Origin of the sequence: Bradyrhizobium canariense (assembly GCF_019402665.1) — a bacterium.
Taxonomy (GTDB): Bacteria; Pseudomonadota; Alphaproteobacteria; order Rhizobiales; family Xanthobacteraceae; genus Bradyrhizobium; species Bradyrhizobium canariense.
The window spans coordinates 166256-223782 of the sequence record NZ_VSST01000042.1 but is presented as its reverse complement, the minus strand read 5'-3'; the positions used below and the strand labels follow the sequence as shown (position 1 = coordinate 223782).

The 57527-nt window shown below is 61.1% G+C and carries 51 protein-coding genes and 3 pseudogenes (2 of these 54 running past the window's edge); 24 read left to right on the top strand and 30 right to left on the bottom strand.

The annotated features are described in order from the left end of the window. The 5 genes from FXB41_RS22910 to FXB41_RS22890 all read right to left on the bottom strand — a co-directional run. Positions 1-1251, bottom strand: the 5' portion of a protein-coding gene (locus FXB41_RS22910) for an MFS transporter (RefSeq protein ID WP_246649061.1). Its footprint begins 66 nt before the window's first position; only the first 1251 of its 1317 coding nucleotides appear in the window; its start codon is at positions 1249-1251; its stop codon lies beyond the left edge, outside the window. 625 nt (positions 1252-1876) lie between these two features. Continuing rightward, entirely contained in the window at positions 1877-2278 is a 402-nt protein-coding gene (locus tag FXB41_RS22905) for an SPW repeat domain-containing protein (RefSeq protein WP_219683295.1), read from the bottom strand. Between the two features lie 647 nt (positions 2279-2925). After that, positions 2926-3459, bottom strand: a complete 534-nt coding sequence (locus tag FXB41_RS22900; protein ID WP_219683294.1) for a DUF1993 domain-containing protein — start codon at positions 3457-3459, stop codon at positions 2926-2928. 176 nt (positions 3460-3635) lie between these two features. After that, positions 3636-4187 (bottom strand): cytochrome P460 family protein, encoded by a 552-nt coding sequence (locus FXB41_RS22895; RefSeq protein WP_246649059.1) that lies wholly within the window; start codon positions 4185-4187, stop codon positions 3636-3638. Positions 4188-4747: 560 nt separating this feature from the next. Continuing rightward, positions 4748-5785 carry a hypothetical protein gene (locus tag FXB41_RS22890; protein ID WP_219683292.1) on the bottom strand — a complete coding sequence of 346 codons (1038 nt, stop codon included), beginning with the start codon at positions 5783-5785 and terminating at the stop codon, positions 4748-4750. Positions 5786-6192: 407 nt separating this feature from the next. On the opposite strand from FXB41_RS22890, the gene FXB41_RS22885 reads away from it, so the two are divergent. The 8 genes and pseudogenes from FXB41_RS22885 to msrA (FXB41_RS22860) all read left to right on the top strand — a co-directional run bounded on the left by FXB41_RS22885 (position 6193) and on the right by msrA (FXB41_RS22860) (position 15992). Continuing rightward, on the top strand, positions 6193-7317 hold the full coding sequence (locus FXB41_RS22885; RefSeq protein WP_376707508.1) for an efflux RND transporter periplasmic adaptor subunit: 1125 nt from the start codon (positions 6193-6195) through the stop codon (positions 7315-7317). Continuing rightward, complete coding sequence (locus tag FXB41_RS22880) at positions 7314-10493, top strand: efflux RND transporter permease subunit (RefSeq protein ID WP_219683291.1); 3180 nt, start codon at positions 7314-7316, stop codon at positions 10491-10493. Before FXB41_RS22885 ends, FXB41_RS22880 begins: the two co-directional genes overlap by 4 nt. 302 nt (positions 10494-10795) lie before the next feature. Then, positions 10796-11246: pseudogene (locus FXB41_RS22875) on the top strand (DUF983 domain-containing protein). A 102-nt stretch (positions 11247-11348) separates the two neighbouring features. Then, a pseudogene (locus tag FXB41_RS42015) lies at positions 11349-11393 on the top strand (hypothetical protein); the annotation flags it as partial. Positions 11394-11427: 34 nt separating this feature from the next. Further along, the gene (locus tag FXB41_RS41780; protein ID WP_311985871.1) at positions 11428-11724 is read left to right on the top strand and encodes a glutamate--tRNA ligase family protein; all 297 of its coding nucleotides are present in this window, start codon (positions 11428-11430) and stop codon (positions 11722-11724) included. Between the two features lie 204 nt (positions 11725-11928). After that, entirely contained in the window at positions 11929-12309 is a 381-nt protein-coding gene (locus tag FXB41_RS42010) for a glutamate--tRNA ligase family protein (protein WP_376707507.1), read from the top strand. A gap of 1210 nt (positions 12310-13519) precedes the next feature. Then, entirely contained in the window at positions 13520-15118 is a 1599-nt protein-coding gene (locus FXB41_RS22865) for a sensor histidine kinase (protein ID WP_219683290.1), read from the top strand. Between the two features lie 346 nt (positions 15119-15464). After that, positions 15465-15992 (top strand): annotated as a pseudogene (gene msrA / locus FXB41_RS22860) (peptide-methionine (S)-S-oxide reductase MsrA). Between the two features lie 21 nt (positions 15993-16013). Here msrA (FXB41_RS22860) and FXB41_RS22855 read toward each other — a convergent pair. The 11 genes from FXB41_RS22855 to msrB all read right to left on the bottom strand — a co-directional run bounded on the left by FXB41_RS22855 (position 16014) and on the right by msrB (position 26322). Next, positions 16014-16547 (bottom strand): hypothetical protein, encoded by a 534-nt coding sequence (locus tag FXB41_RS22855; RefSeq protein ID WP_219683289.1) that lies wholly within the window; start codon positions 16545-16547, stop codon positions 16014-16016. A 63-nt stretch (positions 16548-16610) separates the two neighbouring features. Beyond that, positions 16611-17528 carry an NADP-dependent oxidoreductase gene (locus tag FXB41_RS22850; RefSeq protein ID WP_219683288.1) on the bottom strand — a complete coding sequence of 306 codons (918 nt, stop codon included), beginning with the start codon at positions 17526-17528 and terminating at the stop codon, positions 16611-16613. Positions 17529-17593: 65 nt separating this feature from the next. Next, positions 17594-18511 carry an NADP-dependent oxidoreductase gene (locus FXB41_RS22845; RefSeq protein ID WP_219683345.1) on the bottom strand — a complete coding sequence of 306 codons (918 nt, stop codon included), beginning with the start codon at positions 18509-18511 and terminating at the stop codon, positions 17594-17596. Between the two features lie 463 nt (positions 18512-18974). After that, on the bottom strand, positions 18975-19520 hold the full coding sequence (locus FXB41_RS22840; protein WP_219683344.1) for a carboxymuconolactone decarboxylase family protein: 546 nt from the start codon (positions 19518-19520) through the stop codon (positions 18975-18977). A 35-nt stretch (positions 19521-19555) separates the two neighbouring features. After that, positions 19556-20191, bottom strand: a complete 636-nt coding sequence (locus FXB41_RS22835; protein ID WP_219683287.1) for a nitroreductase family protein — start codon at positions 20189-20191, stop codon at positions 19556-19558. A gap of 712 nt (positions 20192-20903) precedes the next feature. Then, on the bottom strand, positions 20904-21281 hold the full coding sequence (locus tag FXB41_RS22830; RefSeq protein WP_219683286.1) for a c-type cytochrome: 378 nt from the start codon (positions 21279-21281) through the stop codon (positions 20904-20906). Positions 21282-21308: 27 nt separating this feature from the next. After that, positions 21309-23072, bottom strand: a complete 1764-nt coding sequence (locus FXB41_RS22825) for a GMC family oxidoreductase (protein WP_219683285.1) — start codon at positions 23070-23072, stop codon at positions 21309-21311. Positions 23073-23080: 8 nt separating this feature from the next. Then, entirely contained in the window at positions 23081-23863 is a 783-nt protein-coding gene (locus FXB41_RS22820; RefSeq protein ID WP_219683284.1) for a gluconate 2-dehydrogenase subunit 3 family protein, read from the bottom strand. An 842-nt stretch (positions 23864-24705) separates the two neighbouring features. Further along, entirely contained in the window at positions 24706-24960 is a 255-nt protein-coding gene (locus FXB41_RS22815; protein WP_219683283.1) for a DUF2171 domain-containing protein, read from the bottom strand. A 394-nt stretch (positions 24961-25354) separates the two neighbouring features. Continuing rightward, the gene (gene msrA / locus FXB41_RS22810) at positions 25355-25867 is read right to left on the bottom strand and encodes a peptide-methionine (S)-S-oxide reductase MsrA (RefSeq protein WP_219683282.1); all 513 of its coding nucleotides are present in this window, start codon (positions 25865-25867) and stop codon (positions 25355-25357) included. A gap of 2 nt (positions 25868-25869) precedes the next feature. Further along, on the bottom strand, positions 25870-26322 hold the full coding sequence (msrB, locus tag FXB41_RS22805; RefSeq protein ID WP_219683281.1) for a peptide-methionine (R)-S-oxide reductase MsrB: 453 nt from the start codon (positions 26320-26322) through the stop codon (positions 25870-25872). A 313-nt stretch (positions 26323-26635) separates the two neighbouring features. On the opposite strand from msrB, the gene FXB41_RS22800 reads away from it, so the two are divergent. After that, on the top strand, positions 26636-27328 hold the full coding sequence (locus tag FXB41_RS22800; RefSeq protein ID WP_219683280.1) for a redoxin domain-containing protein: 693 nt from the start codon (positions 26636-26638) through the stop codon (positions 27326-27328). 52 nt (positions 27329-27380) lie between these two features. On the opposite strand, the gene FXB41_RS22795 is transcribed toward FXB41_RS22800, so the two are convergent. Next, complete coding sequence (locus FXB41_RS22795; protein WP_219683279.1) at positions 27381-28406, bottom strand: LysR family transcriptional regulator; 1026 nt, start codon at positions 28404-28406, stop codon at positions 27381-27383. A 535-nt stretch (positions 28407-28941) separates the two neighbouring features. Between FXB41_RS22795 and FXB41_RS22790 the strand changes: the two genes are divergently transcribed. The 3 genes from FXB41_RS22790 (at position 28942) to FXB41_RS22780 (ending at position 31091) form a co-directional block, all read left to right on the top strand. Continuing rightward, positions 28942-29949, top strand: a complete 1008-nt coding sequence (locus tag FXB41_RS22790; protein WP_219683278.1) for a helix-turn-helix domain-containing protein — start codon at positions 28942-28944, stop codon at positions 29947-29949. A gap of 190 nt (positions 29950-30139) precedes the next feature. Beyond that, complete coding sequence (locus FXB41_RS22785; protein WP_219683277.1) at positions 30140-30685, top strand: carboxymuconolactone decarboxylase family protein; 546 nt, start codon at positions 30140-30142, stop codon at positions 30683-30685. Between the two features lie 43 nt (positions 30686-30728). Continuing rightward, positions 30729-31091, top strand: coding sequence for a DUF488 domain-containing protein (locus tag FXB41_RS22780; protein WP_219683276.1), 363 nt, complete (start codon positions 30729-30731; stop codon positions 31089-31091). Here the strand turns inward: FXB41_RS22780 and FXB41_RS22775 are convergent. The 9 genes from FXB41_RS22775 to FXB41_RS22735 form a co-directional block, all read right to left on the bottom strand. Further along, positions 31088-31585 (bottom strand): OsmC family protein, encoded by a 498-nt coding sequence (locus tag FXB41_RS22775; protein ID WP_219683275.1) that lies wholly within the window; start codon positions 31583-31585, stop codon positions 31088-31090. The two genes, FXB41_RS22780 and FXB41_RS22775, sit on opposite strands and share 4 nt — an antisense overlap. Before the next feature lie 392 nt (positions 31586-31977). Continuing rightward, complete coding sequence (locus FXB41_RS22770; protein WP_219683274.1) at positions 31978-32664, bottom strand: antibiotic biosynthesis monooxygenase family protein; 687 nt, start codon at positions 32662-32664, stop codon at positions 31978-31980. A 188-nt stretch (positions 32665-32852) separates the two neighbouring features. After that, on the bottom strand, positions 32853-33599 hold the full coding sequence (locus FXB41_RS22765) for a ferredoxin reductase (protein WP_219683273.1): 747 nt from the start codon (positions 33597-33599) through the stop codon (positions 32853-32855). Continuing rightward, positions 33592-34197, bottom strand: coding sequence for a sulfite oxidase-like oxidoreductase (locus tag FXB41_RS22760; protein ID WP_219683272.1), 606 nt, complete (start codon positions 34195-34197; stop codon positions 33592-33594). Before FXB41_RS22760 ends, FXB41_RS22765 begins: the two co-directional genes overlap by 8 nt. 260 nt (positions 34198-34457) lie before the next feature. Further along, positions 34458-34580: a DUF1003 domain-containing protein gene (locus tag FXB41_RS40930; protein ID WP_246649056.1), complete on the bottom strand. Its 123-nt coding sequence runs from the start codon at positions 34578-34580 to the stop codon at positions 34458-34460. Positions 34581-35008: 428 nt separating this feature from the next. Then, entirely contained in the window at positions 35009-35422 is a 414-nt protein-coding gene (locus FXB41_RS22750; RefSeq protein ID WP_219683271.1) for a cupin domain-containing protein, read from the bottom strand. Between the two features lie 140 nt (positions 35423-35562). After that, a complete protein-coding gene (locus FXB41_RS22745) occupies positions 35563-36162 on the bottom strand; it encodes a DUF1003 domain-containing protein (protein WP_246649053.1) in 600 nt (199 codons plus the stop codon). Positions 36163-36182: 20 nt separating this feature from the next. Further along, the gene (locus FXB41_RS22740; RefSeq protein ID WP_219683270.1) at positions 36183-36464 is read right to left on the bottom strand and encodes a DUF427 domain-containing protein; all 282 of its coding nucleotides are present in this window, start codon (positions 36462-36464) and stop codon (positions 36183-36185) included. Between the two features lie 526 nt (positions 36465-36990). Then, positions 36991-37926 carry a LysR family transcriptional regulator gene (locus FXB41_RS22735; protein WP_219683269.1) on the bottom strand — a complete coding sequence of 312 codons (936 nt, stop codon included), beginning with the start codon at positions 37924-37926 and terminating at the stop codon, positions 36991-36993. Between the two features lie 125 nt (positions 37927-38051). Here FXB41_RS22735 and FXB41_RS22730 point away from each other — a divergent pair, with 125 nt between their 5' ends. After that, entirely contained in the window at positions 38052-38369 is a 318-nt protein-coding gene (locus FXB41_RS22730; RefSeq protein ID WP_219683268.1) for a hypothetical protein, read from the top strand. Positions 38370-38569: 200 nt separating this feature from the next. Continuing rightward, positions 38570-44992, top strand: a complete 6423-nt coding sequence (locus FXB41_RS22725; protein ID WP_246649051.1) for an AAA family ATPase — start codon at positions 38570-38572, stop codon at positions 44990-44992. On the opposite strand, the gene FXB41_RS22715 is transcribed toward FXB41_RS22725, so the two are convergent. Then, positions 44958-45359: a response regulator transcription factor gene (locus FXB41_RS22715; protein WP_246649050.1), complete on the bottom strand. Its 402-nt coding sequence runs from the start codon at positions 45357-45359 to the stop codon at positions 44958-44960. The genes FXB41_RS22725 and FXB41_RS22715 overlap by 35 nt on opposite strands. A gap of 384 nt (positions 45360-45743) precedes the next feature. After that, the gene (locus FXB41_RS22710; RefSeq protein ID WP_219683267.1) at positions 45744-46046 is read right to left on the bottom strand and encodes a hypothetical protein; all 303 of its coding nucleotides are present in this window, start codon (positions 46044-46046) and stop codon (positions 45744-45746) included. A 289-nt stretch (positions 46047-46335) separates the two neighbouring features. Here FXB41_RS22710 and FXB41_RS22705 point away from each other — a divergent pair, with 289 nt between their 5' ends. The 9 genes from FXB41_RS22705 to FXB41_RS22670 all read left to right on the top strand — a co-directional run bounded on the left by FXB41_RS22705 (position 46336) and on the right by FXB41_RS22670 (position 55933). After that, positions 46336-46971: a response regulator transcription factor gene (locus FXB41_RS22705; protein WP_219683340.1), complete on the top strand. Its 636-nt coding sequence runs from the start codon at positions 46336-46338 to the stop codon at positions 46969-46971. Between the two features lie 621 nt (positions 46972-47592). Further along, complete coding sequence (locus FXB41_RS22700; RefSeq protein WP_219683266.1) at positions 47593-48033, top strand: winged helix-turn-helix domain-containing protein; 441 nt, start codon at positions 47593-47595, stop codon at positions 48031-48033. Positions 48034-48706: 673 nt separating this feature from the next. Next, on the top strand, positions 48707-49942 hold the full coding sequence (clpX, locus tag FXB41_RS22695; protein ID WP_219683265.1) for an ATP-dependent Clp protease ATP-binding subunit ClpX: 1236 nt from the start codon (positions 48707-48709) through the stop codon (positions 49940-49942). Positions 49943-50071: 129 nt separating this feature from the next. After that, positions 50072-50260 (top strand): hypothetical protein, encoded by a 189-nt coding sequence (locus FXB41_RS40925; protein ID WP_246649049.1) that lies wholly within the window; start codon positions 50072-50074, stop codon positions 50258-50260. Beyond that, on the top strand, positions 50257-50466 hold the full coding sequence (locus tag FXB41_RS22690; RefSeq protein ID WP_219683264.1) for a hypothetical protein: 210 nt from the start codon (positions 50257-50259) through the stop codon (positions 50464-50466). The genes FXB41_RS40925 and FXB41_RS22690 overlap by 4 nt, the downstream gene beginning before the upstream one ends. Positions 50467-51476: 1010 nt before the next feature. After that, the gene (locus FXB41_RS22685) at positions 51477-52541 is read left to right on the top strand and encodes an ATP-binding protein (protein WP_219683263.1); all 1065 of its coding nucleotides are present in this window, start codon (positions 51477-51479) and stop codon (positions 52539-52541) included. 31 nt (positions 52542-52572) lie between these two features. After that, positions 52573-54486 (top strand): Na+/H+ antiporter NhaA, encoded by a 1914-nt coding sequence (gene nhaA / locus FXB41_RS22680; protein WP_219683262.1) that lies wholly within the window; start codon positions 52573-52575, stop codon positions 54484-54486. Beyond that, positions 54483-54887 (top strand): baeRF12 domain-containing protein, encoded by a 405-nt coding sequence (locus FXB41_RS22675; protein ID WP_219683261.1) that lies wholly within the window; start codon positions 54483-54485, stop codon positions 54885-54887. Before nhaA ends, FXB41_RS22675 begins: the two co-directional genes overlap by 4 nt. A 305-nt stretch (positions 54888-55192) precedes the next feature. Continuing rightward, the gene (locus tag FXB41_RS22670; RefSeq protein ID WP_219683260.1) at positions 55193-55933 is read left to right on the top strand and encodes an ATP-binding protein; all 741 of its coding nucleotides are present in this window, start codon (positions 55193-55195) and stop codon (positions 55931-55933) included. 484 nt (positions 55934-56417) lie between these two features. Here FXB41_RS22670 and FXB41_RS22665 read toward each other — a convergent pair whose 3' ends face one another. Both FXB41_RS22665 and FXB41_RS22660 read right to left on the bottom strand, forming a co-directional pair. Beyond that, positions 56418-56567, bottom strand: a complete 150-nt coding sequence (locus tag FXB41_RS22665) for a hypothetical protein (RefSeq protein ID WP_219683259.1) — start codon at positions 56565-56567, stop codon at positions 56418-56420. A 194-nt stretch (positions 56568-56761) separates the two neighbouring features. Continuing rightward, positions 56762-57037: an NnrS family protein gene (locus FXB41_RS22660; RefSeq protein ID WP_219683258.1), complete on the bottom strand. Its 276-nt coding sequence runs from the start codon at positions 57035-57037 to the stop codon at positions 56762-56764. On the opposite strand from FXB41_RS22660, the gene FXB41_RS22655 reads away from it, so the two are divergent. Next, positions 57011-57527: the 5' portion of an AraC family transcriptional regulator gene (locus FXB41_RS22655; RefSeq protein ID WP_219683257.1), read on the top strand. Its footprint extends 440 nt past the window's final position; only the first 517 of its 957 coding nucleotides appear in the window; its start codon is at positions 57011-57013; the stop codon falls past the right edge of the window. The two genes, FXB41_RS22660 and FXB41_RS22655, sit on opposite strands and share 27 nt — an antisense overlap.

Below are 57527 nucleotides of genomic sequence, written 5' to 3'. Positions count from 1 at the left end.
GTCGAGGCTCGAAGAGCTGTCGCAGTTGCTGTTCCCCGTCGCATCAGTGTGCGGATTGCGTGCACCGAGAACAGTGAACAGGGTGGCGCCGAGGGCAATTACCCCGTATCCCAAGGCGATCTGCGGTAGCGAGAAGGTGCTGGAAAGTTTGCCGGAGATGAGACTGGGAAAAGTGGCGCCGCTGTAGCAGACGAGGTAAATCGCGCTGAATATCGGTGCCCGGTCGGCCAGCGTGCTGCCGTGCAGCAGCCCACGGGTTGTACCGCTGATAGCGATGCCTTGCCCGGCGCCGGCGACTATGGTTGCGGTGATGAACAAAGCCAGTGTGCCGGCGTTGATCGCTGTGATGATGCCGATCATTCCGGCCAGGAAGGTGATCATGCCGACGCGTTGGGCTACAGAGGATTTGAACCGGCCGCCGATGGGAGCGCCGAGAACGCTGGGGGCCATATAGGCGGCGAACACCAGTCCGAGGATGAGCGGGCTGCGGGTGTGGAGTTGATCTTCGACAAGCGCAGGCACGAAGGCTTGATAGAAGGCTCCGGTCGCCCAAGTGGCCGGAAACACCACTGCCGCGACAGGGAGCAGATGCCTGACTCGGGCCGGCACACTGACGCTGGGCAGCAGTGATCGCCAAGCGACTGGCGTCCGAGTTGCGGTTTCCGGGCTGATGGCGACGAGCATGGCAGACACTGATAAGAAGCCGACGCAAACCAGGTAGATAAGATCGCGTGGCCAGAGGCCGAACTGGACCAGGGCGCCGGATGCGATGGCGCCGACGGTAAGGCCGAGCATTGGTCCTTGGCTGGAGGCGACGGAGGCCAACCATTCCGGCCGGGCCGGTGCAGCGTCGACGATGTAGGAGGTCAAGGTGCTACTGGCCAACCCGGTTCCGACGCCCATCAGGAGGCGACCGGCGAGCAGGGTGCCGATGTCGTGCACATCTAGCAGCAGCAGACAGCCCAGCAGGAGCAGACCGAGGCTGCCGATCGCGGTGAGCCGGCGGCCGAGATGATTGGATAGCCGTCCCAGCACCAACAGTCCAACCATGGCGCCGACGGAGTAGGTGACGATTGCCATCGAGACGCCAAAGTTGGTGAACCCGTCCTCCGCCCGGTAGAGGTTGTACAGGGGGATCGGAGCAGCCGCCGTGGCAAACGAGACCACCAGGGAGACTACCGCAGATACGAATGCCAGCCGGAGCGTTCCGCACCGGTGAGTCTGGTTGATAAATGGTGCCAGTTTTTGCATTGAAGGCTGCATCCGTCGTGTCTCGCAATTCGGGCGCACAAGTCCAAATCTCCGACTGCGTGGTTTCACCGAGTGGCGGTGATCGTCGACGCCAGGGCTGACGAGTGGCTCGACCGCTGATTGTTGCTGTGGCGCACATAGTCAGGGGGGCTGTCGCACTGCTGTCCCTTGACTATTATCCATCAGGTACCGCCGGCATTCATCCGCGCCGCAGCGCAGGATGTCGCTTGCCGAGCCTCCGAGGTGCACGTGCTTGCCCTCGGGATATGTGCCATCAATTGACGAGTCCAGCACGATCTGTGCGATGTCGTCAGCAACGTACACATGGCGCGCCTTACTCCAGCGGCAGGCCGAGCTTGAGATCGCCCTCGAGTGTGGGCGGCGATCTCGGTGTGATCAGTGATCGTTCGCCCATGTTTCGCGATGAACACGGCCTCGGGAGCGTGCAAGCTCATCATCGCGCTGACATTGCCTGAATTAAATCGTCAAGCGGCGCCGCGAGCATGCCCTCGGGTTCAGTAGGGAGTGAACAGGACCCGAACATCAGGGATCTCCTGTTCGTGCTGGTTGAAACGTTGCCTCGGTAATACGCGAGGAACGGCCCTCGACCAGGCCGTCGCCGCCTTCAACCCACGGTGCGCCTGTTAAATCCTGAACGCATCGCGACTGACTCCTCAGACGCGTTAAAGACCGAGGTCGTGAGCAGGACAGCGGCAGCGAGGACCCAGTAGTACCAGGCGTCGAGCCCCAAGAATTTGAAAGCAAACGGGGCGATGACAAACACTACCCCGACGGAGCGATCGACCCAAAGGTGTAACCAGTAGGGAATGATCCGGACGAGCCCGGTAGGATGGTCGGTCAGGGCGGCCAAGAGTAGCGCCGCGATACCGACAACAACCGAAAGCCACATTGCGACCGGTTCGCTCTGGCCGAGCTTCAGCACGAACGGCGCTGCGATCAATACGATCGCGACGGGATAATCGATTAGATAGGCGTGGATAGACTTGGTGATGAAGCGGAACGACATTGGTGACTCCTACTTTCTTGGTTGCCCGAGGAGGGCCCTGCCACGCGGAGAGTGCATCCACCCAAGAGGACGATTACGCCGCCCCATGCTGGCTGGCACTCGCACAACCGTCACAGGTCAGCCCGGCTAGATGCACAGAAAAGCTAAGCCGGCACGCCAACCATTGGAAATGTCCAGTCGTTATGGTTTCCATTCCACTCGCCCGGAGCCACGGAAGCGCGCTGGTGCGGCATTGCGCGTCGACCACACGTCCAAGAACGGAGTGAACTACAGGCGCACAAGGCGACGATGCTTCGGCGTCTGTCAGGAAAGGCTCGGGAAGGTCGGCCCGGACGTGCCATACGTCGTCCGCTTCATTCCTGGCACCCCACCCAGGTTCGCGACGGTCGCCGTGCGTTCATGTCAACGGGAAGCTTCGACCTTTGGTGTCGCGGCTGTCAGCCTGCGATCTCCTCCTGCGCCAGGAAGCCTTTGCAAGCGCGCGGTCAGCTCCGCGGCCTCCACCTCCCTTACAGCAGCCCCGAATTTAAGTTTGAATCGCAGCGCGAAGTAAATGACCTCTGGCAACCAGCTTAGTATCAGCATTCTCACAAACGTGCTTTGCTGTAAGGCCTCGGCCCGTTCCGCGCATCGCGCCCGCAAGCCTCTCACGAGTAGTCACCTCCGCTTTGCTGAGTGAGGTTGCCGAGGTAGTCACGCTTCCCGATCTTTGCTCCAAGGTGCCGGAGGATCGCGTGCGCAATCGAGATGTGGAAGAAGAAGTCGGGCAGCACCAGGTGCCGGATGTAATCCTCGCCGCCGAACCACCCACGCACGATAGGCGGTGTCAGCTCGTATGTGTGTGACTGTGCGCCGGAAACTTCGTCCGGCTGCACGTTTTGGAGAAAACCGCGGGTCTCAAGGAGCCGTCCCTTCAACGCCGGATACATAATCGGGGTTTTGCTGGGTGCCGGCGGGTCGTGCTGCATCAACTTCGCCATGTGCACCTCCACCTTGTTGCAGCCTACGGAGAACTGTTCTCCGAAAGTGAGCATGTCGGGCACGAGCCGCTCGCCAAGGATGCTCCCAGGCTCAAACGCCTTGGTCCGTTCGAGTGCTTGGGCGTGGTCGAGATAGTCGTCCATTACGTTCAGTCCATGCAGCATGACAGGAACCGTGATGTCGTAGACCGAAAAGGACACGCCGAACTCCATGTGCTCGTTTGTAGTCTGAACGTCGGTTGGGCCCGACAGGTCCGTAATCGAAACGAAAACTTGCAATAGTCCTTCTATCTCACAGCTTGATACACCAGCTTGCCGGACTCGACAGCGGCCTCCGCGAAACATCATTCGCCGGAGAGTGCCTACCCATGCGAGGTCTAGTGACGCAGGACGGGATATCCGTTCACGTAAATCCAATCGGTGGCTTTGGCGGGCACATGGCACCCCTGGCAATCGGAATGGTAGTCGATCGAGGTGGTCTTGAGCGGCTTGTCCGCATCGAACCACGACCAGCCCCACCCGTCGCCCCACAACGGGTTGCCGGGGTGCGTTTCCTTGCTGTCTCTCACCATGACGAACCAGCCTTTGAGCTTGTCGGCGTGACTTACTGTGCCGGTGGTCATCTCGTTCGTTGAAGTCGTGAAGACCTCTTTGACCAGAATGGCGCCGTCCGGGAAGTGCCCCGTCTTGCGGTAGGCGTCGATCGCCCCGGGCGATGCGTAGACGCCGTGCATTTCCTTCGAGCCTTCGCCGCTGTCGGCCGCAATCGCCCAGCTCCCGAGCGCTTGGTAGAGGGTTCGGTAGTCTGCCGGGACGCGCAGGTGCCCGGCGGCGTCCACCACGTTCTCGGTCGGGTCGGCCGGCGGCGCTCCGCTGATCTGAGCAATCGCCGCCAGGGTGCCGGCGACCAGCGCGAGGGCGACAGCCAAGCCGATAGTCCTCGATAATTGCATGGGGGGATCTCCTGCTGGTGGCGCGCCACGGCGGCTCGGCGCAATGGCTTCATTCGATGTCGACGCGGCCTCGTGTTCGGTCGACCCGGTGGACCTCAGGATCGGATGCAGCGGGCGAATTTTGAAATTCCCTTTGGACATGCATTCGATAAGCGTGGGGTATCGTCGTCCAAAAGCTCTGTGGGCGTCGGCGGGCCCGTCCATTCGATCGGCCGTCGGGGTGTACGTCTTCCAACACCGCCTTGAGGTCAAATGACACCGTCGGAGAGGTCAATCACCACGCGGGCGCGGGCAGAGCTCCTTTCAGCAATCTGCAGTAATCGTGTTCACGCCAACTTTCGGTGAAGCCCCGATCACCTCGTGGCCGCCCCGACGCAGAACGGCGCCGCTTTCGAGCCAATCAGGCCGGCGCGGCCGATCACGCAATTTCGTTGCGGGAGCCTCCAACAGAAAACCAAGAAAGAAGGATTCTCAGATCGGGGATTCCGCGGGCCTTGCGCAGAACGGCTATGCGACCGCAATCGTGACGTTGCAAGTCACGAAGCCAATGCACCGATCCTGAGCCCGGACATTCCCGCGATGATCGCGGCCGCGACGATGGCGCTCATCGCGACGCAGACGCCCCAAAGGCGATCGGCATTACGTTGATCGACACCGTGCGCGATCAGCACCGCTCTTAGCCCTGAAGCAAGGTGACTCAGGACGAAGAAGGCGCCGAGCGCGTAGTGAGGCAGCAGACGGATATTCCATGCGTCATGAATAAGCCCGGTCGGGGCTCCGATCGCAAAATTCCAATCCGTCGGTATGCCGAGGAAGCTTCGCGCGTAGATGAAGACCGAGTTCATGTGGCCGAGAATGTACACTGATAGATAGGCTCCCGAAGCGACCTGGTAGGTCCGCTGGAAGTCATGCGCTGCGGCGCTCCAACGCCACGCCAGAAAGAGGCCGGTGCCGATCTGGAAAAGCATGGCCGCCACCAACAACGGTTCCCCTACCGCAGAACGATAAACCACGCGCCCAATCTTCATAACGGCCGCATGCGCATCCGGCCCTATCAAGCCGAACAGATGATTGGCGAGATGAAACACCACGTATAGGGACAGGACCGCCGCCGTTACCCCGTGGACAACCCGCCAAGCCCCGACTGCTGGCGCAGCTGGAGCTACCGGATCTGCCGCAGACTGCGACCAGATCGCGATTGCGATCCAAATCACGCACCAGACGACCTCGTCGGGGATAGGACTTTTGATCAAGATCTGCACAACGCCGAGAAACACATAGAGCGTTGGTGACACAACGCTGGCATAGGCGAGGCGTCTTGAACCGGGACCGGACGTGGGACGACATGCCAGGGCGATCCCAAGAAACGGCACGATGAACGCAACGACCAGGATGAATGTCGCGCTGGCGATTGCCAACGCTGGCGGGCTTTCGGCCTGGATGCCGACGAAGGCATGAAAAGCATTGAGCAGAAACGGATAGCAGATTGCCGCCGCTGCCGGGACCAGAGACAAATAGTCAAAGCGCTTCTCGAGAAACCTTCGGCGGTTCTGCAGGCGAACGAATGATTCCATCGTGAACCTATGAAGCCACAATAAAGAAACTGGCTTACGAGACGACGTTTCAAGACGGGTTTGTAAACTTGCCTTCGCGTATCACGCCGCGCGGCAAGCGGCAATTACGATCATTTATCGACTCTATGGCGAGAGGCTATTTCCCTTGTCGTGGTCGCAAGGTCACTCTCCAAAGCATCGTACCGAAACTGTCAGTGCCGAAACGGACACGCGGAATGCGATGCCAGAATGAGGAGCCACGAGGCTCGATATCCAAAGCAACCACGCAATTGCAGTCGTCAATTGCGACGTTCGAGGTTGTTCAGGAGACGGAAGTGAGTGCGATTGAGAGAACGGAGTATTCGGCTGCGGCGACCGGGCCCAATCGCGGTTCGTTTCGCCGCCTTGCACGATGGGACGGCGCACCGATCGGCATGCTGTTCGCCCTCGCGCTCGCTGGCTGCGACGAGAGGGCGCAGTCGCAGGCGGCCGCGCCTCCGCCGCCGGTGACGGTGGCGCAACCGGTCAAACGGACCGTCACCGACTGGGACGAGTTCACCGGTCGCTTCGAGGCAATCCAGGAGGTTCAGGTCCGTGCCCGCGTCGGCGGCTTCGTCAACAGCGTAGAGTTCAAGGATGGTGCGATCGTCCACGCTGGCGATCTGCTTTACGTCATCGATCCGCGCCCGTTCGAGGCGGTCGTGCTGCAAGCCGAAGGGCAGCTCGCCGATGCGCGCGCCAAGGGAGAGCTTGCCAAGCGCGATCTCGAGCGCGGCCTGACCCTTGTGCAGACCAGCGCGGTCTCCGAACAAGTCGTCGATCAGCGCCGTCAGGCGCTGCAGGCGGCGCGTGCCGCCGAGACCCAGGCCGAAGGCGCGTTGAAGGCCGCACAGCTCAATGTCGAATTCACCCATGTGGTGGCGCCGATCACCGGCCGCGTCAGCCGCCATCTGGTAGCTCCGGGCAATCTCGTGCAGGGCAGCGAGGGCAGCGCGACGCTATTGACCTCGATCGTATCGCTCGATCCGATCTACATCTATTTCGACGTGGACGAGGCGACCTATCTGAAGAACAACAAGCTGTGGTTCGAGGGCAAGCGGCCGAGCTCGCGCGACACGGCCAACCCGGTGCAGGTCACGCTCACCGGCGAGACGAAATCCTCGCATGAGGGCAAGATGGATTTCCTCGACAACCGGCTCGACGCGTCGACCGGCACGCTGCGCAGCCGCGCGATCATTCCCGACCACGATCTGTCCATTCTGCCCGGGCAATTCGGTCGCGTGCGGCTGATCGGCTCCTCGCCCTATGAAGCGCTGCTGATGCCGGATACGGCGATCGCGACCGACCAGTCGCGCAAGATCGTATTCGTGGTGAAAGATGACGACACGGTGGAAGCGCGCGGGGTCGAACTCGGGCCATTGGCTGAAGGTCTGCGCGTGGTCCGCACGGGCCTCAAACCGGATGATCGCGTCATCATCGACGGCATCCAGCGGGCTCGCGTCGGCGCCAAGGTCGCGCCGAAGAAGGCCGAGTTCGGTGGCAAGAAGTCATGAATCTCGGGCGTCTTTCCGTCAATCAGCCGATCCTGGCGATGGTGCTGTCGATCGTGCTCCTGATCGTGGGAGCGATCGCCTACAGAACGTTGCCCGTCGCAGAATATCCGGAAGTGGTGCCGCCGACCGTGGTGGTGACCGCGGAATATCCGGGCGCCTCCGCGCAGACCATCTCGGATACCGTCGCCGCTCCCATCGAGCAGCAGATCAACGGTGTCGAGGACATGCTGTACATGTACAGCCAGGCAACATCGAATGGCCAGCTTACCATCACCATCACCTTCAAGGTCGGCACTGATCTCGACAAGGCGCAGGTGCTGGTGCAGAACCGCGTCGCGATCGCGCAGCCGCAATTGCCTGAGGAGGTGCAGCGCAACGGCGTCGTCACCAAGAAAGACTCGCCGGACATTCTGATGGTCGTCTTCATGTTGTCGCCCGACGACTCGCTCGACCAGCTCTACATCTCCAACTATGCGTTGCTGCAGGTGCGCGATCAGTTGCTGCGGCTTGACGGCATCGGTGACATCCAGATCTTCGGCGCACGCGATTATTCGATGCGGCTGTGGCTCGATCCCGACAAGATCGCCAATCTCGGCCTGACTTCGAACGACGTAGTTGCGGCGATCCGCGCGCAGAACCTGCAGATCGCGGGCGGTCAGCTTGCGAGCCCACCGATTGCCGACCGCGCCTTCCAGCCGAACCTCACCTTTGTTGGCCGGTTGAAGAATCCATCCCAATTCGAAGGCATCGTCGTCAAATCGGGCCAGGACGGCCGCATTGTTCGCCTGCGCGACGTGGCGCGGATCGAGCTCGGCGCGCTCGACTATTCCACCAACAGCTTTCTGTTCCGCAAGTCAGCGGTGGCGTTACGGGTGACGCAGCGGCCAGGATCGAACGCGCTTGCGACCGCCAAGGGCATTAAGGATACGATGGAGGAGCTGAAGGCCGGTTTCCCCAAGGGGCTCGAGTACAATATCGGCTACAACCCGACCGAGTTCATCCAGCAGTCCATCAGCGAGCTGATCAAAACGATCTATGAAGCGATGGCACTCGTTGTCGTCGTCGTACTGGTGTTCCTGCAGGGCTGGCGTCCGGCGGTCATCCCGATCGTGGCGATCCCGGTGTCGTTGGTTGGTACCTTTGCGGCCATGGCAACCCTCGGCTACGGCATCAACAATCTCACGCTGTTCGGCCTCGTGCTCGCGGTGGGCATCGTGGTCGACGACGCCATTGTCGTGGTCGAAAATGTCGAGCGGCACCTGGCGCGCGGCTCGAGCCGGCGTGACGCCGCGCTAAAGACCATGAAGGAAGTTGGCGGCGCGCTGGTCTCGATTGCGCTCGTACTGTGTGCGGTGTTCGTGCCGACCGCGTTTCTCGGGGGCATTACTGGGCAATTCTTCCGGCAGTTTGCGGTTACTATCGCGGTCGCGACAGCAATCTCCTGCTTCTGTTCGCTGACCCTGTCGCCGGCACTCGCTTCGCAGATCCTCCTTCCGCACCAGGAGAAGCGGCGGCCGGCCGCCTGGAATCTGATTGCGCGCGGCTGGGAATTGTTCACCAGGCTGTTCAACCGCGGTTTTGACTGGCTGTCGCATGTTTATGCTGACGTCGCGGTCTTCTCGATCCGGCATCGCCTGGTGATGCTGCTCGTCTATGTGGTCCTGATCGGCAGCGCCGGCTGGCTACTTGTCACCACGCCGCAAGGCTACATTCCGGCACAGGATCGCGGCTACGTGATCATATCCGCGCAACTGCCGGGCGCGGCCTCCCTGGGTCGGACCACGGAGATCGTTCGCAGGATCGAGGGCGTGGCGCACGATACGCCCGGAATTTCGCATGTCGCCGTCTTTGCAGGTCTGTCGGGAGCGACCCGCACACAGGCGAGCAACTCGGCGGCGTTGTTTCCGGTGTTCGAAGAACCGGAGGTGCGCCTTAAGAAGGGGCTCAACGCGCGGATGATCACGGCGGATCTGCGCAAGCGGCTGTCAGCCATCGAAGGCGCCTTCATCATCGTGATCCCACCGCCGCCGATCCCGGGCATCGGCACCGGCGGTGGCTTCACCATGCGCATCCAGGACCGGCAGGGCCGTGGTCCGAAACTGCTGGCGGCGGCGACCGATGAGCTCGTCGCAGCGGCACGCAAGTCCCCGCTGCTCCTTACCCCCACGGTGTTCTCGCCCTTCTCCGCGAACACGCCGCAGGTCTTCGTCGACATCGATCAGGTCAAGGCGCAGAAGCTCGGGGTTCCCATCCAGAACATCACCGACACGATCCAGACCTATTTCGGGTCGACCTATGTCAACGACTTCAACCTGTTCGGCCGCACCTATCACGTCACCGCGCAGGCCGACCTTCCGTTTCGGAAAGAGCGTGCTGATCTTGCGCGGCTGCGGACCCGCAACGCCAATGCCGATACGGTGATGCTCGGCAGCGTGGTAGATTTCAAGGACGTCTCGGGTCCCGATCGGGTCGCCCGCTATAATCTCTATCCGGCGGCCGAGCTTCAGGGCGAAGGCTTGCCGGGGACGAGTTCGGCGACCGCGATCGCTGCCATGAAAAGGCTCGCCGAGAATACACTGCCGAGTGGCTTTTCCTTCGAATGGACCGACCTGTCCTATCAGCAGGTTACCGGCGGCAACGCCGGATTGTTCGTGTTCCCGATCTGCGTGCTGTTCGTTTATCTGGTTCTGGCCGCGCAATATGGGAGCTGGAGCTTGCCTTTTTCCGTCATCCTGATTGTGCCGATGTGCTTGCTTGCAGCCACGATCGGGGTGCGCATCATGGGCCAGGACGTCAACATACTCACCCAGATCGGCTTCATTGTGCTGGTGGGATTGGCCGCCAAGAACGCGATCCTGATCGTCGAGTTCGCTCGGGACATCGAGCTCGAGGGCAAGCCGCGCCTGGAGGCGGTGATCGAGGCCTGCCGGTTGCGACTGCGGCCGATCCTGATGACCTCGTTCGCCTTTATCCTCGGCGTGCTGCCGCTCGTGATCTCCACCGGCTCCGGATCGGAGATGCGCCAGGCGGTCGGCGTCGCCGTGTTCTTCGGTATGCTTGGTGTCACGCTGTTCGGGCTGATCTTTACACCCATCTTCTACATGGTGGTGCGCAACCTTGCGGAAGGCAAGAACGAGGGCGCGCCGACCCAGACGACGGCGGCCGCGGCGGAGTGAGTCGCGGTGATGCCAATGCGCGATGAGGCCGGAACAACTCGCGCTCGCTGCGCACGTGGATCAAACAGTGCGCGACCGGCCAAATGGACCTTCCGATTTGCGAACGTAACATGTCCGGGAATGCGCAAACCTCCGAAAATGTGAGGCAGTTTGTCCAGACCGCCTGAGCCTCCGCGGCTGTTGTAGCGCGGACGCGCAGCGCGTCGTGATCACATCGGGTTATTGACTACATGTAACATCTGAATGACGCTTGGGCGCCGTTGCCGAATACTGTGCTGCCGTATCAGGCAGGAGGACGGGCGATGGCCACGACGGTTGAAGGCCCTGTTGGAAGTCCCGACAACGACTGGACGTCTGCGGAGACTGCCGCCGGGCGCAACGCTGGCCTCTCTCTTCGGAGGGGCGTTCGAGGACGGTGCCCGCGCTGCGGTCGCGGTCGCCTGTTTTGTGCATTTCTCAAAGTCGACGACCACTGCTCTGTCTGCCGCCTCGATTTCACTGGACACCGGGCCGACGACCTGCCGGCCTACCTCGTGATGGTCATCGTCGGACACGTCCTGGTTCCGGTAATTCTCTGGATCGAGGTGGACTATGCACCGTCGCTGGCGTTTCAGCTTGGCGTCTATCTTCCGATTGCGGCCTTGGGCTCGATAGCTCTCCTGCAGCCGGGTCAAAGGCGCCATTGTGGCGCTGCAATGGGCGCTCGGCATGCACGGCTTCGGCGCGCACCCGCCCGACGAGCTCCAGGGTTGAGGCGGAAGGTGTCTCAACAGAACGACCTCAGAGAATCGGGGGCGAGGGCCAGCAGTTTCATTCGCAGCATCATAGCGTCTGACCTCGTGACACACGCGCTTCGTGGTCGCGCGCTTTCCACCTGAGCCGAATGGCTTCCTCCATCTGAGGCACGCGAAGTCGATCGTACTGAATTACCAGCTTGAAGGAATTCGGCGGCCGCTGCAACTTGCGTCTCGACGATACGAACCCGGCAAAGGAGAGGGTGGAGTACATCGACGCAATCAAGCGAGACGTCGAGTGGCTCGGATTCGATTGGGCACAGGGCCTCCGCTTCGCGTCCGACTACTTCGAGCAGCTCTACGCGTGGGCCTGTCATCTCGTTCGCATCGGCAAGGCATGCGTAGACGACCGGTCCGCGCACGACATCAGAAAGGGCAAGGGGAACGAGTCCCGGCCGGAACAGCGCGTTCCGCGACCGCAGCGTGAAGGAAAATGAGAGCTATTCGCGCGGATGCACGCCGGCGAGTTCAGGAATGGTGAGCGGGTGCTCCGCGCGAAATCGACATGGCCTCAACGAACCTCAACCCGCGCGCGCCCCGTCATCTACCGCATTCTCAACGCCAACCATCCGCGAAGGCACGACCTGGCACATCTACCCGAGCTACGATTTCGCGCACGGCCGGTGTGACGCCATCAAGGGGTGAGCCAGTCGCTGTGCACCCTCGATTCGAGGACCACCGACCTCTTTACGACTGGTTCGTCGAAATCTCCCGTGCCATCGAGACCCCCACAGTATGGATTCGCTCGCCTGGGTATTATGCCTACCGTCCTCTCAAAACGCGCGCTGACGGAGCTGGCGCGCGACGGCCACGTGGCGGGCTGGGACGACCCGAGGATGCCGAGGCTTGCGGGCCTGCGCCGACGCGGCGTGCCGGCGAGGCGGTACGCCGGTTCATACGCGGCGTCCGGGTTTCGAAGGCCAAGAGCACGATCGATGATGGTGTCGTGGGCACAGCGATCTAAGATGTCCTCAATGAGCGGGCTCCGCCACGGATGGCGCTGCTCAAGCCGCTCAAGGTGACGAGCGAGAACTATCCCGCAGGCCGGATGGAAGAGTCGAAGCGCCAAACCACCCGCGGACCCGGCCTTTGAGAAGGAGAGCCGTCCGATTCTCCCGCGAGCTGTACATCGAGCAAGACGCTCCGCTACGCCTGCCTCGTCGCTTTCACGGTGTCGTGAAGGACGGCCCGGGCAGTGTGGTCAAGCTACGCTGCACCTACCCCCGACAGCAGAGGTGGCGCCGGCACCCGCGGGCGAAAGGTCGGGGCGACAATCTCCTGGGTGAGCCCCGGCGACGCTTCGCCGGCCGAAGTCAGGCTCTACGGCCGGCTCTTCGCCGCAGCGAGCGCCGGTTCGGGTTATGTGCCGATTCAGTCACCCTGAGTCCGACCCCGGGATCAGCTGAGTGCGCACGCTTGGATCCCTATCCGAGCCGGCGCATGCGGTCGAATTTGGGAGCTGAGTGGTCTGCTTCCACGCTACACCTCGATGTCGCTGCCGTACCACATCGGCAACGGAAGGTTCGCGGCATGCTGAAGCTGATCGCGACCGCCGTCGTTGCCGAAACCGCGCATCAACTGCAGAGACAGCTCAGGTTGTCGTCGGCATCATGTGCGCGGCATCGCCTCGGCGGGCGAACTCAGAAAAAGGTCGGACCAAGAGTCCGGTTTGGGCGCAAGGGTAAAAGATTCCATAAAGCAAATCAAAGCATTTGGCTGTACAGAGCCATGATGTTGACGGCGGTCATCGGCGGTGTTTCTGGGCACTACAGAGGGTTACGCGGGCGTCGGCAGGGGCGGGCCGTTTCTGGAGTTGCAATTTACTGGAACCCTCCGCTCGGCCAAACGCAGCAGGAAGCCCACCACCCGATGCAACCCCGCCGAAAGATGCGCAGCCCGCCAATGAAGTTGGTTGGAAGAGGCCGCGGACGTGCACGGGGAAAGGACACGAGAGCTTCACTCGGGACCCGCTCGCGCTGGAGGTCGGCTGACCAGGCGCGAGTCGTTAGCTAACTCAACCGCAAATGCGGGAATCGTCGTGCCGGCATTGGCGAAGAGTTATCGCTGGCGTTAGACTGTGGTCGAGGCGCCCTGCGACTTCGGGCTAGTGAGATCCGACGATCTCGTGCCAAATGGTGGATAGGAAAGGCACCACATTTCTGGAAGTTTGATTACGAAAAGGCCGGCGAACTCGAAATTGCCGCCCATCACGGGCTTCGACGTGAGGCGAATATGTTGGTGGAAAAGTCATCGGACGGATTACCGGCGCATGAGTTTGTACTCTCGAACCTTTCGCCCAGCGTCGCTCAAAGGCGGTTCGCGCTTGGCGTTGTGCTGGTGCTGCTCATTGTCTTTGTCATCGTGGCAGGCCCGCTCTCGGGCCTGCCACTGAAGCGGGTTGACGCCTTTATACCCGCCTACGGCACTGCGATTTTCGTCATCGACTCTATCACCGCAGCCCTGCTCTTCGCGCAGTTCTCGGTTCTACGCTCGCATGCGCTCCTCGCACTGGCGAATGGCTATTTCCTGACGGCGCTCATCGCAATTCCCTGGACGCTCACATTTCCAGGCGTACTGGCGTCGGAGGGCGGCCTTGGCGGCGGGCTCCAGAGTACGGTTTGGCTCTATGTCTTCTCGCACGCGGGCTTCGCCCTTTTCGCGATCGTCTATATACTGCTGAAGGATGTCGATCCGATGGAGTGGGTGTCGCCACGCTCCATTCGTGCGTGGGTCCTGACGACCGTGGGATCGGTTACTGCGCTCGTCTGTTGCGCAACAGTTTTGGTGACAGCAGGCCATACGCTCCTCCCGCGCATCATGCTCGACACGGCGCAGGTTTCCTATCTCTGGTACTACGTGGTCGGACCGATGGCGGGGTTGTTCGTCGTCGCGCTTGTCTTGCTATGGCTGCGGCAGCGCTCGGTGCTCGATCTCTGGCTGATGTTGGTCTTGTTCGCATACATCATCGAAATCGCCCTTACCGCCTTTCCTCTCCCGTACCGCTTTAGCGTCGGCTGGTATGCCGGGCGAGTTTACGGCGTGCTTTCCGGCAGCCTTGTGCTGCTCATCCTGATGAAAGAAGTGACGATGCTATACGGTGAACTGCTGCGCGCAGTCCTTGCCCAGCGGCATGAGCGCGAGGTGCGTCTGCTGACGGGAGACGCGGTCGCAGCCACGGTTGCGCACGAGATCAAGCAGCCATTGTCGGCGATGACTATGGACGCCACTGCGAGCCTGCGCTGGCTCGATCGCGCGACGCCCAACATCGATGAGGCCAAAATCGCATTACAGCAAATCGTGAACAACGGGCACCGTGTGGGAGCGGTGATCGAGAGTATCCGGACGCTCTTCAAGACGGAAGCACGAACCCGGAGTTCGCTCGATGTCAACAATCTCATCCGGGAAGCTCTGGCGCTCGTGCGCGACGACCTGCGGAGGCATCGGGTGGCGGTTCAAACCGACTACAAGCAATCGCTCCCACCCATAGAGGGCAACCAGGTTCAGCTGCAGCAGGTGCTCGTGAATTTGATCACGAACGCGATCGATTCAATGGCCACCGAAGATGAGGACCGGGTACTTTCCTTAAGGTCTAAAGTCTACGATTCCGGCAGTCTGATGGTGTCGGTGGAAGACGTGGGGAAGGGTGTCGAGCCGAGCGCTATCAATCTGATATTCAAACCGCAGTATACGACGAAGGTGCACGGGATGGGGATGGGGCTGTCGATTTGCCGGTCGATCATCGAAGCCCATGGGGGGCGGTTGTGGGTGACCGCCAATCTGCCTCGGGGTGCCATTTTTCACTTCACGCTGCCCGCCTACCGGGAGCACTAGCATTCGCAGTGCTACTCTTGAAAGACTCAGGTGGTCGAATCGTGTCTTTCTTCAACGATCCTTAAAAACGTCCAGAAACATCAGGCTTACAGGAGTTTCCTTGGAGCGGTATGTTTCATGTGCGGGCTGGTCCCGTTGTCCTCGGGTGCGCGTCCTTGATCGCCTCCAGAAGGCGCCGCTTTGCGCTCACCCGGATGCTGAGCTCCTGGAATCTGGATCGTGTAAGTCGGCGTCCATCCTCTCGGTTCACGGCTGGTTATCGATTGGATGCCTGCTTTCTATGATCTCACCGCGTCGGGGACCAGTACTCTCGCGTAACGGCGTGGCAGGTCGGAGGAATCCCAGGATGACGACAGAGAAGGCGGTGCTGGCCGGCGGGTGCTTCTGGGGCATGCAGGAGATCTTCCGCCGCCTGCGAGGCGTGGTGTCGACGCGAGCCGGTTACACCGGCGGCGACATCGCCAATCCGACCTACGGCAATCACGAAGGGCACGCCGAAGCAATCGAGATCGTGTTCGATCCCGCGGTCGTAAGCTACCGGGCGGTCCTCGAACACTTCTTCCAGATCCACGACCCGACAACCTACGAGCAGCAGGGAAGTGACTGAGGGCCCAGCTACCGTTCTGCCATCTTCTACACGGATGAACAGCAGAAGGAGATGGCCCTCGCGACGATCGCCGAAATCGAAGCCTCTGGTTTGTGGCCCGGTCCCGTGGTGACCGAAATCAACCCTGAGGAGCGGTTCTGGCAGGCGGAGTCGGAGCATCAGGACTACCTGAAATGGCGGCCGAGCGGCTACAGCTGCCACTTCATCCGGCCGAACTGGCGGCTCCCGTCGGCCCCTGCGTTCCAGAATCCACGGACCGCCCAATGAGTCAGGGACGAGGCTCGTTGGCTATGCTGATGGCGACGCGAAGACGTCGGCTCCGCAGTGGCGGCGCATAATAGCGCTGGCGGCTTCGAACTGCTCTGCGCTGGCCGGGTAGACGATTAGCACAATGCCACCGTTGAGGATCTGGCTCTCGGCCCATTCGTGCACGTGGCCTTCGTGTCGCCGCCCGAACAAAGCTGCCAGCCAGCCCACGCTACCGCCGGAAGCCAACCCCGCCAGCAGAGCAGGTGCGGCCGCTCCACCAATCGCTGCCAGGACGGCGCCGGCTCCGGCGAACGACGCGACAGTCGCCGCGAGCGAGGTCGCGAGTGTGCGAACCTGCTGCCGGTCGTCGCTCAAGCTGATGTCGATGCGGGGCAGCTGATTGATGTCGCAACCGACGGCGCCGGCGCAGGACGCTGCAATATCCTCCTGCGCCAGGTAGCTTATGCGAGCGCGGTCGATCCCCGCGGCTCCCATTTCGCTTACAACAGCCTCGAATTCGACTTCGCTTTGCAGCGCGCCAACGACCTCTCGCAACTGGCTCTTCAGCGGCATCCCGTATTTCCTTCCTGCTTGATTGCGGTCGTCCGGCTGAACGGACCAATGGGCGCGTGTCGCTCACGGACGAACGCGGATGACCGTCTTCCCCGCGCGTCGCTCGGTCGCATTGAAGGCGGTGACGGCATCGTCGAGGGCCGAGACGTTGCCGATGTTCGTCCGCAGTCGTCCGTCCCGCACCCGCTGCACGATCTCACTCAGTTGGGCTCGATCGGACTCGACGACGAAGTCAACCGCCAGGCCGTCGGCGGGCTGCGCTTCGGCAGGTCCGACGATGGTCACCAGTGTCCCTCCGGCTCGAACCAGTTCTGCGGACTGCTTCTGGATGTCACCGCCGATGACATCGAACACCAGATCGACTTTGCCGAGGTCTCCCAAGGCGTCCTTCTCGAGGTCGACGAACTCCTTCGCGCCGAAGTCGAGCGCCTTCTGTCGGTCGGCGGCACGTCCGGTGCCGATGACGTAGGCGCCGAACTCTCGCGCAAGCTGCGTCACCATTGAGCCGACTGCGCCCGCCGCGCCGTGCGCCAGGACGCTCTGCCCCGCCTGAAGGCGGCCGTGCTGGAACAGTCCCTGCCACGCGGTGAGGCCTGAGATTGGTAGACTCGCGCCCACCGTGAAGTCGACATCCCCCGGCAGCGGCGCAAGGTTGCGGGCCTCCATGGCTACATACTCGGCCAGGGTGCCGTCGCGATACCAGTCGGCAAGGCCGAACACTCGCTGTCCCACCGACAGTCCCGTCGTGCCGTAGCCGAGAGCGGTGACCACTCCGGCGAGCTCGTGGCCCGGAATCGCCGGTGTTCGGTCCTGGTCGAGGCGATCTGTCCAGGTCGAGGGCCACGTCAACTCAGTCGGAACGAATCCCGACGCATGAACCCTGACGATGACGTCGTTTATCGCTGCCTGCGGCTCGGGCCGCTTCACCAGCTTCATCCCGGCTGTTCCCGCCGCCTGGTCCGTCACAACGACTGCCTTCATGTGAATTGTCTCCTCGGTCATTTGTCTCTTTGGTGGAAATGTCGCAGTTGGCAGGCGCGTGTCGCTCACGGACGAACGCGGATGATCGTCTTCCCGCTGATCCGCTTGGTCGGATTGAGAGCGGCGACGGCATCGTCGAGCGTCGCGATGTTGCCGATGTTCGTCCGCAGTCGTCCGTCACGCACCCGCTGGACGATCTCACTCAGTTGGGCGCGATCGGATACGAGAACAAAGTCGATGGTCAGCCCATCGGCCGGCCGCGCCTCGGTCGGGCCCGCGATGGTCACCAGTGTTCCTCCGGCTCTAATCAAGCCTGCGGACCGCTTCGCGATGTCGCCGCCGATGACATCAAAAACCAGATCGACCCCGACGACGTCTTCAAGGACGTTGTTGTCGAGGTCGACGAACTCCTGAACGCCGAAGTCGAGCGCCTTTTGACGGTCGGGGGCGCGTCCGCTGCCGATCACGTAAGCGCCGGCCTCTACGGCGAGCTGCGTGACCATTGAACCGACTGCACCGGCCGCGCCATGGACGAGGACGCTCTGTCCCGCCTGAAGATGGCCATGCTGGAACAGCCCCTGCCATGCGGTCAGGCCCGGCATCGCCACGCTCGCGCCCGCCGTGAAGTCGACGTCGGCCGGCAGCGGCGCGAGGTTGCGTGCCTCGACGGCCACATATTCCGCCAAGGTGCCGCCGCGATATGAGTCCGAGAGGCCGAACACCCGCTGTCCGACCGACAGCCCCGTCGTGCCGTAGCCGAGAGCGGTAACCACTCCGGCCAGCTCCTGCCCAGGGATCGACGGTGTTCGGTCACGGTCGAGGCGATCCGTCCAGGTCGAAGGCCACGTCAGCTCACCGGAGGTGAATCCCGATGCATGAACCTCAACGACGACGTCGTTTATCGCTGCCTCCGGCTCGGGCCGCTCCGCCAGCTTCATCCCGGACGTTCCCGCAGACTGGTCCGTTACCACGATGGCCTTCATCATCTGACTCCCGATGTGCAGGATGCCGTCATTTTCAGAATTTCTCTGCAGATAAGCCCAAATAGAACAGCGAAAATCGATCGTCCAATGACCTTCGGCTATGGAATCGATGCCACCGCCTCGGCGTGCATAAATCAACGGTGCGAAACAAACACCTGCTTCTCACGCCAACGGGCCAGCCGGTACAATGACGATCCGTCACCCTTGGTTCGAAATCCACAAAGGAGACTCTCTTGATTTCGCCCTTCGATCCTCCAGAGCTTCACATGGGTTTGCATGCTCGGCGCTGAGATATTCGCGGAATCCTGATGTGGTGCTAATTAACGTCAGCCTTGTCGGTCCATACGAAAAGCCCAGACGCGCTCCCGAAAAACTTTCGAGGGAGCATCTGGCTTTGGCGTTACGATCGCATCAAGCGAGCCTTTAAACACGCTCGAAGAAGGTCGATGCGACCGGATAGAATTCAGATCGAGCCGGCCGGGGCAACGGCGGGAAAGTCCTTCTCGGGATCGAACACATTGTTGAAAAAATTCGTCAGGGAGTACATAGCCATCAGCGCGACGATCTCCATGACGTTCGCATCCGTGTAGCCCGCATCGCGAACGGCTTTCAGATCGGCGTCACTGATGTTGCCGCGGGTCTCGATAACTTTGCGCGCAAACTGGACGGCGGCGTCACGCTTCGGGTCGCTGGCATGCCCCTTCCGAGCGAGAATGATTTCTTCGGCCGGCAGCTTGGCCATATGCTCGGCGGTAAAGCTGTGAACCGTCAGGCAATAGTTGCAGCCATTCACTTCAGAGACAGCGAGGCCGATGCCATCACGCGTTTTCACGTCGAGCGTCTTGCTCAAGGAGCCGAGCAGGGCGGCCCACGCGTTGAACGCAATCGGGTTCTGCGCGAAGGTCGCCAGCATATTTGGGGTGAACCCGATGTCCTTCGTGAATGCATCGAGGGTTGGCTTGGAATCGGCCGGCACTTGTTCCGGCTTTAGAGCTGCACTTCTTGGCATCGTAGTCTCGCGTAAGTTGCGGGCTTTACCAATAATCATACGAGATCCAGCACATCGGCGACCGGACGGCGCGGCTTCTGGGCCCAGTTTCCCGGACGCTCCGGTCCCACAGACAACAGCATGACCGGGACTTCGTTCTCGGCCAGTCCGAACTCGCGGTGCACCGCTTCGGCGTCGAAACCGATCATCGGCGTCGAACCCAGGCCGAGCGAGCGGGCCGCATAGATCATCGCCGCCGCGCCGAACGTGCCGGTGCGTACTGCTTCGTCGCGCTGGCGCTGCGGGTACTTCATGTACAGATCGCGTGCGGGAATCTCCCATTCCGGCACCATATTTGCCGGCATGATGCCCGCTTCCACCAGCGGTGCCAGACGCTCTGGTACTACGCTGGAATCGGCCAACACACCGCAGACGATGAAGGTAACGGCTGCCTCGGTGATCGCGGGCTGATTCCAGGCGATCGGACGCAACCGAGCCTTGGCTTCTGGCGTGCGCACGGCGATGAAGCGCCAGTTCTGCAAGTGGAAGGACGTCGGCGCGGTGGTGCCGATTCGCACCAGTTCCCTGATTTGCTCGTCGCTCAATGTGGCGGCGGGGTCGAAGTACTTGGTAGCGCTGCGGCTCAGGATGCATTCGATGACAGCGTTGGCCGTGGTGATTCCGTCGGTCATGGTGATTCCTATGGGTGAAGGGTTAGATTGAGGTGCAAGAGTGCTTTCGCTCTCGCTGCGGAAAATGTTGCGCCGCTGAGGCCCGTTCGACATTTAATGCCAACGACCATGGATGGTCTTGCGAAAGCGAAGGCAGAACCGCGCGACCTCGCTTCCAGAACTGCCGGGTTCAGGCCGGCGGCCTGACCAGTGACACAGCAGCGTCCAGCCCCTCGAGGTCGGGCCGGCCGGAGCCGCTTCGCTCATCTACGCGAGTGCCGTCACGGTCGCCGCGACCAGCAAGACCGCAACGGCGGGGCCGCCGGTCTTCCGGTGATTTTCATGGAGGTCTCCTTTGTTGCCCGCGTGCGACACAGTGGCTCGGCGCAATGGCTTCATGCGATGTCGAGGCGGCTGCGTATTCGGCCAACCCGGTGGTCCTCAGGATCGGACGCAGCCGGCGAAATTGGAAATTCCGTCTGATCATGCATTCGATAAGTGCGGGGCATCGTTACCTGATAGGACTGTGCGCGTGCGCCCCGTCGTGCCAGGCGGGGAAGCGCATCGCGTAACGGCCGCTGCTCTCGAACCGGCACAGGCAGCACGCTCGTCACGGCCAATGAGGTTTTCAGACTGAGCGTCTCGCACGACCGACACAGACACACGTTGGTCGGCGGCATCGATGTTTAGCCTGCGAATCTGGAGTCTTGCTGACGCCTCGCGCAACCAGCCGCTATTTCAACGCAGCAAGATAGGCGACGAGGTCCGTCCGGTCCGTCTGGTTCTTCAGCCCTGGGTAGGGCATTCTGTTTCCGGGAACCACCTGCTGTGGCGATTCCAGATATGCATCGAGGATCTTCGTATCCCAGACAATGCCGGACCTCTTCATCGCGTTGCTATAGCTGAAGCCGGGAACCGTACCCGCCTTCCTGCCGATGAGTCCCCCCAGGCCCGGCCCGACGCGACTGGCAAGATCCGTCGCATGGCATGTTGCGCAAGCTTTGAAGACGGTCTTTCCATGCTCGGCGTCCTGTGCGTAGCCGGGATGAGCGATTGCTCCCGCAAGTACGATCACCGCGACAAACGTGCCAATCTTTCCCGCGCGTTTCATAAGGAACGTCCTTTTTTTGGGTCGAGATCAGAGGCGGCGCGGCCGCGCAACGTAATCGTTAAGATCGTCGCCGAGTCGAAGCGCGAGTGCTCCTAGCGGGCCTGTCGGGTTGTAACCCGCATTGAAGGGATAGACGGATGCACCGACGACAAACAGGTTTGGCGCATCCCAGTGTTGCAGGTGAGGGGAGACGACGCTCGTTGCGGGATCGCTTCCCATGATCGTGCCACCAGTCACATGGGTGGTCTGATAGACGCGACTATCGTACGGTCCTTTGCGGGGGGCTGTCGGCGGGGCGATCTCGGCACCTGTCGCTTTCGCTATCTCGTCGATCTTCTTCGACAGATAAACGGACATCTGGCGCTCGTTCTCGCGAATGTCGAACGTCATCCGCAGGAGGGGCTGACCGTAGGCGTCGACATAGATCGGGTCGAGGTCGACATAATTCTCCCGATGCGGATACCAGCTGCCGTGAGCAGTTATGCTGAAATTATGTGCGTACCAATCGGCGTTGGCTTTTTTCCACTCCGCGCCCCATTTCGGCGTGCCAGGCGGCACAGCCCGGCTCGTAATCGGCCGTCCGTTCGTCACGTTGGCGTAGATGTAGCCGCCTCCGAAGAAGCCAAGACCGCTGTGGTCGAAATTGTCGCCGTTGAATTCGTCGATCACAGTCTGTGACGCACCGGACGCCAGGAACGGGTTGATCCAACGGTCCTTGAAGAAGACACGCGTGCCGGACATTGTCTGGTGGCAGAAATTCTTGCCGACCACCCCCTGACCGGTCTTCGGATTGTAAGGCGTCCCGATCTCCGCCATGAGCAGAAACCTGGTATTCGACATCGTGAAAGAAGAAAGCACGACAACATCCGCTGGCTGTTCGTACTCCTCGCCGGTTACCCGATCAATGTAGCGAACGCCGGTCACGCGCCTGGCGTTGCGATCGTAAAGAATATCGAGAACATGCGTTTGCAGACGCAATTCGAAGCTCTTGCGCTTTCTTAGCATCGGAAAGAGTAGAACTTCGGGGCTGGCCTTGGCATTGGCTTCGCAGATGAAGCGCTCGCAATGGCCGCAGAACTGGCACTGGCCAAGCTGCATACCATCGGGATTGGTGTAGGGCTCCGGCGAATTCGCCGCCGGCATGGGAAATGGTTTGTAGCCCAGCTTCTTGGTTGCCTCGCTGAAGATCACGCCCGCTTCGGTGATAGGCAGAGGCTTTTGCGGAAACTCGTTCTGCCGTGGTGCCTCGAACGGGTTTCCACCCTCCTGCACCTTGCCAAGCAGATTTCCTGCCTTGCCGGCAATGCCGAACAGCTTTTCGAAGTGATCGTGATAGGACTCAATCTCTGCATAAGTGACGCCCCAATTCTGGATCGTCATTTCAGCTGGAATGGCCTTCCTTCCATACCGATTCTCAAGGTGGGTACGCAAAATTGGGTCAGACTCGCTCCAGCGCCAGGTCTGCCCGTTCCAGTGATTGGCCGCACCGCCCATTCCCTCGCCCGGTTTGAAGGCCTGGAGACGCCGTATCGGCAGAGCGGTTTCGCCGTCGTTATGGCGGAGCGTGTAGGTTTGGACGGACCAATCCTGAAAGAGATCACCATGCACGTCCCAGCGCAGTTCGTCGCGCTGCGATGGCAGGCTTGTTGCGGCAGTGTGCGTGCGGTCAATTCCACGTTCAAGGACGACGACATCGACGTCCTTGGCTGTCAGCTGGCGAGCAGCCAGCGCCGCTGTAAATCCGCCGCCAACGAAAACGACCGTCCGATGTTTCAAGCGTGTAACCATCATTTCTTCCCTTATGCGAAGTCGGCGATGGATTTGGGATCGGCGGCGCCCGGGAAGGGCTTGCCACGGAAATCGACCATGTCCTGGGAATGAACCGCGGGGAGACCTGGATAGCCGATCGCCTTCCAAAACACCTTGCCGACATTGCCGCCGTAAACGGGATCCGCGAAACAAGCTTGTTCAAATAGTGGATAGACGAGTTCGTTGAACCACGAGGCGAGTTGGATACGCTCGTCCGTGACCTTGCCGCCGGCAATTTCATGGAGAAATTGGTTGGCGCTACTCTCATCTAGTTCAGTAAAGGCCGCGCCATTGCGTTCCCGGCAGGCCGCATCCGCGGCGGAGAGTCCCGTCTTGAAATATTGCTCGGGTGTGAGCGGCAGCTGATAACCCAGTTCAGGCTTACCCTCTCGCCAGGGGCCGCGCATATAGAGACGCGCGCCTTTACCGAAACCGCCTGCCAGTTGTCGGTCGATGTAGGCTGCAAGCCCGCAATCGACGCCACCGGGTGTCAGCGCATCCGCAGGGCACATCACGTTGACCATCGCTTCGACGAAGCCGGCTTCGCTAGGGCCGAGCGACAGATAGCCGGGCAGTGGTGACGGCAGCGTGGAAGCGATGGTACTCGCGGAGGCATCCACGCATTGGGAGGGGGCGGATTCGGATGCTTCAGCGAGCCCCGCTGTTCCCATCAGGACACCCGGAGCCAGCGAAGCGGCGCCCGTGGCGGCGGCAACGCCGAGAAAGCCTCGACGGTTCGGATGGAAGGTTTTGTCGCTTCGGTCGTTGGTCATCGGAGTTGCAGTCCACCTTTGCATCGCGGCATAATCGCGTGATCATCCATGTGCGGCGGGTCGCCTCAATCGCTGTGAAAGGCGATCGCGTGTGCTCGGCCGGCAGACCTAAAGATCGGACGCCGCCGACGAAATTAGAAATTATCTTTGGTCATGCATTCGATAGGCGTGAGGTATCGTCCAAAAGCGCTGTGCGCGCGTGCGTCCCCACTGCCTCGATCAGTCATCGAGGGGCGCGCCGTACTCAAGTGTCGGGCAGCGAAGGAGACACGAAGTGGGGCTTCGCGATCACTTGTTTTCTATCGCGCCGCAACGCTTCGAACGCCATTCGCCAGGCGCCATCCGTGCCGTTGGCCGGATATGTTGCGGCACCTCGGTGTGGGGCAGGGGGCGGCGTTTTCGGTAAGTGACCGCGAGCGCGCCATCGCCGAATGCTATTTCAAGTCGGCCCAAGGCTGGATTGTCCTGATACGGTCGCGGCAAGCGGGGCAAGCCATGCGTGTGTCTGGACGAACGGCGACGGATTGTGCATTCGCGGTGCGATCCGCGGACTTACTTTCCCATCGCGGCGAGGTGCGGCCCGCAGCACTTTGTTTGTGCGCCCGTCGCGCAGGGCCGCTGCGATCGGGCAAAATTTGCGTTGCCGGAGAGTTTGCCGAGAAAAGCGCGGTCGTGCGGCAAACACCTCAATCATCGGGGGAGCGAGATGGCGACAGCAGGCCGACGGTCCTCGATAGTTTCATCGCGCCTCCTTTGTTGCTCGCGCGGCCGAGCAACGGCTTTAATCCCTATCGAGACGGCCTTATGCCTTGCGCGTGGTCAGGGCACCAGGCGTTCCTTCGTCAGACGGGCTTTCCCGACCGCTCTTCCTCGAACGTCACGGCCACTGCCGCGTTTGCAGAGAGGCGAACCCTCTGCCCCTCAACGTCCGCGACCAGCCCGAGATGGATGAAATGCTCGTGGTTCTTGTGCTGGCCCTCGCCGCTGTCGCGCTTCGCGAGCTTGATGCGCCCGTTGGCGACACCGTCGACAGTGCCGACGTGGACGCCATCCGCGCCAATCACTTCCATGTTCTGGGTGATCTTCTCCGTGATCATTTGGTCTCTCCTTTTGTTTCACCGATTGCGCGGGAGCTTGGCGTTCTCCACCACGCGGAGCCCGCCAATGCCAACGCGTGTGCGCCGGGAAGAAATTGCGGTAGCTCGCGCGGTGTCCCGGCGCGGCCGCAAGATTCGCCCCGCAAAACGAACCCGGCCCGGACATGAACTTGCCCATTCTAGTCGACGATCGGGTGGAAGCGCGGGTAAGGCGAGAACCGGGCTGGCTTTCCACTGCATCTTTACGTCCACATTGGAGGAGGTTCGCCGAGCGACGTGTGCCGGACCTCTCGGTAGAACCGCCCAGAGCGACTTTGCCGGGGCGGCGAGAGTACTTAGCGAACGCTTTGTGGTGCACCATCCGTGGCGCCCGCCACAAACGCCGCGCTCGCCGTCAGGCGGCGGTGCTCTGCGGCAACCTCCAATGGGGGCGGACAAAGTGGCAGGTGTAGCCGTTCGGATAGCGTTCCAAGTAATCCTGATGCTCGGGTTCCGCCTCCCAGAAATCTCCAGCGGGCGAGAGCTCGGTTACGACCTTGCCCGGCCACAGCCCTGAGGCCTCGACGTCGGCGATGGTGTCCTCGGCCGCGCGGCGTTGTTGCTCGCTCGTATAGAAAATCGCCGACCTGTAGCTTGTGCCTCGGTCGTTTCCCTGCCGGTTGGGCGTCGTAGGGTCGTGGATCTGGAAGAAGAACTCCAGCAACTCGCGGAAGCTCGTCTGACTCGGGTCGATCGTGATCTCGATCGCTTCTGCGTGCGTGCCGTGTTTGCTGTACGTGGCGTTCTTGACATCGCCGCCCGAGTACCCGACCCGCGTTGAGACGACTCCTGGCAAGCGTCGCACCAGTTGCTGCATTCCCCAAAAGCAACCGCCTGCCAAGATCGCGCGTTCTGTAGTCGCCGCCATCGTCAAGCCTCCTGCTTTGCGAAGAGCTTTGCGTACTCGCCGTACCCTTCGTCCTCCAACTGGTCGCGGTGGATGAACCTCAAAGAGGCCGAGTTCATGCAGTACCTCAACCCGCCCTTGTCGCGCGGCCCATCCGGGAAAACGTGGCCAAGATGGCTGTCGCCGTGCTTGGAGCGAACCTCCGTCCTTGCCATGCCATGCGAGTTGTCAACGTTCTCGAGGACGTTTGCGGCCTCGAGGGGCCGCGTGAAACTCGGCCATCCCGTCCCGCTGTCGAACTTGTCGAACGATGCGAAGAGCGGCTCGCCGGAAACCACGTCGACGTAGAGGCCAGGCTCCTTGTTGTCCCAGTATTCGTTGGCGAAGGGGCGCTCGGTCCCGGCAGTCTGCGTGACGCGGTACTGCTCGGGAGTTAACTTCAATACCGCTTCGGGGTTTTTCCTGTAGATCGGCATTCGCCATACTCCCTTTCATTCAACATTGAAGATAGGCACCAGGTGGTCGATCGTCCAATCACTTCCGGCTATCGAAACGATGCCATGCGGATCGACACCCGGAGGTATTTCAATCTGCCGGGGCCGTTTCACTGGCAAGGCGACGGCTCTGACAACTGCGGGAACGGGACTGTGAATAGGCGCTGACCCGACTATTACTGAAGATAATTCGTCAACCACTTCCATTCCAAAGTTGAATTGTCGTTTTCCCGCACGCACGGTCAGAAACATACGCGGACAGATGCCGCAGGGGGCGCATTGGGGGAGAACTGGAATGAACGACGAAGTTTCGAAGGGACGCCCGGCCAGTACGCCGATCGAAGCCTACGGGAAGACCTTGAGCGGCTTTCGCACGCTGGACATCCGAACCGACCGACTGCTTTCATCATGGCTCCGAGAGGAGGGCGTTCCTGAAGGCGCCCTGAAGGCAAACGAACCTGCCCCCGATTTCCTTCTCCCCGAGGCAACTGGGAAGCTCGTTTCATCTTTGAAATTGCGACAAACTGCACCGTTGATCCTCACCTTCATTTACGGGACCTGGTCCCCATTGTGCGCAGCTGGACTAAACGCTCTTCAGGGGGCCAGCCTTAGTATTCGCGGTGCCGGCGCCAGAGCAATTGTCATAACGCCCGAGACTGGATACTTGCCAGGCAATTTCAAACGCGATCACCAACTGGATCTGCAAATCCTCTCCGACTTGGATCTTGGGGTGAGCCTTTCGTTCGGCCTGGTGTCCTTGGTGCCGGCGAAGATAAAGAGTCGTCTCTTGCGGCGCGGCCTTGATCTCTCCGCTCCCTATGGTTTCTCCTTTTGGATGTTGCCAATGCCGGCCACCTATGTTGTCGACCAACGAGGGATCATCCGTCGAGCGTATGTCGGCCCGGACTCCTTAGCCGGAGCGATTACCGAAACCGTGCTTGCTGCACTGTCCGAGCTGGATGGCCCTAAGCCTCCCCTTAGAGCCTGACCGGAATGATATGAGTCAATTCAGGAGGCTATGCGTGGCGACTGCAACTGCGTCATGCCCGCGACAAGCTCGGGCATGACGAGGCGGGACCGCGGCTTGTAATTTGGATTAGGGAGCCTTCACCTTGTGCGTCAGCTTTGCGAACATCGTCCTTGTTCGGGGCAGCGGAGGATGCGCGGCGGAGCTTGTCCAGCGCATTCGTCCAGTCGCGAACACGAGCAACCTTGATAAAGGCGTCAAGTGCCGGCGAATACTGCCTCCCCGCCACGGCCAGAAGCTGCACGTCGCGCCGGACGGGATCGCCCTCAATTGCAATAGCGGCGAGCGACGGCAGCCTGGGAGCGTGCTCTGGCGCCAGGATGGCTCCAAAACCGGCGGATGCCAATTGCTGAAGATGCGTTTCCTGATCGCTCCTGTGCACCACTGTAGGGCCCGGATAGTCGGCAAAACAAGCCTGCCTGAATCGGCCTGCGACGTCGCATCCGATCCTTTCTAGAAAGACCACCTCACGCAAGTCTTGGATCGCGATGACGGCTTGCCTCGCCATCGGATGTTTTCGAGACAAGACAAGCACGTACCGCTCCTCGAAGAGCCGCCAGCGATCGATACGCTCAGGTAGCTCCACGGCGTCACCGACGAGTGCGGCATTGATCTCGCCATCTAAAAGCATCGCAACGAGCCCGTCGGCATCCGCCTCGCGCAGATCGACTCGAAGATCAGGAATGATCGTGGCGAGCTCCAAGAGCAATTCCGTGATGAGTGCGGCGGAGACTGATGGCACCAGCCCGATCTTGAGCGGGGCGATTGTCTTCTTTTGATAGCCTCTCGCTTGAAGCCGTACCGCCTCCGCGGCGGCAAATATTTTCTCCAGCGTGGGCAAAATCATCCCCCCCAGCTCGGTGAGCTGGGTGAGGTGACGTTCACGGTGAATCAACGCGCCACCGAGTTCTTGTTCCAGTTTTTGTACCGCCTTTGTCAACGCCGGCTGCGTCACATTGCATTGCTCAGCCGCCCGCGTGAAATTGAGTGTCCTTGCCAGGGCTAGGAAATATCGCACCTGATAAAACTGCAGCTGCATACTCATGCTCGAAAGATTTGCCGCGGTTCGGAACGTTCCAGTTCCTCCTTGCCATTGCGGGGAGGCGCGACGGGCGAGCGGTTTGTTGCGGAGCCGCCGCGGAAACAGATATTGTGCGCCGGCTCGGCACTGTCCACTCGCGTTTTGCGGACAGTGTTCTCACTGAGGCTGTTTGCTGTTAACGTCCCGGTTGCGTGGCACATCACAGGCAGGACTGGTTAAATGTCAGGGTTCGCATCGGGATCGGCTCGGCCATCGTTGATCAGGTCTTTTGTGCGCATTAGGATCTCCTGAGGTCTTAGTTCTTGGCGGTTGGATGAGGGCCCGCGGCCAGCGCGGCACGCTCATGCTCGTCAAAGAGTTCCTGGCTCCCGCGCTGGCCGCTGTCATGGCGAGCAGATCGGCGCCGTCGTAGCCATAAGGCAGTACGAAGATTTGCAATTGTGAGTGTACTGCGCGATGACTGCGCTCCCCAGCGACCGCGTTGCCCTGTCCCGACACTAGGACAGCAACTCAATCAGAGGGTCCGAAACATATGTCCGATAGTCCAAATCTTGTATTGCCGCGATCCGATCTCGATGCGCTGATGGCAACCTTGGATGTCGAGGTCATTGGGCTCATCGAGTGTTTGGTCAGTCCAGGTTGGCGCCTTTCATTCGGAAGCGCGGACGCGCCTTCTATCCACTACAATCTTTCCGGCACCGGACGAATGGTTGTAGGTGGTTTCTCCGCATTTGCTTTGGTACCTCACACGCTTGTAATAACGCCGGCAAAGACGCCGTTTCACATCGAGGTCGATGACCGAACAGCGGCCAAGACAGTGAATGTGGTCGAAGCGCAATGGGATCCGCGCTTCGGTGAGCGTGTCCAACGATTCGTCGCCGGGGACGTTGACCCGATGGTCATGCTGATCTGCGGGTACTTTCGCGCCACCTACGGCTCGTCGATCGACCTCTTTGCAGGCCTTTCCACGCCGATTGTCGAGCGCTTCGAACCCGGCGATGAACTGGGGTCAAAGTTGCAGGCTGCGTTGGCAGAAATCAGCGGCCGGCAGGTTGGAATGCAGGCGATGACGACGGCTATCCTGAAGCAGGTCCTCGTTACCCTCGTTCGACGGAGTCTGAATTCGACCAGCGTTTGGCTCGAACGCTTTTCTATCCTGAGTGACCGTCAAATCGCTCTTGCGTTCGCTGATATGGTGGCGCGACCATCGGCCGATCACTCTGTCATGGCCCTGGCGCAGAAGGCTGGCTTGAGCCGATCCGCATTTATGGCGCGCTTTGTGCGCGCAATCGGATGTTCGCCGATGGTCGCGCTTCGGCAAATGCGGATGAAGCGTGCAGCCGATATGCTCGCCGCGAGGACATTTTCAGTTGAGCAGATTGCGCGGGCGGTCGGTTATAGGAGCTGCAGCAGCTTTCTCCGCGCCTTTCGCCAAGCGCATGGATACGCCCCGGCAGAGACTGAGGGTGAAGGGCGCTCCGCGCCGCCAGCTCTTCCCGGCGAGTCGGGTGCAGCTGAGGACGACGTCCGGGACACGTGACGCTTAGTGCGCGATGGGTGCTCTGCCCATGACCTGCTGTTATCGATTGCATGATCAAGAAGCATGATTGCCGCGGCGCGACGCGTCCTAGTCTTTTGAGGCAGTCCAGCCGCCACCGGTAGCTGAGACAGTCGGCGTCAGTGGCTTCGTCACCAACCGAATAATCGTTTGCGGTCTAAAGGAGGGTCAAATGCCCCGTATTTCCATCCCGAAACGCGAAGACGCCCCCGTAGGCTCCAAGCCGATCCTCGACAACGTCGACAAGATGCTGGGCTTCGTGCCCAACCTGCACCGCCTCATGTCGATCAGCCCGAACGCGCTCTCCGGCTGGGCTACCCTGATGGCATCGCTTGCGAAGACGCTGGACGTCAAGACGAGAGACGGGATCGCGCTGGCGGTGTCCGAGGCGGACGGGTGCGACTACTGCCTGGCCGCGCACAGCTTTATGGCGGGTAACCTGGCGAAAATCCCGGCGGACGAAATCGAGCTGAACAGGGAGGGCCGCTCGAGCGATCCCAAGCGCCAGGCTGCGGTCGCCTTCGCGAAAGCGCTCATCGACACACGCGGCAAAGTTTCCGACGCCCAGTTTGCGGCAGTCAGGGAGGCGGGGTGGACAGACGCCAACATCGTCGAGATGATCGCGCTGACCGCCCAGTTCCTGTTGACCAACTTCATGAACAATGCGGTGCAGACCCCGATCGATTTTCCCGAGGTCAGTCCCGCGAAGGCAGCCTAGCGCGAGGTGCCCTCCTTTAAGGAGGAGAGGACTGGAGAATCCAATGTCTCGACGGTCCCCGCGGCTTGGCGTCAAACGCGTGTACGAGCCGCCCGAGGCCTCGGACGGCACGAGGGTGCTCGTCGACCGCATCTGGCCGCGCGGGCTCACGAAGGAGCATGCCAGTGTCGACGTGTGGCTGAAGGATATCGCTCCGAGCGGCGGCCTCAGGACTTGGTTTGGTCATGACCCGAACCGGTGGCGCGAGTTTCACAAGCGATACTTCGAGGAGCTCCGCGCCGATCATACCGCCGTCGAGCACCTGACAGATCTTGTATCGACGGGCAAAGTTACGCTGCTCCTCGGCGCGCACGATACCCAGCGCAACAACGCCGTAGTGCTCGCGGACTATCTCGCGGCCCGCTAATCAGGGTCGATGTACGGAATCGGAAGATCGCTCAAGTCGTCGTCATAGCTTGCCGCCGGCCCGATGCCGACGTTATCGTTCGTGCGGATGTTGGCGCTAAGGCCGAGCGTCCGCCCGACGGGACACATGTTCGCAGCCTGCATCAGTTGCGCGCGCGCCTCGTCGCCAAGCGTTCCTTCGAGCTTGATGGAGCGCTCGAAGGAGTCGCGGCCGCCATCCCCACCATGGTGGTACGACACGGCTACCTCGACGTGGGATAGCGGGATTTTCTGCCTTCGCGCCTGCAGCCGTATCGTCATCGCCGTGCACGCGGCGAGCGAAGCGCTTAACAACTCGTAGGGGTTCGCCCCCACCGCCGTGCCGCCCCTGCCGTCGGGCCCGCCGACCGAAAACACCGATGCGCCGGCACGGCCGTTAAGCGTGCCAGCGCCGTCAACGTCGCCGGCCACCTCCGCCTGTGGGCGGGGAGCTCCATCGTCGTTCGAATTCGTCATCGCGCTTTCCTTTCAGATTCTGACAGGGCTCTCTTTGCGGGAGCCTCCGAGCTTCGGGGTGGTCTCGCGCTCGCTGATGAGGATAAGCACGTAAGCGCTGATCACCCACTGAAGGACAGCGAAGGAGCTTTCGACCGGCCGCCCAATCTAGGGCAGCGAGACCATTACTATGTTCGAGGCGAACACGATCGGAGACGAGAGGAGCGACGCCGCTGACAGAACTTGGAATTTCCTCGATGCCTGGGCGCCTCGCTCGTCCACTGCGCTCATCATTTCGGCGGGTCTTCCTGCTCTTTTCCTCGCTGTCGCTTCGCGAGAGGCGACCTTTGATGCTCCACGGCTCGCGCCTGGGTGAACGCACGCAGCAGGTCGGCCCTCCTGATGGAGCCGCCTCAGGCGTGAAGGGTCTCGCCCCCCTTGGCATCTGCGTAGTACTGAGGTGCTTCGCGACGGTCGTATTTCCCGTAGTCGCGCACGATGCGCACTCTCCGGACCCTTGCCTTGTCATTCGGCCCGGAAGCGTCCTCGTATGCCCGCGCTGCAGCGGCGTCCTTCCAGGATATGAGGAGAATCAGCTCGCCGGGCGTAAGTATGGCGTCGAAGATGTCCCAGGACGTGCAGTCGGCGGCCCACGGATTCAGGCCCAGCCACTCGGCGCAATCGTACGGATTGTTGGTCTGCTTCCACTGCGCGGGGCGCGTCGCGTTGATCAGTGTGACCGTTGTTCCTTCCCCGACTTCGGTTTCGTCGAGCCTCTGCTCCGTGAGGGCGTACCCCGGCGGCACTTGATTGTCAGCGGTAATCTGGCCGACGCGCAGGTGGTAGTCAGCGAGCAGTTCGTCGCGGCCCTTCTGCTGGACCTCGTGGTGGCGCGCGCGGGTGCGCCAGCGGACAAGTGACTTCTCATCCCGCCAGTTCGAAAGCGAAAGGATCCAGCCTTCGCGGGTCAAGCTCTTGTAGCGGATGTTGTCAATGAAGCCCTCTTCCAGCTCCAGCTCGGAGCGCAGGATCTTGGCGTTATCGAGGTAGTCATCCCGGTTCTCCTCATTGGGGAGAACCTCAAAAATCACTGAAAACATGTTCGAATCCCGCTTTTAGAGTGCTGCTGCGACGCAGTCGATCTCGATGTCGAAGTGTCGGGGCCAGGCGCGCCGCTTTCACGGCAGACGACCTTCAGGCCGTCGAGTTCGATCGTTCTGGACAGCATCCACGTGGTTTCCTGCTTACTTCACCGACACGTCTCTCGCGAAACGAAATGGATCATCTCTCAAGCGCCATAGCGTTCGGTCTTGATCGCTCCGGCTTCCAGTCCCAGGGAGAGCACGGCGTCCACCGCGATATCGACGAAGGCGTTGGACCCGCACACGAGGGCGCAGCCGGGGGACCCAGGCAGCCTCGCCGCGACGTCCGCGACCATCCTGGCGTCGATCCGCCTGCTGAAGTCGGTGCGGCGCGTCGCAGGCTCGCGTGTCAGCGCCACGGCGAGTGCGAAATCGGGAAGCGACATCTCGAGCTCGAGGAGCTCGTCCCTGAACAGCACGTCACGCCAGGTCCTGGAGGAGAGCGACAGCGCGACAGGCACCGGGTCGCCGCTGGCCTTCCGATGCCGGATCATGGCCATGAGCGGCACGACGCCGGAGCCGGCGGCGATCAAGAGCACTGGTTTACTGGAAGACCCCGGCCAAAGAAAGTGTCCGCCAAGCGGCCCGCGAAGCTCGATGGTGTCGCCGACTTGAGCGAAGTCGTGGAAAAACGGGGAGACCTCGCCGTCCGGCAGCCGCTCGATTGCCAGCTCAATCACCCTGGAATCGCTCGGGGCCGAGGCGATCGAGTAGCTGCGCATGGCATTGTAGCCGTTGGGCGCGGTCAGCCGCACGTCAACGTGCTGTCCGGCCGCATGCTTGAACGTTTCGGAGAGGCTGAGAAAGAAGCTCTTGATAGAGGGCGTTCTCGTCGCGATCTCGACGATCGCACAGCTCTGCCACCGCGCAGTTGCAGCAATCGCTTCAGTCATTCGTATATCGCTGCTCATTCCACGGATCGCCGTATATGTGGTACCCGCGCAGCTCCCAGAATCCGGGCTCGTTGCGCTCCGTGAACTGAAGACCGTTCACCCACTTCGCCGACTTCCAGAAGTAGAGATGCGGCACGAGTAGTCGGCCCGGCCCCCCGTGCTCGCGCGGCAGAGGTTGGCCTTCGTAGTTGAGCGCGACCATCGCCTTCCCCGTTGCGAGGTCGGCGAGCGGCACGTTGGTGGAGTATCCGTCGTAGCAATGCGCGAGCGCAAAAGGAGTGGGTGCAGTAAGGCCAGCGTCGGCAAGGATGTCGTCGACGGCTACGCCTTCCCAGGCGGTGTTGAGCTTCGACCAGGAGGTCACGCAGTGGATATCTCGTGTCATCCTGGTTCGTGGGAGCGCGTTGAACTCAGACCAGCTCCACGCTTTGACCGGACGAGGTCCGACCCTCAGCGTGAAAGTCCAGTCCGCGGGATCGATCCGTGGCGTGGGTCCGGCCGTAAGCACCGGGAAATTGTCGACGAGGTGCTGTCCCGGGGGGATCCGGTCCGATAGTTCCGATCCGGATTGGCGGCCTGTGAAACCGCGAGTGACCATGGCGGTTTTCCTCCGTGGGTGAAGGGCGCGACTTCCCGTACAAAAGCGGGCGCTAAGCTGTTGTGCGCCGGATGAGCACGGTACCGTCAAAGCATTGAATTTCGCGAGGCGAATGGGAAATGACGTCACGCCATGGATTCAATAGCCGCTCGTTATGGCGGCCGTCCGCCTTCCGCATGGGGGGCGCGTGCATCCGAAGCCGAGCGCTGCAGCAGCTCGGCTATCATCCTGATGGCCTCCGTTAGCTTCAGGACTTCGCGCTAACGCAGTCGGTCGATCTTCTCGTGCAGCCACTCTATCCCGCGCTCCGCCTTCACATTGACCCGATAGTCGTTCTCCGCGGCCTTTTGATCGATGTCCTGCCGCCAGTTTTGGCTTATCAAAATGAATGCGGGAGGGGGCTTCTCGGCTTAGCGTGTTATACCCAGAAGCTGTAAGAGCTACCTCATGCCTACGGGCAGCAACGGGCGGCTGGCACACTGGAGCGCAGCACGTAGAAGCCTTCGAGCACAGCTTCTGCGACGATGGCAGCATGATCGTGCATGCGCGTGGTCGTGATGGTGGTACCTCGCGACCTTGCGGCGATTGAGCAAGGTACCGAGCGCCGGCCGATCTTCTAGGCCCCCGCGTGGGCTCTAATTCTTGCGGACGACGAAGCACGTTGGCGCAGCTCACCACTGCCGCAGCGAAGCGCGGTTGGTCCCAAGCTGGGAGGCCGTTACGCGTAGCTCGCGGGCGTGTGGAATTAATCATCTGGCGCGGCCGCGAACGGCCGGCGCGCGGTCACGAACGCCGCGCGCCGCGTCCCCGCCTAGGGGAACGTCAGGCCGAAAGCGGCCGGATCGGGCTGCTCGCCTTTCCGTGGGACCAGGAAGCGCTCCAGGCCACCCGGCACGAAGCTGAGCAGCAGGGTGGCCTGGTCGCCGACCACCTCGATCGTATGCGGCACACCGCGGGGAAGAGCCGCGTAGGCGCCCGGACCCACCTCGACACGTGCATCGCCGACCTGCGCGATTAGTTTCCCCTGCACCACGTAGAGGAGCTCGTCCTCGCGGGAGTGGGTGTGCAGCGGCGGCTCCTCTCCGGCCCGCAGCGTCCACATGACAGTGCTATATTCGCCTCCGGACTGGCTGCTCTCCACCTTCATCTCGACGCTCGAGCCACCGCTCGAGGTCACCGTCTCGCCGCCATGGGGCGGCGTGAGAACCGGCTGCTGGACTGACATTTTGTAGTCTCCTGATTGTTGAACCCTTGTTCGACTTCGCAGTGGCGGCGAGAGATTGCCGCTCACGACGTACCGCGAAGCATGGACTTTCGCGCGTCGAATGAGAAATGACGTCAGGCCATGAAGTCGATAGCCGTGTGTTATGATGGCCGTCCGCCTTCCGCATCGGACTCGCGTGCACCCGACGCCGAGTGCTCCAGCAGCTCGGTCATCATCCTGACGGCCTCCGTTAGCTTGAGGACTTCGCGCTCGCGCAGTTGGTCGATCTTCTCATGCAGCAACTCTATCTCGAGCTCCGCCTTCACGTTGATTCGGTAGTCGTTCTCCGCGGCCCTGCGATCGATGTCCTGCTGCCGATTCTGGCTCATCATGATAATTGGCGCGGCGTAGGCCGCCTGGAACGAAAGCGCGAGATTGAGAAGAATGAACGGGTAGGGGTCCCAGCCCCTGATCGCACCCACCAGGTTGGCGGTTATCCAGACGAACAGGATCGCGCTCTGGACGATGATGAAGTTCCACGATCCCATGACGGCGGCGACCGCATCCGCTATCCGTTGCCCCGGCGTCGGGCGCGCAAGCGCCGGTGGCTCATCCATCTCCTGAAGCCGACGTGAGCGGCGCGCTAGTCTGAGGCCGACGAGCAGGTCGTGCTCAGCCGGCTCCATGCCTCGGGGGTCTTCCGCCTTTTCTTCCACGCAGCTAGTACCCGCGACGCAGCGCGCGACTACCACGTTGCTCATCTCTCGGCCTTTCGCTCGTGCTACCTGACGTCAACGCCGTTCCAGAAAGCCACGTAGTCCTTGATGTTCGCGGCCGCCGTCGACGGCTCCGGGTAGTACCACGCGGCTTCCTCGTTGGTCTTTCCGTCTACCACCAACGAGTAGTACCTTGCCGTACCCTTCCACGGGCAGCGGCTCGTCGTCGAACTCGCTCGTAGGAATTCCGTGCGGACGCTCCCGGGCGGGAAGTAGTGGTTTCCCTCGACGACGACCGTCTTGTCCGACTCCGCGATCGTCACGCCATTCCAGGTTGCCGTCGTCATTCTCTGTTCCTCTCCATGCCGTGGTCGCGATGACTCAGACGCTATCGCACCCCGCGGCCTCCGCGAAATAACGATCGGGAATGGATTGCATAGCGCTGCGACTTCGCCGGGCACGCCACAGTGACGCAAGCGTCCGGCCGCAGGGTTGGCCGCGATCCGGAGTTCCCTTGAGCTGCCCCACCAACCCTTCAGCACCTTCATTCCGGGGTCGGCAGAGCAGCCGCCTCGGGAAACTCAGGACGAGGAGTCGTTGCGGCGCAGCTGCTCGGGGGTGGAGACGGCCGTCGGCGTCCAGCAGGAGGAAGTCTGGCGCGTGTTTCCGATCTTTAACGCGTGCGATGCACGTCCGTCTCGCGCAGCCGGCCCACGATCGGCTGTATGACTGCCAGTCCGCGGCGGTGAACGTCATTAGCAGCTGGCTGCGGATCTGGGCGAGTGTCTTGTCGGTCTGGTTGGGCCTCGGTGAGGGCGTCAGGCTGCAGGTCGATCCGCTGGAAGCGGTTGGTCGCCGGCGCGCGTGTCGCGGTCATGCGGGCGCGCTGGCCACCTCCGGCAGCGTTGCGGGCGGCATGCCCCGGTAGGGAACTTCGACCGACCAGTCGCGAAGCCGCACGACCTTGACGAAAGCGTCCAGCGCCGGCGAGTAGCGGCGCCCCTGCACGACCAGCAGCCGCACCTCCCGCGAAATCGGGTCGCCTTCGAGCGGGATGCTCTTGAGCGTTGGAAGGCGCGGCATGTGCTCGGGCGCGAGTATCACGCCCAAGCCAGCCGCGGCCATGTGCTGCAGGTGCAAGTCGTGACCACTGCAGTGCCCGAGGTGGGGCGGCTCCTCGGGGAAATACGACCGTTGGATCTTCAGGGCGACGTCGCATCCGGCGCGCTCCAGCAAGACGGTCTCGCGGAGGTCTTCAATGCCGATCGAGGGACGGTTTGCGAGCCGGTGTGTCGGCGCGAGAACCGCGACGTAGCGCTCCTCGAACATCGACCAGCCGTCGATACGAGCGGGCATGTCCTGCACGTCCCCGACTATTGCGGCGTTGATCTCCCCCTCAAGCAAGAGGTCCACGAGTTTCTCCGCTGCGCCCTCGCGCAGCTCGACTTGAAGTCCAGGGACGAACTTTTCGGTTTCCGCGATCGGATCGAGGACGAGCGACACCGAGATGGAGGGGGCGAGGCCGATCTTCAGTGGCGCAACCTCCTTGCGTTGGAACTCCCGGGCTCTGCGACGCACCGCCGCTGCCGAGGTCAATGTGTGCTCCAGCATCGGAAGGACTTCCTTCCCAAGGTCCGTGAGCTGCGTCAACTGGCGCTCGCGGAAGATCAGCTCGCCGCCGAGCTCCTGCTCGAGCTTCTGCACCCCCTTGGTCAGGGCGGGCTGCGTGACGTTGCACTGCTCGGCTGCGCGGGTGAAATTGAGTGTGGACGCAACGGCGAGGAAGTAGCGAACTTGATGAAGCTCCATGGATTGTTCTCCGTCAAGTTGCTGCGGACTCTACTGACGAGCCTTGCGTCGCCCCGTCCGGACTCGGGCGCTCGTGATCGTTCACCAAGAGGGGGAAGGCGGTCCCGCTGACTGTCAACGGCCGCATGGTCGTCACCTTCAGCGAAGTCGGGTCGGCGGCCACCGTCGCCGGGCTCGTCTCGATCACACTGGGCGCCGCGAGGAAGGAGATCTCGGAGGGTCTGCTCGCGCCCGTTCTCGCTGACCGGGACATGGGCGAGGTTGAGCTGCACGCGGTCTTTCCGGCGCGCAAAGCCGCGAAGCGATCCGCGCCTGCATTCCCCGACTTGCTTGCTTCAAGTACCGTCATGATCTTTCCTTCTGGGTCGCAGTTGCGCGCCGAGTTCCCTTGGAACCAGCGGGCATGGCATTTATTGGCCCGCGTGCGCCGGCGCAGCGAGTAAAGCCCAGCAAATCGCTCCAAATTGCTGCTAAAAAGAAGGAGGGCTTGCCTCCGCCATATCCGGCAAGACGAAGGGACGGGTGGCATTTCTGGGGCGATTGAGTACGATTTCACCAAGGTGGAGAGAGGCCGCGCGTGAGGCGCACGAAGAGATTGGGATCAGCCGACTTCAAGCCAAAGCCCGACGCCGGAATGTGACAGATGGTGGAGCAGTGGCTGAACGTCGCGTACTCGGATGGTAGCTCTCAGGTTTTGTGGGAGGACGGCGAGCGCGTGTTCAGCCGTGGCTGGCGACTGGACGACAATGGCAACCGGATCGCCGTGCTGCTTGTTGCCCCTGCAGCCTCCCGCTCAAGACTCGATCGTCTCACGCTCGAATACGAGCTGAAAGATGAGCTCGAGGGGTCATGGGCGGTGCGGCCGCTGGCCCTCACGCGCGACGCCGGTCGGACCGTGCTAGTGCTCGATGATCCAGGCGGCGAGCCGCTCGACCGTTTGCTCGGTGGGCCCATGGAGGTAGGACGCTTCTTGCGCCTGGCTATCGCCATTGCCTCGGCTCTGGGTAACCTTCATCAGCGTGGGCTCATCCACAAAGACATCAAGCCAGCTAATATCGTGGTGGACTGCGCGGATGGACACGTGCGTCTCACCGGGTTTGGCATTGCGTCGCGCCTGTCCCGCGAGAGGCAGGCACCCGAGCCGCCAGAGACCATCGCCGGTACGCTCGCCTACATGGCCCCCGAACAAACCGGGCGGATGAACCGCTCGATCGACGCCCGCAGCGATCTCTACGCCCTCGGAGTCACGCTGTACCAGATGCTCACGGGCGTTCTGCCCTTTATGGCGGCCGATCCGATGGAGTGGGTGCACTGCCATATTGCCAGAAAGCCGGTGCCGCCGGGGAAGCGGTTAGAGAGTATCTCCGCACCAGTCTCTGCGATCATCATGAAACTGCTCGCCAAGACACCTGAGGATCGTTACCAGACCGCCGGCGGTGTCGAGCGCGATCTGCGACGCTGCCTGGCGGAATGGGAAGCGCGCCGCCGCATCGATGAGTTCCCGCTCGGCCTGCAGGACACGCCGAACCAGCTGCTGATCCCCGAAAAGCTGTACGGACGAGATCGTGAGATCGCGACGTTGCTTTCCTGCTTCGATCGCATCATCAAGACCGGTGTGCCAGAGTTGGTGCTGGTTTCAGGATATTCCGGCATCGGCAAGTCCTCAGTCGTCGACGAACTGCACAAGGTGCTGGTGCCGTCGCGCGGCCTGTTCGCGTCTGGCAAGTTCGACCAGTACAAGCGCGATATCCCTTACGCGACACTGGTGCAGGCTTTTCAAAGTCTCGTCCGGCCTCTCCTCAGCAAGAGCGAAACCGAGTTGGCAAGCTGGCGCCACGCGTTTTCAGAGGCGCTGGGATCGAACGGGCGGCTCGTGACCGACCTCATACCCGAACTCAAGCTAATTATCGGAGACCAGCCACCGGTTCCTGAGTTACCGCCACAGCAGGCACAAAGCCGTTTTCAAGTCATATTTCGGCGCTTCATTGGCGCATTTGCGCGGCCGGACCAGCCACTAGCTCTCTTCCTCGACGACCTGCAGTGGCTCGACGCGGCGACGCTCGATCTGCTGGAGGACTTGTTGCGGCCAGATCTGGAGCACCTCATGCTGATCGGCGCCTATCGCGACAACGAAGTCGCTGCGGCGCATCCGCTAATGAGAAAGCTCGAAGCCATCAATGCCGCGGGCGGAAAGGTCTCGCAGATCAAGCTGTCGCCGCTCGCCCGAGAGCACCTTGGGCAGTTAGTTGCGGACGCTCTTCACTGCAAGTTAGAGCGCGCTGCGCCGCTTGCGAAGCTGGTGCACATGAAGACCGGCGGCAATCCGTTTTTCGCCATTCAGTTCCTGTCATCGCTCGTCGAGGAAGGATTACTCACATTCGATCATGACGGCGCGCGCTGGTCCTGGGATATCGAGCGCATTCAAGCCAAGAGGTACACCGACAACGTCGTCGATCTTGTGATCGGGAAACTCACCCGCCTGCCGAGCGAGGCGCAGAATGCACTACAGCAGCTGGCTTGTCTCGGAAACGTTGCCGAGAGCACAGCACTTTCGATGGTCCTCGGGATTTCGGAGGGGCAGCTCGACACGGCTCTGTGGCCGGCCCGCCATCAGGAGTTGGTCGAGCGTGTGGCAGGCCATTACCGGTTCGTCCATGATCGCGTTCAGGAGGCCGCCTATGGGCTGATCCGGGAGGAACTGCGCGGCGAGACACATCTTCGAATAGGGAGACTGCTCGCAGCGCATACACCTCCCGAGGAATCGGAGAAAGCGATCTTCGATATCGTCAATCAGCTCAATCGTGGGGCGAGCTTAATGACCTCGATGCAGGAGCGCGAGCAGCTCGCCGCGCTCAATCTGCTCGCGGGCCAGCGCGCCAAAGCCTCAACTGCATACGTCTCGGCGCTGAACTATCTCACCGCCGGCGCCGCGCTGTTGGCCGAGGATTGCTGGGCGCGCCGGCGCGAGCTTCGCTTCGCGCTGGAACTGAATCGGGCCGAATGCGAGTTTCTGACCGGTGCTCTGGCGGAAGCGGAGCAGCGCTTGGAAGCGCTTTCGGCCCACGCCACAGATATGGCCGAGCGAGCGACGGTCGCGTGTCTGCGCGTCGATCTATACGTGACCCTCGATCAGAGCTCCCGCGCGGTCGCGGTCGGTATCGATTTCCTGCGGAATTTCGGCATTGAGTGGTCGCCGCATCCGACAGCGGAAGAAGCGCGCCGCGAATACCAGCGCATCTGGTCAACAATAGGAGATCGCCCGATCGAGGCGCTCGTCGAGCTACCCTTGATGAGCGACCCGGTATCCCTCGCGACCCTCGATGTTCTGATCAAGTTCGCGCTGCCTGCCTTGTACACGGATGCGAACCTGCTTTCCCTTGTCACCTGCCGGGCAGTCAACCTTAGCCTCGAGAGTGGCAACTGTGACGCATCGAGCTTGGCCTATTCAGTGCTTGGCTTTATCGCTGGGCCGCGCTTCGGCGACTACCAGGCCGGATCTCGATTCGGGCAGCTCGGGTATGATTTGGTCGAAAAGCGAGGGCTGAAGCGCTTTCAGACCAGGATTTTTCTCAACTTTGGGAGCTTGGTGATTCCTTGGACGAGACATATCCGGGATGGCCGCGATCTGGTGCAGCGCGCGTTCGAAACCGCAAATCAAAGCGGTGATCTCCCTCAAGAGGCGTCCTGCTACGCCCACCTGAACACAAACCTTCTCGCGGCGGGCGATCCTCTCGGTGAAGTGCAACGCGACGCCGAGCGTGGTCTCACGTTTGCGCTGAAGATGCGGTTCCGTCTCGTCATTGACCGCGTCCGAACTCAACTCGGATTGATTCGGACTCTCCGCGGCTTGACGCCGACATTCGGCTCATTTGACGAACAGGGCTTCGATGAGCATCTCTTCGAACACGATTTAGCAAATAACCCGGCTTTGGCGCTGGCCGAGGGCTGGTACTGGATCCGCAAGCTGCAGGCGCGCTTCTTCGCCGGTGATAACGCGGGCGCCCTCGAGGCTTCAGGGAGAGCGCAACGGCTGCTGTGGACATCACCGTCAATGTTCGAAACGGCGGAGTTTAGTTTCTACGATGCGCTTGCTCGTGCGGCGTCATGCCATCGCGCCCCTCCGGAGGAGAGGCAGCAACATTTTGAGGCTCTTGTGGCCCACCACAAGCAACTCGAAGCATGGGCGGAACACTGTGCGGAAAACTTCGAGAACCGCGCTGCGTTGGTTGGCGCGGAGATTGCCCGGATTGATGGCCGCGCGTTCGATGCCATGAACCTTTACGAACAAGCCATCCTTTCGGCGCAGGCAAACGGCTTTGTCCACAACGAGGCGCTCGCCAATGAGTTGGCGGCGCGCTTTTACACCGCGCGCGGCTTCCAGCAAATCGCGCAGCTGTATCTGCGAAACGCCCGCGACTGCTACCTGCGCTGGGGCGCGGACGGCAAGGTGGGCCAACTCGAAGCGATGTATCCGTGCCTCAGAACGGAGGAGCCCGCACCTGCTTCGACAAGCACGATCGCAGCGTCGATCGAGAAACTCGATCTCGCAACGGTGATCAAGGTCTCGCAAGCCATATCGGGCGAGATCGTGCTGGAGAAGCTGCTCGAAATGCTTATGCGCACAGCTCTCGAACAGGCGGGAGCCGAACGAGGCTTGTTGATCCTTTCACACGGAGCTGAGCAGCGGATCGCCGCCGAAGGCACGACCGATGGCGATTTAGTGGCCGTGCATCTGCGCGACGAGGGCGTGGCTGCGACAGTGCTGCCGCAGTCGGTGCTGCACTATGTCCTGCGCACCCGGGAAAGCGTTGTTCTCGACGATGCGTCATCTCAAAATCCATTTTCTGCCGATCCCTACATCGTTGAGAATCATCTCCGTTCTATTCTCTGTTTTCCGTTAATCAACCAGGGAAGGCTTACGGGCATTCTCTACCTGGAGAACAATCTGACACCCAGAGTCTTTACGCCCGATCGCGTCGCTTTGTTGAAGGTGCTCGCCTCGCAGGCGGCGATCTCGCTCGAAAATTCGCGGCTTTATCGCGACGTCGCAGATCGCGAAGGGAAGATTCAGCGTTTGGTCGACGCCAACATCATCGGGATCTTCATCGCCGATCGCCAAGGTCGGATTATTGAAGCCAATGATGCGTTTCTACGTATCGTAGGATATGACCGTGAGGACCTGGTTTCGGGCCGCGTGCGCCGGACCGAGCTGTCCCCGCCCGAATGGCGCGAGCGCGACATATTGACTCAAGCAGAGCTGAACTCAACCGGGATAGTTCAGCCCTTCGAGAAGGAGTATTTTCGGAAAGACGGCAGTCGCGTTCCTGTGCTTGTTGGCGCCGCTCTGTTCAAAGAAGGAGGCGACGAGGGCCTTGCATTCGTGCTCGATTTGACCGAGCGCAAGCGCGCAGAGGAACGCCTCCGCGTGCAGCACACCGTCGCGCAGGTCTTGGCGGAAGCGGCCACGATCGAGGAGGTCACTCCGAGAATATTGCGGGCTATGGGCGAGTGTCTGGGATGGGACGTAGGCGCGCTCTGGCGAGTGGACCGGAAGGCCGAGGCGCTGCGCTGTGTCGAGCTTTGGCATAAAGCGTCGATAGAAATCCCGGAATTTGAAAGAGCCGATTGGCAGTTCACCTTCGATAGACGGGTGGGACTACCGGGCCGGGTGTGGTCAAGCCTTAAGCCCGCATACATTCCCGATGTCGCTCTTGATAAGAACTTGCCGCGCGGACCCATCGCCGAACGCGAAGGACTACACGCGGCCATCGGCTTTCCTATCCTGCTCGGGAGCGAACTCTTGGGCGTGATTGAGTTTTTCAGCCGCGAGATCAGGCAACCCGATCAGGAGCTGCTCGACATGGTGGCCACCATCGGCAGCCAGATCGGTCAGTTCATCGAACGCAAGCGCACCGAGGAAGCTCTGATGCGAAGTAAGGACTATTTGGCTGAAGCGCAGAAGCTGACGCATACAGGCAGTTGGGCTTGGGATCCCCGCACGGAACAGGTGCTGTATTGTTCCGAGGAAATGTTCCACATTTACGGATTGGATCCACAGTCGAGCCTACCTTCTCGAGAAAATTTTCGACTGCAAATCCACCCCGAGGATCGCGAGTGGGTCAAGGAGAAATTTGAGGAGTCGCTTCGCACAAAAATTGACAGCTACGCCGAGTACAGGGTTCTTCTGCAAGACGGAACAGTTAGGCACATCAGTGCCTCGGGCCATCCGGTTCTCAACGAAGACGGCGAGCTCATCCAGTTTGTCGGTACCGCTGTAGATGTGACAAAGCGCAAACAAGCTGAGGAATCATTGCGGGAGAGCGAGGCGAATCTCGCCCACATGAACCGCGTAAGCACGATGGGAGAGTTAGCAGCCTCACTGTCGCACGAAATCGCGCAACCGATCGCCAGCGCACGTAACAACGCCCGGGCGGCCCAGAATTTTCTGAACATGCAGCCGCCGGACGTGGCTGAGGTGAGCGAAGCGCTTTCCTGTCTCGTCGGAGATGCCGATCGGGCCGGAGAAATCATCGATCGCATCCGAGAGCAAATCAAGAAGGAGCCGCCGCGGAAAGAGCGTTTTGATCTTAACGTGGCTATCAACGAAGTAATCGCATTGGCTCGAAGCGTGACCCTCAGGCATGGCGTTGCGGTCCAGACCCGGCTTGGAGAGAGAGTACTTTCGGTTCTGGGAGATCGCGTTCAGCTGCAACAGGTCTTGCTGAATCTGATTCTGAATGCCGCTGAAGCAATGGATTCGGTGGAGGAGGGGGCGAGAGAGCTGTTGATCAGCACACAGGAGGATCAAGCAGGCCTCGTCGTGGCCGTGCGCGATTCCGGGCCGGGCATTGATCCGGAGCGTCTCGACCAGATCTTTGAAGCCTTCTACACTACGAAGCCCAGTGGAACGGGCATGGGGCTGTCGATCTGCCGGTCTATCATCCACGCTCATGGCGGCAGGCTATGGGTGGAGACGAACGAACCCCGCGGCGTCGTATTCCAGTTCACCTTGCCGGGAGCGGAACGGGAGTTCACGACTCCTGTTCAGGCGAGCCCGCCGAGCTGAGAGCCACGCAAACACATTGTGTGAGATGGTCCTCATCCACCGGCTTAGGCAGGTAACACAAGACCCCATCATTCAGGGCGCGCGCCCGGTCAGCATCATTGGGAAAGGCCGTCACGAGGATCGTCGGTATCGCGTTGTCCGTATCGATGAGTCGGCGGTAGAGTTCGAGGCCGGTCATAGCAGGCATATGGATGTCGGCGATCAGGCAGGCTGTTTCGGCAAGTCGCGGGGAGGCGAGAAAATCGGCCGCAGACGCGAAAATGTCGACGGTATAGCCCATCGACCTCATGAGCCTGCCCATGGACTCACGAAGGAACCGATCATCTTCAACGACCGAAATCAGGACCTTTTTCATCATACCGCCCATGGCCGTTGATACCTGAGAGAATGCCACCAGCGTGCAGCCTGTGCCCCGTAAACTTTGGCTTATCTGGACGGTATTTTTGAAGCCAATCGGGCGTGGCTGTGATCGAGGCTCCCGCCGGACGAAAGTATTCCCGGGATCGCTGCTGGCAAACTCCTGGAGTCGTCCACGCGCCCTAAGCTTTCGTATTATCGTCCCGTGCCCTTAGGATGCCTGATCTCAACCTGTGCCCAATTGAGTCGTCGATGACGATCCTCTTAGTGTTGTTGCGTCGAAAATGCGCACAGCCCAAAAGGAGGAAGCAATGCCTTACAGCTTCGAACGTCATGGGTCTGATAAGGCCCCGCGATGCGCAGTCTGTCACGGCAAGTTTGGTCTCGTCCGGCATTATTCGTGACGAACGCAGCTTTGCTCCAGGAAGTGCGTCGATTGCTTTAAGGCGCGCCGCCAAAGTGACCACAATTGGATGGGCTGGTTCCAAGTCGCTTTCGACCAGTCCCCCGAAAATCGCACGAGGGCCTCATGACTCTTCAGATCTCGCAACGAGGCAACGAATATTTGAAGACCGCGCGGACTTTGCTTTGCGCCACCAAAACCATCGCGGACCGAACGATTGCGGCTCAGCTTAAGGCTCTTGCCGACGACTACGAGCGGCGAGCCGAGAAGGCGTCGCCCGACGATGTAAAGCATGGTTCCATCCGCGGCCAGCGCTGAATACGAGCAGCATACGCGAGCTGATGGGCAGCTTTCATCACCAGATTTTAGACCGACCAGCGATCGAACTTCAGCCGAAAGTGGCCCCGAGCGTCGGAAGAGTGCGAGCTGTGTCAGCGCGCGTAAGCTTTGGTGTACCCTGCCCGCATTCTTCAGCAAGAAAGGGGCTGTTCAGGTTCCAGGATTGGGATTAGAAATGCACGGTCTGCCGGACGTGCAAACCAAAATGCTGGCTAACCTTCGCGATCTCTTCCGAGTGGCTGCGATGTCTGACGGAACCTCCACCGTGTTGGTCATCGACGACGATCCGGATCTCCGCGCATCGGTCGGGCGCCTGCTGCGATCGCTCGGCATCAATGTTCTGCTATTTGCCTCCATTTCCGACTTCCTGAAATCCGATCCGCCGGATTGCGCCACCTGTCTGGTGCTCGATATCAGATTGCCCGACCAGAGCGGCCTCGATTTCCAGCGCGAGCTAGCTGCGGCCAACAGGGGAATCCCGATCATCTTCGTGACCGGCCACGGTGACATACCGATGTCGGTGCAGGCAATGAAGCGGGGTGCGATTGAGTTCCTGACCAAGCCGTTCCGCGATCAGGATCTTCTCGATGCGATCCAACTTGGCTTGGCCCGTGATCGTGCACGGCGGGAGAATGACAAGGACATGGTTTCCCTTAGGCAGCGTTTCGCCTCCCTAAGCCCTCGGGAGCGCGAGATCGTAATTCAGGTGGCGCGCGGCCGACTGAGCAAACAGATCGCCCACGAGATCGGCATTGCCGAAGCCACGGTCAAGGTGCATCGCAGCAGGGCGATGCGAAAGATGCAGGCCGGTTCGCTTCCAGAACTCGGCCGGATGGCTGACAAGCTCAATCTGGTGCCCGACACGCCGCAACGCTCCTAAGGTGCGCGTTTTTGCGCGATGTGCTATTTCACGCGGCCGGATGGGCTAAGCAGTCGAGCAATCTCCAAAAGCAAACCAGGAGAAAAGGCCGGCGGTCGCTTCTTGCATCTGCCACTGGCGCGTCCGGTTCCGCTTTGATCTCTTCACTGAGTCCGGAGGAAGCGAAGAGATGGACTGCTGTGTCAACACCGATCGAATGATCGATACGACAGAGGGACCCGACTTTGTCGTACATCGGTATGGCGCGAATGTACGGAGGGAGGCTAGCATTACTGAATCCGGACATAGCCAATTATACCAACTGGTTCATCATGAAGTGCCGCGCGGATGCGCGGTAGGCTGAAGGGTTTCTGTTGGGTGACTCCTGTGATTTGCACCAAACGCTGCCATCGCGAATTGATCTAGTCTACGGCACCAACCTGACTCGATCCCGCTATAGCACTTACAATCTGCCGCCCGATTGACGCCGTCTCCTGGCTTGTAAATCTAGGTTTACGCAATACAACCAAATCCGTGATTGCGCGCCACCTGCGTGGAATAGCTCCCGGCATTCCAGATCGTCAGATTAGGCCTCGCTAGCATTTTCCGGGGATTAGCCCTGTCAAAGCAAGCGAGGTCAATATGCAATCGACTACAGCTTTCGGACGTCTGGAGCAATTTCTTCCACTCTTTGAGAGACGAACCGAACCAGCGAGCGCAACGCCAACCGAAATTTCGTTCGGACCGTTTCGCCTGCTTCGAACTCAATTCCTTTTGCTGGAGGGCGACAAGCCCGTGCGTCTCGGAAGTCGCGCTCTGGAAATCCTGATTGCCTTGCTTGAACGCCACGGAGAGTTGGTGAGCAAGCAGGATTTGATGGCTCGCGTTTGGCCGAATGTTTTCGTTGAGCCAGCCAACCTCACGGTTCACATGTCAGCGCTGCGTCGCGCGCTGCGTGACGGTCAGGATACGAACCGCTTCATCCTCAACATCCCTGGACGAGGCTACTGTTTCGTCGCCCCAGTCGCTATATCGACACACGAAAATGAGCGAAACTGGCGAAGTACCGCGACATTCAGGTGAGGCATTACTGTGGTCGCGATAATAACAGAGCAGCCGTTCAGTGTAGCGGGATTGCTCGTGGGGATTCGCGATCGGCGTTTGGCTGACCACAATCCTCGCGCTGTTCGCGAGTCGTCGGGCAACGGCGGCGGCACCTCAGCCAGCAACCGTCACTCGCCGTTTCTAAGCCAACGTTTATGTGACGACAACTACAGCCGTACCTTGGACAGCCTACGTGCAATAGAAGATGGACGGCAGAAATGTAAGCCTCCTCGCGACAACTCGCGTTCTGGAGTACGCTCATGAGGAAAATCACTGTTCTCATCGCTTCTGCTATGATCAATGCATCTACAATTCCCGGGCCTGCCGCGGCGTCTACGTTAAACGAGAGAATTTATGCCGCTCGCGCAGTCTCGGCGACTCTACCCAGCAAGCCCGATAATGCGACCGACAGTGACAAGACTTGTCGCACTTACGTCGCCTCATCCTATGAGTCCCTGATGCTGCGGCAAGCCACTGCTGACGACGCTGAAGGCGCGCGGATCGTAACTGCGATCGATTCCGTGATTAACGCGTTCAAACACCTTTTGGCAACGAAATGCGGCAGATGATCCTCGCTGTCTGTGACAATGCACAAGGTCCGCAAATGATCAGCTTCCCGCTCATAACCCCCTGGATGTGGTTTGAGGCCGCGATGACAGTTCAGTCACTCTCCAACGATACACTCGGCGAGCTGCTCGCGCGGCCGACCGTCTTCATTCGCGATGAATGCGTCGAGCTTTGCGTGGACATCATTCGGGAGGAGAACAAATCCTCGCTGGTGAAGTCGCGCGACGGCATTCCGACGCCGAAGGAAATCTGCAAGGTGCTGGACGATTACGTAATCGGACAGAACCATGCGAAGAAGGTCCTCTCGGTCGCGGTGCACAATCACTACAAGCGCCTCAACCACCAGACCAAGCACAACGACGTCGAGCTTGCGAAGTCGAACATCCTGCTGATCGGTCCGACCGGCTCGGGCAAGACGCTGCTCGCGCAGACGCTCGCCCGCATCCTGGACGTGCCGTTCACGATGGCGGATGCGACGACGCTGACCGAAGCCGGCTATGTCGGCGAGGACGTCGAGAACATCATCCTGAAGCTGCTCCAGGCCGCCGACTATAACGTCGAGCGTGCCCAGCGCGGCATCGTCTATATCGACGAAATCGACAAGATCAGCCGCAAGTCCGACAATCCCTCGATCACGCGCGACGTGTCGGGTGAGGGCGTGCAGCAGGCACTGCTCAAGATCATGGAAGGCACGGTGGCTTCGGTCCCGCCGCAGGGCGGCCGCAAGCATCCGCAGCAGGAATTCCTGCAGGTGGACACCACCAACATCCTGTTCATCTGCGGTGGTGCGTTCTCGGGCCTCGAAAAGATCATCTCGGCACGCGGACGGTCGACCTCGATCGGTTTCGCGGCTCAGGTGCTCGCGCCGGAAGACCGCCGCACCGGCGAGATCTTCCGTCACGTCGAGCCTGAGGATCTGCTGAAGTACGGCCTGATCCCGGAATTCGTCGGCCGTCTGCCCGTCGTGGCGACGCTGGAGGATCTGGACGAGGCTTCGCTCAAGAAGATCCTGGTCGAGCCGAAGAACGCGCTGGTGAAGCAGTACCAGCGCCTGTTCGAGATGGAGAACATCGAGCTGACCTTCGCCGACGAGGCGCTTGGCGCGGTTGCCCGCCGGGCGATCGAGCGCAAGACCGGTGCGCGTGGACTGCGTTCGATCCTCGAGGCGATCCTGCTCGAGACCATGTTCGACCTGCCGGGCCTCGAAGGTGTGGAAGAAGTCGTGATTTCCCGCGAAGCGATCGAGGGAACGGCGCGTCCGCTCTACATCTACGCGGACCTTTCCGACCGCGCCGCGGAGAGCCGCGCCATGGCGTACTGACTCGACCGAATTAACCGAAGCTGCCTTACGGCCCCGTCACGAATGTTTCGTCCGTTCGTTGCTACCTGCACCGGCCTTCCAATTCGACACCGACTGACCTTCCTTATCAGATGGAATGGAAGTGAAAACATGAGTAAGATTGTTCGATTTGTCCCAAAGTCGGAGCGCGCGCGAACTCGCCTCATTCGAGAAGCCCGAGCGATATACGACAGCGTCTTTCCGCCGTCTGATCCCGCCCGCGAGCAGCGGAACAAGGCATTCGCCAGCCATATGCGCAGCGGCGCAGACACCGATCGCGGCGAGGGGGACCTATCATGATCGCGATCATCGCTGTGCTCTGCAGTTTGTCTTCACCGGCAAATTGCCACGAGCAGACCGTCACCACCTCGGACTTCGCGGATGTCTCGATGCAGTCCTGTCTGATCGGAGCACCGCAGCTCGCCGACTGGATGAATCAGCATCCGACCGAGCGCCTTGCGGCATGGCGCTGCGTGTTCGGTAAAAAGGATAACAGGGGGGCTTAGGTAAAATAACAGCGAGCTCCCCAACTCAGCGTAATATATCATGGCGTCGATTTTGGAACATGGTCGCTTGGGTTCGTCTTTTGCTGGCGGGTGCGCTCATTCGGTCGACCCTTGAACTGCTCTCCTCTTCCGTCCTGCCGATCTGCTTTGTGGCCCCTGGCTCTGACGCGCCCGCACCTGCGGCAATTGAGATCGGTGCTAGCATCATGTACAGGCCGAAATCACCAAAGATCTTGAAGTTCTCGCAGTGTGTCAGGCAGGCAGGGTATGTCCGCGACCAGTTGGCGTGCCGGAGCCGAAGGCTGCCGGTCTCGATCGGCATCAGCGACGTCACCTTTCTTCAGACTGCTCGCAGGCAACCTCTCAGAGCGTACCAGTCGGTCGGCAACGCATTTGACACGATTTGCTGAGATTTGGATTGCTTCACTCGCGCCGGCGTTGCTCGTCGGATAGCAAATTGCATCACGGAGGCGGACAGCTTCCCAAGTGCTAGGCGCGCGGCGATCCCCCTTCGCCGTCGTTCGCCCGCGGCCGGTCCTTCCCCCCGGGGACCGGCCGCCCTTCCTCAGGGCCATTGGACGACGGTGACGACGGTGCTGGATCGAATGGGCATGGTGCTCTTGAGTGGGCAAGTGTGGGAAGGCCAGTCGTGAGCATAAGACGGATGAAGCTTTGAGCCACGTCATGGAGAGGATGAGCCCCACTCACCAAATCTTGAGCCGCGTAGCTGGTGCGGCAGAAAGCGTGACATCCTTCCGTTTTCACTGGCGCACTTGATAGGCCTATGCGCGGTTATCTCATGAAGCCCGAGACAGCAGATGCAAGCGCCGCACTCCCGCCGCGGCGCGCCGTGTTCCAGTCATTCCGATAACGGCTGGCTATCAACTCCATGGCGAGAGGTGATTTTCCTTTAGACGATCATAAAGTCAGTCTTCGTGCTGTCGTCGTCCGCCCTCGTGTACGGGCCAGAGTCGACATTCCGTTGAACGATCGCAAGCAGGAGGCCCGACATGCAGATCAAAGAGACATTCGACGTTTCCTTCCCCCGTGTGGTCGAGAGCGTTCTGCTGGAGGATGTCGTCGTGCTCGCGGACAACGCCGGCGTCGCGTTTGGAGTACAGCGCGCATTCAGTGCGAGGGTGCGGACCGTCCGCGATGACGCCAGCGGTCTCATCGCGTCCAAGTGCGTGGAGATACCGCTTGTCGGGCGCGACGGCGAGATCTCCGGGGTACTGTGCCGGACCGTCCCACACTCCGACACGCGGGGCGTATTCTCGTCCCGGAGGCTGGAGAGGGTGAGCGCGATCGGAGACGTAGCGCAGTTCGTGGTCCACGACATCAACAATCGTTTAGCTGTGATCAGCGGCGGCCTGCGGCTACTCGAAACCCAGAGCGACGCCGCATGCCGAAAGGCCGTCGTCAGCAAGATGCAGCACGCGATCACGCGAGGAGCGCTGCCCAGCCGTCAGCTCCTCGACGCTACGCGCCCATTCCCCGAATCGGTCGGCGGGTTCGTCGCAGGCAGCCGGCTCGCAGCGCTGGCGGAAACGCTGGATCAGGCGTTGCGTCCTGACATCACGGTCCGCACCGATATAGCCCCTGATTTGTGGGACTTCGACGCCGACCCGGAGGAGCTGTACTTCGCGCTACTGAACCTCTGCCGAAACTCGGCCGATGCTACGCCAGGGGGCGGCGCGATCACCGTCGCCGCGCGGAACGTCGAACCTTCCGCTCTCGCGGGGCGCGGGTTCGTCGAGATCGTCGTGGCCCGGGACGGGGAGGGCACCGAGGAGGTTCTCTCGCAGGCCTTCACCCCGTACTTCACGACAATAGCTGCGGGAAGCGGCACCGGCCTCGGGCCCCTCCAGGTCCAGCGCTTCGCCGAAGGACGAGGCGGCGCGGTCTGTATAGAGAGCGAGGGGGGTGGCGGCACGCTAGTGCGCCTCTTCCTCCCGTGCATGCACGCAGCACGGCTCCCCAGCGGTATCGTCGGTGCGGAGATCGCGTACACGCCGTTGCCCGATAGCGGCCTATTCCACGTCGTCAACGCAGCGACGGCTGCGACGACTCCGTAGCCGGCGCGAACACCTGGAGCCCTGTTCAGCGATGCAGCTCATGATCCCGCCCGGCCGGCTCGACCGTCCGGTCGACCACGAGACGGACCACGTGCTCGGCCCCAGCGATGCCGAGATCACGCTCGTCGAGTACGGCAGCTACGCGTGTCCGCACTGCAGGGCTGCCAACGAGCGCATCGCACAAGCACGCGACCAACTAGGCGACCGCGTCTGCTACGCCTTCCGGCACAGGCCGCTCACGGACAACAGCCTTTCGCTTCAGGCCGCCGAGCTCGCCGAGCTTGCCCAGACCCCCGAGGCGTTCTGGTCCGCGCACATCAAACTGATGACGAGGTCGGTGCAGCTCACAGAGGACGACCTCGTCGCGGTTGCCGCCGATCTTGGCGTGAACGCCAATTTCGCGCTCGGTGACAGCGACGCCGTGCAGCGCGCGAGGGCGAGGGTGGAGGCGGACGTCGCAAGCTCACGCGCGAGCGGGGTGAGATTCACGCCGACCTTCTACATCAACCGCCGGCGCTACGACGGACCCTGGGACGAGAGCTCGCTCGTCGACGCGATGCTTGGCACGCTCGGCCACCGCGTCCGTACGGCAGCCCTGGACTTCGCGAGCTGGGGCCCGTCAGCCGGCATTTTGCTGGTCCTCGCGACCGTAGCGGCGATCCTCTTGACGAACTCGCCGGCCGCGCCGGCGTTCGAGGCGCTCTGGCGCCGGGAGTTCGGCGTGAGCTTGGGTGACGCAGCCTTTCAGATGTCCATCCTCCATTGGGTCAACGACGGCCTGCTGACGGTGTTTTTTCTCGTCGTAGGATTGGAGGTGAAGCGCGAGATGACAGTTGGCCACCTCGCAAGCCGCCGCTCCGCCGCGCTTCCGATCGCCGCCGCGTTGGGCGGTATGGTCGTGCCGGCGCTTCTGTATGCGTTGGTTATCCCTGCGGGGCCGTGGTCGCGCGGTTGGGGCATTCCGATGGCGACCGACACTGCGTTCGCGATTGCCTTGATCGCGCTGATGGGCGCCCGCATTCCCGTTGAGCTGCGCATCTTCCTTACGGCGGCGGCCATCGTCGACGACATCGGTGCGATCGTCGTGGTCGCTGTGTTCTACTCCGGCGATGTCCGTCCGGGCTACCTGGCCGCGGCTGCCGCGGTGGTCGTTGCGCTGGCGCTGCTGAGCCGGTCAAGAGTCTACCTTCTCTCGCCTTACATCCTGTTGGGCGTCGCCTTGTGGGCGTTCATCTACGCGGGCGGCCTCCACGCGACGCTGGCTGGCGTGGTACTGGCGCTGTTCGTTCCGACGCGCCCGCCCGCCAACCTGGCTGCCCTGATGACGCAGGCCAGCACCATCATCGCCTCCGAGGCGCGGCACGAGGGCGAGGTTCTCAGGCATGGCCCCTCCACTCCGGCGCTGCACGCGCTCGAGGCAATCTACGACAGAGTTGAATCGCCTGCCGACCGGCTGCTGCGGCACGCCGGCGCGCGGTCGAGCTACGCTGTCCTCCCGATCTTCGCACTGGGGAATGCGGGCGTGGCGATTAATCCGGGCATTATTGTTGGGCATGGCTGGCTCATGACCGCGATCGTCGCTAGCCTCGCAATAGGAAAGCCGCTCGGCGTCTTCCTCGCGGCTGGCGCGGCCGTGCGCGCAGGCATAGCCTTCAAGCCGGCAGAGTACACTTGGCGGCAGCTGGCCGGGGCGGGAGCCCTCGCTGGCATCGGTTTCACGATGTCGCTCTTTATCGCCGGGCAAGCGTTTCCAAGCGCTCCCGACTTCTCGGCCGCCAAGATCGCCGTGTTCGCCGCGTCAATTCTTTCGGCAGTCCTTGGGACTGCCCTGCTCTGGGGAGCTTCGCGTCAGGAGCTCATCGAAGAGGCGCCGCAGAGGGCAAGCACGCAAGTATCGTGCCCGCCGGCGTTTAGGCGGGATCCTGAACAAGAGGTCTTTCGATGATTCTACCTACCGGTACGACAGTAGCAGTCGCTGACGGCGAGACGGTCCGCCTCTTCCACAATACGGGCGTGAAACCTGGGGTGCATTTGGTCGAGATCACGGCGGCTCCGCCTGCGCCGGCCCACTCAGGCTCGGGTGCGCGCCATCACACCGGCTCTGCGAACCCCGATGGGAGCCGGCTCGAGGAGGACAACTTCGCGGCAGCTGCGGCTGCGTTCCTGAACAAGCTGAGCCTGGACGGGACGATAAAACACCTGATCGTTGTCTCCGACCCCAGGACCCTGGGGGAGATGCGCAAGCACTTCCACCGCGACCTGAAAGGGAAGATCATGGGCGAATTCGCGAAGGACTTCAGCCGGCGTCCGCTCGAGGATATCGCCTCATTGATCGCCAACGCCTGACGCGCCTCTGGGGTGCCCCTGGCATTCCAGGCAGCATCAAGAGGAAGCAAGGTTCTGCTGCCTGCTCGGTGTCACGTTCCAATCTCTCACGGGAGTAACCGGCATCTCGCATTGAAGGAGCCTTCGCATGACCGAAAGGCCTAATCGCCTCGCGAGCCGCAATCATCTTCTGGAAGATCCTTGCGTGGTGCCAGCCGAGATTCCTCTTTGACGCGACATAGACCGAACTGGCGCGGCGTGGAGTTACAGGAGTCCCTGCTTGGTCCTGCGGCAGGTTACAGAAAGAAAGATCATTGGAGCCCGAAATGACAAGGCACATTGCACCGTTACCGCATCCCGACGGATCGTTGCTTCTTCGTGAGCTGAACCACAGAGTAAATAACAAGCTCACTAGCGCTATCTGCACGATTTCAGGCAAAGCGGTGGAGTCGGATGACGTGGCAGTGAAGGCCGCGCTCCTCGACGTGGTAGAACTCCTGCATGGCTACGCTGATGTCCACAAGGCGCTACGCATGCCGGATCCTGGGCACCTGACCGACGCCTCAAGATATCTCCAGCATCTTTGCTTCTCCTTCACCAAATACCGGCTGCACCGGCGGAGTATACGTCTCTTGTGTTCGGCGAATGATTTGCGGCTTGAGGGCGAACGCTGCTGGAAGCTTGGTTTGATCGTATCCGAGCTGCTGACCAATGTGGCGCGACATGCTCGATTCGAGGATAGACATCCGCAAGCGAAAGTTAAGTTGCTGGTTGCAGGTAACGTCGCAAGGTGCGCGGTCTCTGACAATGGCTCGGCATCCGATCTCATCGTGCGCGGTTGCGGGCTAACGATCGTCGGCGAGTTGGCCAACAGTTTGGGTGGCCGCGTTCATGCGTCTTGTGCGGCCGAAGGGTCTTCTTTCCTTCTCACGTTCCCGTTGACTGTATCCGAGCAACGTGCCGCCGGCGCAGCTCATGTTGTCTTGAAGCGAAGGAACGTGCGTCGTTCTCACAGCTTGCAGGTCCCAAGAGAAGAAGGCTGCAATGATCTACAGAAAGGGGGGTAACTTCAGGGCAGATCAGCGACTGCTCGGCCATGCTAAATTGAGAGCACGGTTGGTTATGCCGGCATCGAAGTTGACGATCCTCTTTCCATCTCCCGAGCAATTGAATTGGGAGCGAACGGCCTTATGCGACACTCGTATGCGTGTGACGGCGGGTTGGGAGGACTGGCGGTTCCCGGCGCAAAAACAGGCGTTAGTCATTGTCAACGAAATGAGCGCTGGAGGCGCCCCGACGCCGCCTCTTCAACGAAGGGGTGGGCCAAGAGCGATAACTGCAAGCCGGAAATCGTGACACGTGCGACAGGGGGCCAACCAACGCCCGGAAAAAACCGGACCCATGTGCATCAGTTGTAGGCTTTCTGAGCCGTGTGCACATGGGGCCGGTCTGACCGTCGCCGCGTTTTCGGCCAGAGACAGCTTGCGATGCGTCAAGCCAGACCAGTGATTTGGTCGCGACACTGCGGCGGCTTTGCGGAAAAACGCGCGCTTACTTCTTCATCTTCTTGGTCTTCTTGGCAACTTTCTTGGTCGCCTTGGCAGTCTTCTTTGCCTTCTTCGCTTTCTTTGCCATGTCTTCCTCTTGGGGTTGGCTGGCTTGACGAATGTGCGGTGCGCTGCGAGTCAGCGGACGCACCATCAAGCTAACACCAAACGAGCAAAAACTATACCACGTAGATTAACGCGCTTCCCTGAGCGTTGCACCATGCGAGCAGACGTCCCGTTGATGCCGGGGCTATGCGGTCTCGGCGATGATGGCGATGATGCGCGACGATTCGTCGATAGCCATCAGCGGGTGTTAGAGCTCGATCTGCTCGGCGATAAGCGCGTCATCTACTTCAATCCGACATATCGCGCGCCCGCGAGCGGTGAGAGGACGCGCGGAAGAGCAGCGAGACTCACAGGCGTAGATTGCCTGCGTCCCAATTCGGCAACAAGCGGTCGCCCCGTGTGCCCCTGCGAGGCGCGGGTCGTGATGGCCAGCGTCATTGCGCCGATCGCGCCAACCGGCAAGGCATGGAGAGCTGGAACCAATGCACAGTTACGATAAGCTGTTTCACCATTTCCAGTTTTCGAGGTCCAATGTCTGAAGTGGACTGGCTTAGCCATCTCCTGCAAATCGTGACCGTTACCGGCCAGCTCGAAGTCCGTTGCGCGTACGGCGCGCCATGGCGTGTTACCTGGGCCAAGGCAGCGCCGAATGAGATCCCCTATCACGTGATTGTCGGGGGCCGGGCCATTCTCGAGGATCCGGAGTCGAGAACAGCGTGGGAACTAGGGAACGGGGATATCGTGCTGCTCCCTCATGGTGCTGCGCATGTGCTGCACGACGGCAGCGGCCAAACGCCGGTCCGTACTCACGAGAGCCGGGGCTCTGCCGGATGGATGTTGAGCGAGAACGATGGGCGGGGTGAGCAACTGGATCTGCTGTGCGGACGGTTTTTCGTCGCGCCACCCCATGATCGACTGATCCGCAACTACCTGCCCGCTAATGTGGTGACACGGGCTGTGGACAGCCGTGGAGAAGAGGGCATCGGGTCCGCATCCAACCAACTTGCCGGACTTGTCGGGCTGATGCGAATGGAGTCCGCCGGTAACA

Excerpts from the sequence above, each read along its gene's own strand:
- FXB41_RS22665 (WP_219683259.1), bottom strand. The coding sequence starts at position 56,567 with ATGGTGCGTCCGCTGACTCGCAGCGCACCGCACATTCGTCAAGCCAGC.
- FXB41_RS22765 (WP_219683273.1), bottom strand. The coding sequence starts at position 33,599 with ATGACTGAAGCGATTGCTGCAACTGCGCGGTGGCAGAGCTGTGCGATC.
- FXB41_RS22750 (WP_219683271.1), bottom strand. The coding sequence starts at position 35,422 with ATGTCAGTCCAGCAGCCGGTTCTCACGCCGCCCCATGGCGGCGAGACG.
- FXB41_RS22845 (WP_219683345.1), bottom strand. The coding sequence starts at position 18,511 with ATGAAGGCCATCGTGGTAACGGACCAGTCTGCGGGAACGTCCGGGATG.
- FXB41_RS22905 (WP_219683295.1), bottom strand. The coding sequence starts at position 2,278 with ATGTCGTTCCGCTTCATCACCAAGTCTATCCACGCCTATCTAATCGAT.
- FXB41_RS22825 (WP_219683285.1), bottom strand. The coding sequence starts at position 23,072 with ATGATGGTTACACGCTTGAAACATCGGACGGTCGTTTTCGTTGGCGGC.
- FXB41_RS22710 (WP_219683267.1), bottom strand. The coding sequence starts at position 46,046 with ATGCTTTACATCGTCGGGCGACGCCTTCTCGGCTCGCCGCTCGTAGTC.
- FXB41_RS22660 (WP_219683258.1), bottom strand. The coding sequence starts at position 57,037 with ATGGCTAAGCCAGTCCACTTCAGACATTGGACCTCGAAAACTGGAAAT.
- FXB41_RS22745 (WP_246649053.1), bottom strand. The coding sequence starts at position 36,162 with ATGAGCAACGTGGTAGTCGCGCGCTGCGTCGCGGGTACTAGCTGCGTG.
- nhaA (WP_219683262.1), top strand. The coding sequence starts at position 52,573 with ATGCAGCTCATGATCCCGCCCGGCCGGCTCGACCGTCCGGTCGACCAC.
- FXB41_RS22670 (WP_219683260.1), top strand. The coding sequence starts at position 55,193 with ATGACAAGGCACATTGCACCGTTACCGCATCCCGACGGATCGTTGCTT.
- FXB41_RS22700 (WP_219683266.1), top strand. The coding sequence starts at position 47,593 with ATGCAATCGACTACAGCTTTCGGACGTCTGGAGCAATTTCTTCCACTC.
- FXB41_RS22705 (WP_219683340.1), top strand. The coding sequence starts at position 46,336 with ATGTCTGACGGAACCTCCACCGTGTTGGTCATCGACGACGATCCGGAT.
- FXB41_RS22760 (WP_219683272.1), bottom strand. The coding sequence starts at position 34,197 with ATGGTCACTCGCGGTTTCACAGGCCGCCAATCCGGATCGGAACTATCG.
- FXB41_RS40925 (WP_246649049.1), top strand. The coding sequence starts at position 50,072 with ATGAGTAAGATTGTTCGATTTGTCCCAAAGTCGGAGCGCGCGCGAACT.
- FXB41_RS22890 (WP_219683292.1), bottom strand. The coding sequence starts at position 5,785 with ATGGAATCATTCGTTCGCCTGCAGAACCGCCGAAGGTTTCTCGAGAAG.
- FXB41_RS22785 (WP_219683277.1), top strand. The coding sequence starts at position 30,140 with ATGCCCCGTATTTCCATCCCGAAACGCGAAGACGCCCCCGTAGGCTCC.
- FXB41_RS22795 (WP_219683279.1), bottom strand. The coding sequence starts at position 28,406 with ATGCAGCTGCAGTTTTATCAGGTGCGATATTTCCTAGCCCTGGCAAGG.
- FXB41_RS22685 (WP_219683263.1), top strand. The coding sequence starts at position 51,477 with ATGCAGATCAAAGAGACATTCGACGTTTCCTTCCCCCGTGTGGTCGAG.
- FXB41_RS22770 (WP_219683274.1), bottom strand. The coding sequence starts at position 32,664 with ATGTTTTCAGTGATTTTTGAGGTTCTCCCCAATGAGGAGAACCGGGAT.
- msrB (WP_219683281.1), bottom strand. The coding sequence starts at position 26,322 with ATGCCGATCTACAGGAAAAACCCCGAAGCGGTATTGAAGTTAACTCCC.
- FXB41_RS22835 (WP_219683287.1), bottom strand. The coding sequence starts at position 20,191 with ATGACCGACGGAATCACCACGGCCAACGCTGTCATCGAATGCATCCTG.
- FXB41_RS22675 (WP_219683261.1), top strand. The coding sequence starts at position 54,483 with ATGATTCTACCTACCGGTACGACAGTAGCAGTCGCTGACGGCGAGACG.
- FXB41_RS22855 (WP_219683289.1), bottom strand. The coding sequence starts at position 16,547 with ATGCCGCTGAAGAGCCAGTTGCGAGAGGTCGTTGGCGCGCTGCAAAGC.
- FXB41_RS22730 (WP_219683268.1), top strand. The coding sequence starts at position 38,052 with ATGGTCGTCACCTTCAGCGAAGTCGGGTCGGCGGCCACCGTCGCCGGG.
- FXB41_RS22740 (WP_219683270.1), bottom strand. The coding sequence starts at position 36,464 with ATGACGACGGCAACCTGGAATGGCGTGACGATCGCGGAGTCGGACAAG.
- clpX (WP_219683265.1), top strand. The coding sequence starts at position 48,707 with ATGACAGTTCAGTCACTCTCCAACGATACACTCGGCGAGCTGCTCGCG.
- FXB41_RS22790 (WP_219683278.1), top strand. The coding sequence starts at position 28,942 with ATGTCCGATAGTCCAAATCTTGTATTGCCGCGATCCGATCTCGATGCG.
- FXB41_RS22865 (WP_219683290.1), top strand. The coding sequence starts at position 13,520 with ATGTTGGTGGAAAAGTCATCGGACGGATTACCGGCGCATGAGTTTGTA.
- FXB41_RS22840 (WP_219683344.1), bottom strand. The coding sequence starts at position 19,520 with ATGCCAAGAAGTGCAGCTCTAAAGCCGGAACAAGTGCCGGCCGATTCC.
- FXB41_RS22815 (WP_219683283.1), bottom strand. The coding sequence starts at position 24,960 with ATGATCACGGAGAAGATCACCCAGAACATGGAAGTGATTGGCGCGGAT.
- msrA (WP_219683282.1), bottom strand. The coding sequence starts at position 25,867 with ATGGCGGCGACTACAGAACGCGCGATCTTGGCAGGCGGTTGCTTTTGG.
- FXB41_RS22780 (WP_219683276.1), top strand. The coding sequence starts at position 30,729 with ATGTCTCGACGGTCCCCGCGGCTTGGCGTCAAACGCGTGTACGAGCCG.
- FXB41_RS22830 (WP_219683286.1), bottom strand. The coding sequence starts at position 21,281 with ATGAAACGCGCGGGAAAGATTGGCACGTTTGTCGCGGTGATCGTACTT.
- FXB41_RS22735 (WP_219683269.1), bottom strand. The coding sequence starts at position 37,926 with ATGGAGCTTCATCAAGTTCGCTACTTCCTCGCCGTTGCGTCCACACTC.
- FXB41_RS22715 (WP_246649050.1), bottom strand. The coding sequence starts at position 45,359 with ATGGGCGGTATGATGAAAAAGGTCCTGATTTCGGTCGTTGAAGATGAT.
- FXB41_RS22690 (WP_219683264.1), top strand. The coding sequence starts at position 50,257 with ATGATCGCGATCATCGCTGTGCTCTGCAGTTTGTCTTCACCGGCAAAT.
- FXB41_RS22775 (WP_219683275.1), bottom strand. The coding sequence starts at position 31,585 with ATGACGAATTCGAACGACGATGGAGCTCCCCGCCCACAGGCGGAGGTG.
- FXB41_RS22850 (WP_219683288.1), bottom strand. The coding sequence starts at position 17,528 with ATGAAGGCAGTCGTTGTGACGGACCAGGCGGCGGGAACAGCCGGGATG.
- FXB41_RS22880 (WP_219683291.1), top strand. The coding sequence starts at position 7,314 with ATGAATCTCGGGCGTCTTTCCGTCAATCAGCCGATCCTGGCGATGGTG.
- FXB41_RS22800 (WP_219683280.1), top strand. The coding sequence starts at position 26,636 with ATGAACGACGAAGTTTCGAAGGGACGCCCGGCCAGTACGCCGATCGAA.
- FXB41_RS22725 (WP_246649051.1), top strand. The coding sequence starts at position 38,570 with ATGGTGGAGCAGTGGCTGAACGTCGCGTACTCGGATGGTAGCTCTCAG.
- FXB41_RS22820 (WP_219683284.1), bottom strand. The coding sequence starts at position 23,863 with ATGACCAACGACCGAAGCGACAAAACCTTCCATCCGAACCGTCGAGGC.